We start from the raw sequence: 43,652 nt of genomic DNA, 5'->3' as shown, positions 1-43,652 counted from the left end.
TGGCCGCCGTGGCATTGCCCGCCATCCTGCCGGCGCAGCCGCGCGACCAGCGAACGGCCCCGCTCGCCGCCCCCCGGCCGTCCGAGCATCCGGCCTCCGCGCAAGCTTCGCTGGACAGACCGGCCACGCAAGAGCCCACCGATGGCCGGGACGGCGCGCAAACGGGCCAGGACAGGCGCGGCGAGCCGGCACCGCAGGCCCAGAAGAGTGCCAGGCCCACCCCCGAGATCGGCGACATGAAGGTCCGCGTGATCGGCGAAACGGTCATCCCGGCCCCCGGAGTGTCGCAAAATCAGCGCACCATCACGGATCTTGTCGCCACGATGGCCACCGATGGCGACTGGAAAGGCGCCCTGGAGCGGGCGACGGCCGCCCGAAAGGAGGCTGCAAGCGCCCCGATCGGGCCTGTCCGGGACCTTCGGATCCAGCTCAATCCGGCCGAACTGGGCTCCGTGGAGGCCCGCCTGAGGATCGTCGGCGAACAACTTTCAGTAGAAATACGAGTGGAGAATGGCGACGCCCTGCGGCGGCTTTCCTCGGAAAGGGATGCCATCCTGACGGCTCTTCGCGGGCTCGGCTTCGCGGTCGACGACGTCTCCATCCAGCAACAATCGACAACGTCCGGCCAGTCCCAGACCGCCCCCGGCAGCCGCCAGGGCGATGGCTCGGGGGAACTGTCCCAGGGGACCGGACGCGAGCGGCAAGGGGACGGCGAGGCGACGGGAAACCGCCGGCGCGACGTCGAACAGGGAGGTCAGAACGGCGATGCGCACACTCCTGCGGCGCGCCCTGCTGGTGGCGGTCTTTACATCTAGCGCGACGGCGACAGCCCTTGCCAATCCTTGCGAAGGTGAGATCCTGCGTGCCTCGAAGAAGTATGATGTCCCTGTCGGCATACTATATGCTGTGGGTCTCACCGAAACCGGCCACAAGGGAAGCCTTCAGCCCTATGCGCTGAACATCGAAGGCAAGGCCGTGTTCGCCCGCAGCGCCGCCGAGGCCGAACGGCACTTCGCTCAGGCGAGGCGCAATGGAAAAACGCTCATCGATCTCGGCTGCATGCAGATCAACCACCGCTACCATGCAGACGAGTTCGCCAGCGTGACGCAGATGCTCGACCCGCATCACAATGTCGACTATGCGGCCCGCTTCCTCGTCGACCTGAAACGGCGTCACAAGAGCTGGTCGCTCGCCGTGGCGCGCTATCATGCAGGCCCCAACAACGACCCCGCGCAGAAGCGATATGTCTGCCGCGTCATCACCAACATGGTTGCAACCGGCTTCGGACGTTGGACCCCCGAGGCAAGAAGTTTTTGTAACTCGTAGGTTGCATTCAAACCAGTCGGCCGAGCCTTCCCGTCCTGTGGAAAAGCTGTGGACAAACGCGAGACGGCGCCCGGCCTTTGTCCCAATTTTTAATATATAAAATCTTACCGTTGTCGGCGATTCCCGGCAACGGCTACCCCCTTTCCCAGCGGGCTTAGAGGCTGATTCGGGGGCGGACCGATGATTGTGATCGTTGATGAACGGGAACGGGTAAAGGAAGGGTTTACATCGCTTTTCGGAAGAGAAGGCGTGCCCACCACCGGCTTCCGCGCGAGCGAGTTTGGCGAGTGGGTGTCCAGCGCGGCCACCGAGGACCTCCAGTCGATCGGAGCCTTCCTGATCGGCGAGTGCGACGACCATCCCGTGTCGCCGCGGCTGCTGCGTGAGCGGACCGGCGCGCCGGTCATCGCGCTGTCGGACCAGCACTCCCTCGAGAACACGCTGAGGCTGTTCGAGTCGGGTGTCGACGACGTCATCCGCAAGCCCGTCCACATCCGCGAGATCCTCGCGCGGATCGCCGCGATCCGCCGCCGCGTCCATGACGAGGCCGCAAGCTGGACCGATCTCGGCGGGCTGCGCATCTTCATGAACGGCCGCGATCCGGAGATCAACGGCGAGGCGATGCCGCTGCCACGGCGCGAGCGTCGGATCCTCGAGTTCCTGGCGCAGAACCGCGGCCGCCGCGTGACCAAGACGCAGGTCTTCAATGCCATCTATGGCATCTTCGACGAAGAGGTCGAGGAGAACGTCATCGAGAGCCACGTCAGCAAGCTGCGCAAGAAGCTGCGCGAGCGGCTGGGGTTCGACCCGATCGATTCGAAGCGCTTCCTCGGCTACTGCCTGAACGTCTGAACGCCGTCCCGGTCGCCGCCATTGGCCCTGAAATCCGGGCCAACCGCCGGAACCGCAAGGATTTGTTAACCTTCGAGTACAGTTTCGCGCAAGTCCGGAAAGCTAGCCTGCGTATCGGGCGACGCTGGAAGCGAAGGGAATGTCGAATGAGCCTCTACGGGATGATGCGGACAGGGGTGTCCGGCATGCAGGGCCAGTCCAACCGGTTGGGTACGGTCGCCGACAACATCGCCAATGCCGGCACCAACGGCTACAAGAAATCGACCATCGAATTCTCCACCCTCGTGATCGGCTCGTCGGATGGCTACTATGCCTCGGGCGGCATCGTCAGCGACGTGCGCGCCTCCGTCTCGCGCCAGGGCGTCATCCAGTACACGCCCTCGGCGACGGACCTGGCGATCGAGGGCGCCGGCTTCTTCGTCGTCCAGGACGAATCCGGCCAGCCCTTCCTCACCCGTGCCGGCTCCTTCGTGCCCGACGACCAGGGACGGCTCGTCAACGCGGCCGGCTTCTATCTGCTGGGCTACAGCTTCGCCAACGGCGATCCGAGCCCCGTCGCCAACTCCTTCGCCGGCCTGGAGCCGGTCACCGTCGTCCAGCAGTCGATGTCCGCCATTCCCACCACGGCCGGCAGCATAGCCGCCAATCTTCCGGCCAATGCCAGCGAGGTCGATCCGGCGCTGCTGCCCTCCACCAACGCCGCCGGCGCCGAATACACCAACAAGACCTCGCTCGTGGTCTATGACAGCCTCGGCGGCGAGGTCCTGCTCGACATCTACTACTCCAAGACCGCCGATCACGAGTGGGAGATCACGGTCTTCAACCAGGCCGACGGCACCGCCAATACCGGCTTTCCCTATGCGTCCGGCCCCATCGCATCCGACATGCTGATCTTCGACGGCACCAATGGTCAGCTCGATGCGTCGAGCATCACCAGCCTCGCGATTCCGGTTCCCGGCGGCGAGACGCTGACGCTCAACCTGACCAAGATGAGCCAGCTGGCCACCAGCTACACCCCCGGCGAAGCCAATGTGAACGGCAGTGCGGCGGCAGCGGTCAAGGAAATCAAGATCGGCCAGGATGGCACCGTCTACGCCCGTTACGAGAACGGCACGATGCAGGCGCTCTACAAGATCCCGCTTGCCAACGTGCGCAGCCCCGACCAGCTGATCATCGGCTCCGGCAACGTCTTCAGCCAGAGCCCGAGTTCCGGCGACGTGTATCTGGGCTTTGCCGATTCCGGCGGACTCGGCTCCATCAGCTCCGGCGCGCTCGAGGCGTCCAACGTCGACATCGGCGAGGAACTGACCGCCATGATCGAGGCGCAGCGCAGCTACACCGCCAATTCGAAGGTGTTCCAGACCGGCTCCGAGCTGATGGACATCCTCGTGAATCTGAAGAGGTAAACCCGCATGCCCGGCCCGGAGAGTGGTGACGGATGTCGCTGACAACGGCGCTCAACATCGCCCAGAGCGCGTTGCTCGCGACGTCCAAGCGCACGAGCGTCGTCTCGCAGAACATCACGAACGCCGGCAATGCAGACTATGCCCGGCGAACGGCGGTCCTTGCGAGCACCGACGGAGGCGTGCGCGTCTCCGAAGTCCGTCGAGCAACCAACGATGCCCTGTTCAAGCAGAACCTGCGCGCCGCATCCGACTGGCAGGGCCAGCAGCGGCTCTTGTCCGGGCTCGACAACCTCGCCACGGCGGTGAACGGCACCAACAACGCCTCCTCGCCCACCACAGCGCTGGCCGCGTTGCGCGACGCGATCCAGCTCTATTCCGCCACGCCCTCGAGCTCCAACCTCGCAGAAGGTGCCATCGACGCCGCACGCCAGCTCGTCCGCTCCCTCAACGATGGCTCGGATGCGATCCAGAACATCCGCACCAGCGCCGATGTCGAGATCAAGGCGGCCGTCACGGACATCAACAAGCTTCTGGCCGATTTCGAGATCGCCAACAGGCAGGTCATCTCCGCGACCGCGACGGGTCGCGACCCCAACAGCTTCATCGACCAGCGCAACGCCATCCTCTCCGACATCGCGCAGTACATCCCGATCTCGACCTATTCGCGCGGCAATGACGACATGGTCATCATGACCGCCGACGGCGCAACCCTGTTCGAAACCATCCCCCGCCAGGTGACCTTCGAACCCACCGCCTCGTTCGGACCGGGCATGGTCGGCAATTCCGTCTATGTCGACGGCATCCCCGTCACCGCCGCGACGCAGGACGCCAGCGCCATTTCCGGCACTCTCGGCGCGCTGGTGAAGCTGCGCGACGACGTCGCCGTCACCATGCAGACACAGCTGGACGAGATCGCGCGCGGGGCCATCTTCGCCTTTGCCGAACTCGACCAGACGGGCGGCGGCGCGCCCGCCCTGGCGGGTCTCTTCACCTGGAGCGGCGGGCCGGACCTGCCGATCGACGGAGTGGTCACCCAGGGCCTCGCGTCGATGATCACCGTGAATGCCGCCTTCGACAGCGAGCAGGGCGGCGATCCGGTGCTTCTGCGCGATGGCGGCGCCAATGGCGGCGACTATGTCGCCAACACGCTGGGGGGCGCGTCCTTCGCCACCTTGCTGATCGGCCTGGCCGACCGTATCGACGCACCCATCGTCTTCGACACGTCGGCGGGCATCGCGGCCAATGTCAGCCTCGCCGAGTTCGGCGCGAATTCCATCGGCTGGATCGAAGGGTTGCGTCAGCAATCCTCCAGCGCCGCCCTCGGCGCCAGCGCCATGATGGTCCGAACCGCCGAGGCGCTGTCGAACGAGACAGGCGTCAACGTCGACACGGAAATGGCCCTGCTGCTCGACCTCGAACACGCCTACGAGGCGTCCGCCCGCATCATCAGCACGGTCGACCGGATGATGGCCGCCCTCCTGGAACTGGTGTGATAGCGCCATGAAGGTCAACTTCGTCTCCACCGATGCCATCCGAAACGCGCTTCGTTACTCCCTGACGAAGATGCAGACCGAACTGATCGCCGGACAGAAGGAGGTGCAGACCGGACGGGTCGCGGATCTCGGACTGTCGATCGGCGTGCGCACGGGAAAGGCCGTCACGCTGTCGCGCGACATCGTCCGGATGGAGACGATCGTCGGCACCAACTCGCTGGTCGCCTCGCGCCTCACCGCCACGCAGAACGCGCTCGGCCAGATCTCGGAGGGTTCCTCCACCTTCCTGTCGGCGCTCGCCGCCGCGGTGTCGGGCGACGCCGATCAGGCCACCACCCGCCAGGCCGCCGTGTCCATGCTCCAGTCGCTCACCGGCATCGTCAATTCGAGCTTCAACGGCGAGCACGTCTTTGCCGGCGTCAACACCGACGTCGTGCCGCTCGCAGACTATTTCGACGCCAGCGCACCGGGTCCGAAGGACGCCATCGACGCGGCATTCCTGGCCGAGTTCGGCTTCGCGGCGGACGACCCGGCCGCCGACGCGATTACCGCCGACCAGATGACCGCCTTCCTCGATGGGGCGCTCCGGGACGAGTTCTTCGGCTCCGGCTGGGAAACGAACTGGTCGTCCGCCTCCGACCAGGGCATCACCACCCGCATCGCGCTGAACGAAACCGCCGAGACCTCGGTCAGCGCCAATGTCGAGGGCATCCGCAAGCTGACGATGGCCGCGGCGATGGTCGCCAATCTCTTCAGCGGCGACTTGAACGATCAGGCTCTGATCGCCATCGCCGACAAGGCCGTCAGGATGGTGGGCGAAGCGCTGGGCGACATCGCCCAGACGCAGGCCCGCGTCGGCTTCACCGAACAGCGCATCAGCAATGCCACCGAGCGGGTCGAGATGCAGATCGACATCTTCAAGACCTTCCTGAACGAGCTCGAAGGCGTCGACCCCTACGAAGCGTCCACCCGCGTAAACGCGTTGATCTCGCAGATCGAAACCTCATACGCCCTTACTGCCCGGATCCAGCAACTGAGCCTCACCAGGCTGTTGTAAGGAACCGTGGCCGGCCCGGCCCGCAGCGAAAACGGAAGAACGATGTATCAGTTCTCATACGCCGAAATCCAAACCGATTCGGTTGCAGACGCGAAGGACCGCGAGCGGCAATTGCTGTCGCGGTCGATCGACCTCCTCATGGCCGCGCGCGACAAGGGCACGAACTCGATGCAGGCCATCGAGGCCCTGCATTTCCTCAGTCGCGTCTGGACCACCTTCATCGAGGACCTGGCCAGCAACGACAACGAGTTGCCGTCCGAACTGCGCGCCAACCTCATCTCCATCGGGCTGTGGCTCCTGCGCGAGGGCGAGGCCGTGCGGCAGGGCCAGTCCGACAATTTCGACGGGCTGATCGAGGTTTCGCAGATCATCAGGGACGGGATCCAATGAAGAACACCCTGCGCATCTCTCTCAAGGCGAACGAGAAGATCTACATCAACGGCGCCGTGGTGCGGGTCGATCGCAAGACCTCGATCGAGTTCCTGAACGACGTGCAGTTCCTGCTCGAAAACCACGTCATGCAGCCGGAAAAGGCATCGACCCCCCTGCGCCAGCTCTACTTCATCGTGCAGGTCATGCTGATGAACCCGGAGGAATCGGCGCCGGCGCGCGAAATGTTCAGGCGATCGCTGCCGATGCTGCTCGCCACCTTCACCAACGACCAGGTGCTGGCTTCGCTCAAGCATGCCGACCGTCTCGTGGCCGAAGACCACATCTACGACGCGCTGAAACTCATCCGCAGCCTGTTCCCGATCGAAGCCGCGATCATGGCCGAGCAGCGCGACCTGGCTCCCCCCCTTGCTCCCGACGCGCTGGAGGCGCTCGCATCATGACCGTTCCTGCCGTCACGGGCGCGACCGCCTCGACCGCCAGCCTCGCAAAATCCACCACGGTCGACTACGAATCCTTCCTTCGGCTCCTCGTCACGCAGATGAAGAACCAGGATCCGACCGCGCCGATGGACTCGACCGACTACGTCGCCCAGCTTGCCACCTTCTCGCAGGTGGAGCAGACTGTGCAGACGAACGCCAAGCTGGACTCCCTTCTGCAGATGACCCTGCTCGGCCAGGCCGCGAGCATCATCGGCCGCACCGTGACCGCGCTCGACGGCACCACGGGCACCGTCATCGCGACGGGGATCACGACCGACGGCGTCACCGCCATCCTCGACAATGGCGAGACGGTGCCGCTCGGGGCCGGCGTCACGATCAGCTGACACGGCGCGCGGCCTTTCCGCCCGCCCGAGGACCGACATGAACGAGATCGACGCACTCGAGATCGTCCAGTACGCGATCTGGACCGTGCTCCTGGCCTCCGGGCCGGCGGTGGTCGTCGCCATGCTCGTCGGCGTGTCCATCGCCCTCGTGCAGGCGTTGACGCAGGTCCAGGAGATCACGCTCACCTTCGTGCCGAAGATCGTGTCGATCCTGCTCGCCGTCGCCCTGTCGGGACCCTTCGTCGGCGCCCAGCTCTCCACCTTCACCAACGTCATCTTCCAGCGCATCCAGAACGGCTTCTGAGGCCACTTCCCCGTCGGCGCGCATTCGCGCGCTCACCCTCGCGCAAGCTTGGGCCGCTAAAGCCTGACGCTTGTGGAGAGCCAGGAGAGACGCTGACCGATGGCCAACGTGACCATCACGCCGATACCGGCGGCGGCCGAACGCAACAGCCGCGACGTCTACTTCGCGATGGGCATCATCACGATCCTGTCGGTGCTGTTCCTGCCGATCCCGTCCTTCATGATCGACATGGGCCTGGCGGTGTCGATCGCGCTGTCCGTCCTGATCCTGATGGTGGCGCTCTGGATTCCGCGGCCGCTCGACTTCTCGTCCTTTCCCACCATCCTCCTTCTGGCGACGATGCTGCGGCTGGCGCTCAACATCGCCACGACGCGCGTGATCCTGGCGCATGGCAACGAGGGCACCCACGCGGCCGGCTACGTCATCGGCGGCTTTTCCAACCTGGTGATGAGCGGCGACTTCGTCATCGGGCTGATCGTTTTCATGATCCTCGTCATCGTCAACTTCATCGTCATCACCAAGGGCTCGACCCGCATCGCCGAAGTGGGCGCGCGCTTCACCCTCGACGCCATCCCCGGCAAGCAGATGTCGATCGATGCCGACCTCTCCGCCGGCATCATCAACGAGAAGGAGGCGCAGGCGCGCCGCCGCGAACTCGAGGAGGAAAGCTCCTTCTTCGGCTCGATGGACGGCGCCTCCAAGTTCGTCCGCGGCGATGCGATCGCCGGCCTGATCATCACCGCGGTCAACATCGTCGGCGGCATCGCCATCGGCTATGGCCGGCACGGCATGAGCATCGGCGAGGCGGCCGACGTCTTCGTGAAGCTCTCGGTCGGCGATGGACTGGTGACGCAGATCCCGGCGCTGATCGTGTCGCTCGCCGCCGGCCTGCTGGTGTCCAAGGGCGGCACCCGCGGTGCGGCCAACCAGGCGGTGATGGGCCAGCTCGCCGCCTATCCGCGCGCGCTCTACGTCGCCGCCTCGCTGTTGTTTGCCCTGGCGGTCATGCCGGGCCTGCCGTTCTTTCCCTTCATGGCGCTGGCGCTGGCGCTCAGCCTCGTCGCCTTCGTCATACCCCGCCGAGCCAAGCGCCGCAGCGATGCCCAGGCGGCCGCCACGCAGCAGAAGGAGGAAGAGAAGGTCCAGGAGGACAAGAACTCGGTCAAGTCCTCGCTCAAGACCGCCGAGATCGAGCTCCTGATCGGCAAGCAGCTGTCGACGCGGCTCCTCGCCTCGCATCAGGAACTGGCGTTCCGCATGGGCAAGATGCGCAAGAAGTTCGCGCTCGACTACGGCTTCGTCGTCCCGGAAGTGCGCCTGACCGACGATTTCGCCATTCCCGCCAAGGCCTACCAGATCAAGATCCACGGCACGGTGGTGGCCGAGTATCAGATGCGGGTCGGCGAGGTGATGGTGCTGCTCGGCGGCAACCAGCCTCCCGACATGCCCGGCGAGGAGGTGCGCGAGCCGGCCTTCGGCATGCGCGCCTATTCCGTGCCGGAAACCTTCGCCGAGGATCTGAAGCGCGACAACTACGCCTATGCCGACAATCTCTCCGTCCTGCTGACGCATCTGTCCGAGGTGATCCGCAACAACCTGCCGCAGCTTCTGTCCTACAAGGACATGAAGGCGCTGATCGAGCGGCTCGACCCGGAATACAAGAAGCTAGCCGACGAGATCTGCTCCTCGCACATCTCCTACCCCGGCCTGCAGGCCGTGCTGAAGCTCCTGCTCGCCGAGCGCGTCTCGATCCGCAACCTGCACCTGATCATCGAGGCCATCGCCGAGATCGCGCCGCATGTGCGCCGCACCGAGCAGATCGTCGAGCATGTTCGCATCCGCATGTCGCAGCAGATCTGCGGCGACCTGACGGCGGGCGGGGTGCTCAAGGTGCTGCGCCTCGGCAACCGCTGGGACCTCGCCTTCCACCAGTCGCTCAAGCGCGACGCCAAGGGCGAAATCCGCGAGTTCGACATCGATCCGCGCCTGCTGGAGGAGTTCGGGCAGGAAGCGGCCAAGGTCGTGCGCAAGTATTTCGACGCCGGCGAACGCTTCGTCATCGTCACGGCTCCGGATGCCCGTCCCTACGTGCGGATGATCATCGAGCGGTTCTTCCCGACGCTGCCGGTGCTGTCGCATGTCGAGATCGCCAAGGGTGTCGAGATCCGCGTCCTCGGTTCCTTCTCGTGACCCTGCCCAGCGAACAGCTCCTCCTCGCCGCCTTCCTCGCCTTCTGCCGCGTCGGCGCCTGTTTCATGATCATGCCCGGCCTGTCCAGCGTCCGCGTCCCGCTTCAGGTGCGGCTGTTCGTGGCCATCGCCGCCACCTTCGCCATCACCGTGCATCTGTGGGACAGCCTCACGCCGTTCGTCTCGCGCGAGCCGGCCGTGCTCGTCGGCATGGTCGTCTCCGAACTTCTGATCGGCGCCCTGATCGGCCTGGTCACCCGCATCTACGTGCTGGCGTTGCAGTTCGTCGGTTCGACCATCGCCATGGTCTCGGGCTATGGCAACATGGTCACCGGCGCGGTGGAGGAGAACGACGCACAGGCGGCGATCACCAACCTCATCACCTTCTCGGCGCTGATGCTGCTCTTCATCATGAATTTCCACCACGACGTCATCAAGGCGCTGGTGAACTCCTACCGCGTCGCCCCGCCGAACCTCCTGTTCAACCCCGCCTCGGCGCTGACAGACATTGCCGACACGCTCGGCGAGAGCTTCATGGTCATGGTCCAGCTCGGCAGCCCCTTCATCGCCTACGGCATCGTCGTCAACCTGGCGGTCGGACTGCTGAACAAGCTGACCCCGCAGATCCCCATCTACTTCATCTCCCTGCCCTTCGTCCTCGTTGGCGGGCTGCTCCTGATGTATCTGGGCATCGGGCCGCTATTGCGCCTTTTCGCCGAGGGGTTCGTGCCCATGACGGTGGGGCGGTGAGGCGATGGCGAACCGCTCCGACCGGCTGAAGCGCATCCTGCGGGTCCAGGAACAGCTGAAGGCCATGCACGAGATGCGCCGGGCCAACGAGTTGAGGGCCGCACACAAGGCCGAGGCCGAGGCCGCCGAGATCGCCTCCGGCAAGGACACCGACGCGACGCTGTCGCGGCTGTTCCCCGAACTCTACGAGCGCGCGATCGTCAGGGCTCACGACAAGCGCGATCGCCACCTCCAGGCCGCCCGGCGGGAGGCCGACAACATCGCCAGGGAGACTGCCCGCACCGACCGCGTGGGGCAGGATTACCGCGCCGCCGTAAGGGTCGAGGAACGGGCGGCCGAGGAACGCAGCGCGCTGGAGACGGTCGAGCGCCTGCTCGGCCTGCCGCCCTCGCGGGGCGGCGGGAACGGGTAAGCCTGCGGCAAGCTTGATCTGCGAAAAACCGTCCATGGAAATGGTCCACGAGGGCACCCCGTGAGCATCTCACCGCCGAGCGACATCATCATGGACGTGGCCCGCGCCGTCGAGCCGGAAGCGCTTGAGGCCGCCCGTGCCAGGTTGGCCGCGATCGTCGACAGGGTGGCCGCGAAGGCGGGTTTCGAGGTTCCCGAAAATCTTGCCGACCTGCGCGACGCCCCGGTGGCAAGCCGCGTCGCGTCCGCAAAGCGGCCGGAGGCGTTCCAGAAGTTCGAGGCCATGGTGCTCCAGACCTTCCTCCAGTCGATGCTGCCGCAGGACGCCGAGAGCGTCTACGGCGCCGGCATCGCCGGCGACATGTGGAAGAGCTTCCTCGCCCAGGAACTGGCGCAGCAGATGGCCAGGGGCGGCGGCATCGGCATCGCCGACCGCGTCCTCGGCGACTACTACATGGACCAGGACAAGCGTATCCCGGTCGCCGGCATCAAGGGTGATCCGGCGGAGACCGAACGCGCCGACACCCAGTCGCTCCTCTCGGTCGCGATGGTTCAGGAGATCCAGCGCAACATCATGCGCAATGTCGTCGACCTGGCGGGCGATACGACCGGCGGCGTGACCGCCGGGCGGTGACAGAGGGAGGAGTGGGGCAATGAGTGAACAGGATCTCTATTCCCAGGTACCGGTCAACGTCCCCCGGCCGCGCGTCGACCCGCAGGCGAGCCAGCGCGGCGCCAGCCTGCCCGGCCTCATCGCCCGCATCGAGGAAGCTGTCGAGATCGAGACCAAGGCGATCCGCACCGATGTCGGCTTCGACCTGAAATCCTCCAACGACCGCAAGAGCCGCTATCTCTACGAGCTCAACAAGGCGGTGCGCGACATCCGGCCCGAGGTCCTGCAGGCCAACCGCGACGGCATCATCCGCCTGCGCGGCAAGCTTGCGGAAAACGAGGCCGCCATCGCCGCGCATCTCAAGGCGGTGACGGAGGTGGCCGGCCTGATTCAGGATGCGATCGAGCAGTCGGAAGCGGACGGCACCTATGATTCCGCCGCCTTCCAGCGGATGCGGACGGCATGATCAAGTTCGTCGTCGCGGCCGTCTGGATCATCGGCGTCACGATCGGGACGATCTTCGTTTCCTACTCGATGAACGGCGCGCAGCCGGTGACGACCGGCGACTCGCCCTATCATGGCAAGCTCGAATTCGTGAAGACCGACATGATGTCGGTTCCCGTGGTCCAGGAGGGCGCCGTGAAAGGCTACTTCCTCTCGAAGCTCGTCTATGCCGCCGATGTCGAAAAGCTGAAGAAGCTCGCCCTTCCCATCGACACGCTGCTGGTCGACGAGGTCTACACCTTCCTGTTCTCCAACCCGTCGATCGACTTCTCGCGCGTCGAGGGCGTCGATCTCAACGCGATGCGGACCGGCCTGAAGGACAGCATCAACCAGCGGGTCGGGGACGACCTGATCTACGAGATCATGATCGAGCAGGTCGACTACCTGACCAAGGAGCAGATCCGCGACAACGCGCTGAAGCGCCGCGATGCCAAGGGCGGCAAGAACCGGCCCACCTTCAACGCCAACACACCGAGCGGGCACTGACCAGGCAGCCCGCCAGCGCGGGCCGCCCGCACTCCGCTCGGGTCAGCCGAAGCGCGGCTTGCGCTTTTCCAGGAAGGCGTTGAGCCCCTCCAGCGCATCCGCGCCCGATTGCGACAGCGCCGCGCTCAGGCTCTCGGCAAACAGCCCGTCGGCCCGCGACATGTCGTCGATGCGCGAGATCGCCTGGATGATCAGGTAGTTGACCAGGGTCGCGTTCGACGCGATCTCGGCGGCGAGTTCCAGCGCGCGCGCCAGGCCTTCGCCCGGCTCCACCAGATAGTGCGACAGCCCGAGCCGCAGGCCGTCCTGCGCGTCGTAGCGCCGGCCGGTCAGCATCATTTCGGTCATCCGGTCGGGGCCGATGATGCGGCCGACGCGGACCGTGGCGCCGCCGCCCACGAAGATGCCGCGCTTGCCTTCCGGAAGCTGGAACATGGCCGATGGCTCGGACACCCGAACATGGGTCGCGGCCGCGATCTCCAGCCCCCCGCCCATCACCGCCCCCGTCAGCACCGAGACGATCGGCAAACCGCCGAACTGCATGGCCTCCATCACCGAGTGCCAACTGCGCGAATGATAGAGCACCTGCTCGGGCTCGCGCCGAGATTGCTCCGACAGGTCGAGGCCTGCCGAGAAATGGCCGCCGAGGCCCTGGAGCACCACCGCCCGAACGCCCTTCGGCGGCTTCGCGAAAAAGGTGCGCAGCTCTTCCAGGAGCGCATCGTTGATGGCGTTGCGCTTGTCGGGCCGGTTGAACGACAGAATGGCGATCGTGTCCCGGATTTCGACCAGCATCGCGCGGTCTTCCGATGCAGCGGAATCGACGGTGGAATTCATGCGGCTCTTCTCCCCCCGCAGCCGGTGGCCAGCGGAAAATTCCTCTTGATTATATTGTTACGTACCATAACATTCTCTCGTCATTCAAGGTTGGGGCTGGCGCGATCGCCGGACCCCTGTCAGTATGGCCCAAAGGGAGGAAGACCTATGAATCGCAAGACTGTCGCGGCTCTCGCCGCATCCATTTCCATGAGCGCTTTTGCCGCGCAGGCGGCGGAAGTCGAACTTCGCCTGTCGCATTGGGTGCCCGCCACCCATCCGATCCAGTCTCTCGGAATCGAGCCCTGGGCCGAATCGATCAAGCAGGCCTCCAACGGCCGCATCAACATCACCATCTTCCCGGCTCAGCAGCTGGGCGCTGCGCCCGATCACTACGACATGGCCCGCGACGGCATCGTCGACATCAGCTACACCAATCCGGGCTATCAGGCGGGGCGCTTCCCGATCTACAGCATCGCCGAGATCCCCTTCCAGGCCACGAACGCCAAGGAAGGCGCCAAGGCGCTGCACGAGTGGTACGACCCGATCGCCGAGACCGAGATGAGCGACGTCATGTTCTGCCTCATCAATCCGCATGATCCGGGCACGATCCACTCCAAGACGCCGATCAACGTCCCCGCCGACGTCCGCGGCAAGAACATCCGCCCGGCTCACGCCACCATGGCCCGTTTCGTCAGCCAGCTCGGCGGCGCGAGCGTGCAGGTTCCGGCGCCCGAGGCGCGCGAGGCGATCGCCAAGGGCACCGCGGACGCGATGACCTTCCCGTGGAACTCGATCTACATCTTCGGCATCGACTCGGAGGTGAAGTACCACCTCGACATGCCGTTCTACCTGTCGGCGCAGATGCTCCTGTTCAACAAGGACACCTACAATGGCCTCGCGCCGGAGGACAAGGCGGTCATCGACGACCACTGCACCCCCGAATGGTCGCAGAAGTTCTCGACCGGCTGGGCCGACAACGAGTATTCGGGCCGCCAGAAGATGATCGATTCGGGCGAGCACACGCTCTACGAGCCGACGGCCGAGGAGGTGCAGCTCTGGCGCGATGCCGCACAGCCGCTGCTCGATTCGTGGAAGGCGGACGTCACCAAGGTCGGTGCCGATCCCGAAAAGATCTACGCCGATTTCATCGCCGCTCTCGAGCGCAACAACTCGCGCTACTGATCTGCAAACGAGGAGCCGGCCCATGGCCGGCTCCTTCCCCTTGAAGACGGCACCCGCGCATGAACGCTCTGATCAGGGCTCTCGAACGCTTTTCGCTGGCGATCGACAGGATCGCCGCGCTCTTTCTCGCCGCGATCACCTTGCTGGTCGTGGCGTCCGCGATCGGCCGCTACGGCTTCGCCTCGCCGATTCCCGAAGCCTTCGACATCTCGCGGCTGATGCTCGGGGTCGCCATCATGTGGGGCTTCGCCAGCGTCGGCTTTCGCGGCTCGCACATCAAGGTCGACATCTTCGTCGAGCTGATGCCGCCGCTGATGCGCCGCATCGTCGACCTGATCGCCTGGACCGTCCTGCTCGTCTTCACCGTCCTGCTGTCGTGGAAGATGTTCGACCGCGTCATGAGCGCCTACCGCAGCGGCGAGGCCACCTTCGACCTGCGTCTGCCGGCCTGGCCATTCCTGGCGCTGATCTGCGCCGGTGCCGCAGTGGCCGTCGTCACGGTGCTCGCCCGCATCGTCATCATCGCGACCGGTCGCGGCTCGCTCGACCATTTCGACGCGGCCGAGCAGGCCGCACGCAGCGGGAAAATCGATGTCGAGCGCTGATTTCGTTGCGGTAGGCGGCTTCATCGCGCTCTTTGCCATGATGGCCCTGCGGGTGCCGATCGGCATCGCCATGGGCCTCGTCGGCGTCGGCGGCTTCGCCGCCATCACCGGCTTCAAGCCCGCGCTCAACCTTCTGGCCCAGTCGCCGATCCGGGTGATCACCGACTTCAACCTCAGCCTCATCCCCTTCTTCATCCTGATGGGGGTCTTCGCCACCAATTCGGGCATGTCGCGCGAGTTGTTCCGCGCCGGCCACGCCTGGCTCGGCTTCCTCAAGGGCGGCATGGCCCTGTCGACCATCGCCGCCTGCGGTGGCTTTGCCGCCATCTGCGGCTCGTCGGTCGCCACCGCCGCGACCATGACCAAGATCGCCCTGCCCGAGATGAAGCGCGTCGGCTATTCGAACGAGCTGGCCAGCGGCGTCATCGCGGCCGGCGGAACGCTCGGCATCCTCATCCCGCCCTCGGTGGTGCTGGCGGTCTATGCCTTCATCACCGAACAGGACGTCGGCAAGCTGTTCATCGCCGGCATCGTGCCCGGAGCGCTCGCCGTCATCATGTACATGCTCACCGTGCGGGTCGCCTACAGGCGGTCGCTGCCGCCGGGCGAGCGCTTCCACTTCGGCGACGCCGTCCGGTCGCTGCGCGACGTCTGGGCCGTGCTGATCCTCTTCATCGCCATCATTGGCTCGATGTATCTCGGCATCGCCACCGCCACCGAGGCGGCCGCCGTCGGCTCCGTCCTCACCTGCCTGATCGGCGTCTTGCGCGGCCGGTTGAACGTCGCCAGGATCCTGGACAGCCTGATCGAGGCGCTGCGCACCTCCGTGGCGATCTACACGATCCTGATCGGCGCCGTCCTCTTCGGCTATTTCCTGGCCATCACCCAGACGCCGCAGAAGATCACCGCCTTCCTCGTCGCGCTCGACTTCGGCGCCTACGGCACGCTGGCGCTCATCCTCGCCTTCTTCCTGATCATGGGCTGCATCCTCGATGCCATGGCCATGATCATCCTGCTCGTCCCGATCGTCTTCCCGGTGATCCTCATTCTCGGCTTCGATCCGATCTGGTTCGGCATCATCATCGTCATGACGGTGGAACTCGGGCTCATCACGCCCCCTGTCGGCATGAACGTCTTCGTCATCAACACCATCGCCAGAGAGGTCAATCTCGTCACCATCTTCAAGGGCGTCTTTCCCTTCGTGATGACCGACATCCTGCGGCTGATCCTGCTGATCCTCTTCCCGGCGATCGTGATGTTCCTGCCCATGACCATGAAGTGACGCCGAATGCCCCCACTCGCCAAGCCGGAACTCGTTCATCTCTGCGACCTGACCGTCGAACTGGCCAAGCCGATGGAACTCGGAGACGCGCCGCGCGGTCGGCGGCGCATCATCCCGATCGTCGGCGGCAAGGTCGAGGGCGAGCGGCTCAACGGCCGCATCCTGAATCTCGGCGCCGACTGGCAGACGATCATGGCCGACGCCAACGCCGAGCTCGACACCCGCTACGCCATCGAGACGCAGGACGGGGCGCTGATCGACATCCGCAATTTCGGCTACCGGCACGGGCCGGCCGAGGTGCTTGCGGCGGTCGGCCGCGGCGAGCCCGTCGATCCCGCGCAGTATTACATGCGCACGCTGCCGCGCTTCGAGACCGGCGACCCGCGCTATGCCTGGCTCAACAGGCTGATCTGCGTCGGCACCGGCGCGCGCCTGGCGTCGGCCGTCCTCATCTCCGTCTACGAAGTGACATGACCCCGCGGAATCCCAGGTCGCGGACGGAAGGCAGGGGCGTCGAGACCGCCGCAAGAGTGTCCGGCCGCGTCGAAGTTCCCCCCATGGCGACGATCATCGGCTACAAGCTGCGGCGCGCGCAGCTTTACGTGTTCCAGGATTTCATCGAGACCTTCGCGCGCATGAAGTTGCGCCCGGCCGAGTTCTCCGTGCTGGCCATCATTGCCGAGACGCCGGGCCTGAAACAGTCGGAGATCGCCGAGATGCTCGGCGTGAAGCGCGCCAATTTCGTCGCCCTGATGGACAATCTGGAAAAGCGCGGCCTTGCCGAACGGCGCAAGGCGCAAACCGATCGGCGCTCCCACTCCGTCCACCTGACCGAGGACGGCGCGCGTTTCGTCAGGAAGATGACCGCCATGTGGGCCGAGCATGAGGACCGGCTGATCGAGCGGCTGGGCGGGATCGACGAGCGCGACCGGCTGATCGATCTGCTCGACCGTCTGCTTTCCCCGCCGGCCGGCGGCGCCGCCGCGTCCGACCCGTAGCGCGTCGGGCGCAGAAGGCTGCTCCGGCCGACTTGATCCTGATCATCGCGCCGGACCCTTAAACCGCCTCAGGTTGGCCAGATGGGAGCGGCATCTGCCCTTCCGAAGGGGCGTCGCCGATGAGACTGATCCTGCTCTTCGTCACGGGCGTTCTGGTGTCCGCCCTCCTGGTTGCCGCCTCGGCCTATCGCCGCGACATGGCCATCGCGGGCGCGGCGGCCGACGCGCCGAGCCGCCTGCTCGACGGGCCGGACGGCACGATCGAATATGCCGACACGGGCCGTGGCTCGCCGGTCCTGATGATCCATGGCAGCGGCGGCGGCTTCGATCAGGGCCTCGCCTTTGCCGGACCGTTGACGGAGGCCGGGTTCCGGGTCATCGCGCCGTCGCGTTTCGGCTATCTGCGCAGCGTCATGCCGCAAGCCGCCTCGCCGGAACGCCAGGCCGATGCCTTCGCCTTCCTGCTCGATGCCGTCGGCGTGGATCAGGCAGTGGTGGTCGGCGGCTCGGCCGGCGCCCTGTCGGCCACGCAGTTCGCGATCCGTCATCCCTCGCGGTGCCGCGCCCTCATTCTCGTCGTTCCCGCCAGCTACGCACCGGATCGTCCCGCTGGCACCAATGCCGCGCCCGCAGCCTGGCCCGTCATAAAGGCCGCGCTCGGCTCCGACATGCTGTTCTGGGCTGCGATCAGGATGGCGCCCGCCTTCATGACGCGCATGGTGCTGGCCACCGATCCTGCTCTGCTGGAGGCGGCAGGCGAGGCCGAGCGGCAGCGCGTCCGCAACATGCTCTTCCACGTCCTGCCGGTGAGCCGCCGCAAGGCGGGGCTGTTGATGGACATGGCGACGGCTGGCGATCCGCCGCCCCACCCGCTCGAGACGATCACCTGTCCGGTGCTGGCGATCAGCGCCAAGGACGATCTCTACGGCACGGCCGCCGCAGCGCGCCACATCGCGGCCCGGGCACCCGATGCACGCCTCCTGCTTTTCGACGATGGTGGACACATGCTCGTCGGGCACGACGCGGCGATGTGGCGGGCGGTCCTGGATTTCATCGAGGCCAGCGGGGGCGGAAACCGCTAGCCCTTCAACGCCGCCGCCACTGCGTCGGGAATCGGAAAGCCCTTGATGCGGTCGGGGTTCTCGGGATCCTTGCCCGCCCACACCCGCGTCTCGCGCGCCACGATGGCCACCGCGTCTCCCTTCAGCACCCGGTGCTCGATGTCGAAGCTCGACCGTCGCACCTCTCCGGCCGTGGTCTCGATCGTGATCACGTCGCCATAGCGGGAAGGGATGATGAACTTGGCGCTCGTGTCGACCATCGGAGTCCCGATGACGCCGAAGGCCTTCGTCCAGGCGATCTTCTTCATGCCGGTCGCCTTTTCGAGCAGATAGGCCGTCGAAGCATCGAACATGGCGAAGTAGCGCGGGTAGAACACGATGCCCGCCGCATCGCAATCGCCCCATTCGATCTCGATGTCGCGTCGGTTGACCAGCATGACTGCCCCCTTTGTTCAGGCCGAGCCGCGATGGGCCGTTCAGCCCTTCCGGTTCGCCACCAGCACATGGCGCGGCGCCGGGTCGAGGTAAAGATCCTCGACCAGCTTTGCCCGCGTCTGCATCACCGCGCGCTGGTTGATCGATCCCTTGTCGGTGATCTCGTGTGCGTCGATGGCGGGCGGACTGTCGAGGATGATGACGCGCGCAACCAGCGTGGAGCTGCCCGTCGACCGTTTCGCCAGCGCGTCGAGCTTGTCCTGGAAATGCAGCAGCACCGCCGGATGGTGCGCCAGGTGCTTTTCGTCGGCGACGGCAACCTCGGGCGCCAGCCGCAGCGTCGCATCGACGTCGAGGAACAGCAGCGCGCCGATGTGGTTGCGGTCGAGCCCGGTCAGCACGACATCGCGCACATAGGGAGCGAAGCCCGAGACGATCGCGCTTCTCACCCCGGCCATGTTGACCCAGGTGCCGGTCGACAGTTTGAAGTCTTCGGTGACGCGGCCATCGAACATGAAGCCCTTCGACACATCCTCCGGATCGACGAAGCGAAGCGCATCGCCGATCATGTAGTAGCCTTCCTCGTCGAAGCACTCGGCGGTCTTGTCGGGCTGTCGCCAGTAGCCCGGCGTGATGCTCGGTCCCTTCAGCCGGACCTCGAGCTTTTCCGCATTCGGGACCAGCTTGATCTTCAGCTCCGGCGCCGGCAGGCCGACCTCGCCGGGCTGGTTCACCGGCCAGGTGGTGGTGAAGGCGAAGGGCGCCGTCTCGGTCGAGCCATAGCCGGTGATGATCATCACGCGCTCGCCGATGGTCTTGACCGCGAGACTTTCCAGCGCGTCCCAGACATGCTTGGCGAGACTGGCGCCCGCATATTGCAGAAGCTTGACCCTGCTGTAGAACCGTTCACGCAGCGCGGCATTGCGTGCCAGGTGCTCGGTCAGCATCTCGTAGCCCTTGGGCACGTTGAAATAGATCGTCGGGGCGATCTCCGTCAGGTTGCGCACCGTCTTCTCGATGCCGCCAGGCGTCGGCGCGCCATCGTCGATGTACAGTGTCCCGCCGTTCGAAAGCGCGATGCCGAAATTGTGGTTGCCTCCCGCCGTATGGTTCCAGGGCAGCCAGTCGACCAGAACCGGCGGCCCGTCGGTCAGGAACGCCATGGCCGACGCGATCATCCGCTGGTTGGATGTCATCATCCGCTGCGTGTTGACGACCGCCTTCGGCATGCCGGTGGAACCCGACGTGAACAGGAACTTCGCCGGCTGATCGGGGCTGACGGCGGCATCCGCCGCGTCCACGGCATCGGTGGCCGTCGTCGCGACCATGGAATCGAAGCTGTCGGAGGAAAGGCCACCGACGGGGTGGCGCGCCACGACCAGGCCGATCTCGTCCGTCATCACCGCCCGTAGCGCGGCTTCGAAGGGCCGGCCGTCGGCGGCGAAGACGAGGCCGGGCGTCAACAGCGAAAAGATGTGCCGCAGCTTGGCATGGTCCTTCGACACCAGCGAGTAGGCCGGTGAAACCGGCGCGAAGGGTACGCCAGCCATCATCGCGCCGAGCGCGATCAGTGCGTGCTCGACGGAGTTTCCGGACAGGACCACGATCGGGCGTTCGGCGGAAAGCTTCCGGTCGAGAATGGACTGGGCGATCGAGCGCGCCTTCTGCAGCGCCTGGGCATAGGTGACCTTGCGCCATTCGCCGTCCTCGCCGCGATCGGCGATGAACACGCGCTCCGGCGCCTCCGCGGCCCAGCGGCGCAGCCAGTCGATCATCGAGCGCGGATAGTCGCCGAGCGGCAGCACGGACTCGACATAGGTCGACCCGGAAGACCCGGCGGTCAGCGCGACGGACTGTTCGCCCATGCGAACGGCCCGCAATCCCGTAGCGGCAGTGGCCGACATGATGATTTCCTCCCGAGAAATTTTGTTATTGAGTATAACGATCCGGGAGAAACTTCAAGCTGTCCGCAAGGGCCCGGCCTTGGCCGGCGCCGCGGAAAGCCGGGCGCACCTTCGCCGCCCAAGCCGCTCGGCGATCCGGACCGACGTGCGCGATGATGCTCGAACGGATCGGTGCTCCGCGCTTCGAGCCGTCCGACGACGACAAGAAAAAAGGAGGCCTCGTGGACCTCCTTCTCTGTCCGGGCATCCGCTCGGACGGTCTGGTCCCCATGACGGGACCGTCGATGCGACCAACGTGCCTACTGCGCCGCGATGGCCGGCTCGTCGGAATTGTCCTCGGCGGCCGGTTCGCCTTCCTTGCGAGGGCGGCGGGGACGGCGGGGCCGACGCGGTGCGCCGTCGTCTCCGGCGGCAGGCGCTTCGCTTGCCGTGGCTTCGGCGGCCACGGGCTCGGCGGCAGGCGCGACGACCGTGGCTTCGGCCGCGGCGTTGTCATCCGCGCCCTTGGCAACGCTGTCGCTGCGCGGCGGCCTGCCACGGCGTCGGCCTGCGGGCTTCTGCGCGGACATGGCTTCCTGTTCGAGCGCGACCTCGGCCGGCATGCCTTCGATCACCGGCTGCGGACCGCTGCCGTCATGCGGCTGGTTCTCGCCGTTGCCTGCATTGTCCCGCGCGGCGACCGGCTGCGGCTGGTGTTCGCGACGAGGATCGCGTGGCTGGTTCTCGCCATCGCGACGATTGTCGTCGCGGCGTCCATCCTCGCGACGCCCGTCCTCCCGACGCCCGTCCTCCCGACGCCCGTCCTCCCGACGATTGTCGCGCTGGCGGCCATCACGATTCTCGCCCTGGCGAGAATCCTGCTGGCGACCGTCACGACCTTCGCCCTGGCGGCCGTCATTCTGGCGGCCTTCGTTCTGGCCCTGCGGGCGGTTGTCGCGATTCTCGTTCTGCCGGCCGTCGTTCTGCCGCATTTCGGGCTGGCGCGACTCCGGCTGCTGGTTGCCGTAGTTCTGGTCGCCCGACTCGTCGCCATCCTCGTCGTCGAATTCGTCGCGCTGGTCGCGCGGCGCGGGCGCCGGCATTGCACCCTGGGCCGCCATGATGATGCGATTGTAGTGCTCGGCATGCTGCAGGTAGTTCTCGGCCATGACCCGGTCGCCGGCGCTGTGCGCATCGCGGGCCAATGTCGAGTATTTTTCCGCAATCTGCTGGGCCGAACCTCTGATCTTGACGTCAGGCCCATTGCTTTCATAGCTACGGGTAAGTGGATTCGGCCCTTTGCGGCTGCTGTTATTGCTATTATTGTTATTGTTGTTCCTGCCGCGCATGCGCCTGTTCTGCTGTTGTGGCCTCATCCGATACTCTTCGTTTCAATCATGTTGAAATAAGCGGGCGCCACCGCCATCAAAGGCTTTCGCGAGCGCCATTCGATTCCGAGCACCGCAGCATGCCTCAGCCGCCAGCCCAGCCATCACGTTCCCGGTTTCTCACCATGGGCCGGAGGAACCCCATACGAAGCACTTGCGTGGGTCACGCGGCCGGCAGCTTGTATCCTGAAGGAACCGAACCGATCAGCACTGCCTGCTTCGTCTCATCCGGTGGCCGGAAGCTATCCGGTATCGCAACGTATGCCAAGCACTTTTTCGCAAGGCACAATCATTGCGGTCAGCGGCCGAAAACGAGGGCCCGATCCCGCCCCCCGAGATCGCTGGCCGCGTCCAGAAGCACATAACCCTCTGTTTCGAAGAGAGCCGTCACGGCGCGCTTCTGGCTTGCGCCGATTTCGAGCCCGACGATGCCGCCGGGACGAAGATGCTGTGCCGCACCGGCCGCGATCGCGCGATACGCATCCAGTCCATCGGCTCCGGCAACCAGCGCCCGCACCGGATCATGGTCCTTCACCTCGCGCGCAAGCGCCGCATATTCCGTATCCGTTATATAGGGCGGGTTCGACAGGATTGCATCGAAGCATCCCGAAACATGGCCGAACCAGTCCGAAACCACCGTCTCGAAGCGTTCCGACAGGCCGTTCGTCAGGGCATTGCGCCGAGCGGTCTCCACCGCACCGGGTGCGATGTCGGCCGCCACCGCGTGCGCTTGCGGAATCTGCACCAACACCGCCAGCGCGATGGCGCCGGTGCCCGTGCCGAGATCGAGGATCCGGCATGGCCTGCCCTCGGCCGCAGCCCGGCGCAGGCGTGGCAGCACGAGATCGACCAGCGTCTCGGTGTCGGGCCGCGGCTCCAGCGTGTCGGGCGACAGCCCTAGCGTCAGCCCGTAGAAGTCGCGATGCCCGAGGATGCGGTGCACCGGCTCGCCGGCCAGGCGCCGCGCCAGCAGGGCCTCGATCGCAAGCGCCTCGTCCCGGGAAACCGGCCGGCCGGGATCGCGAATCACGTCCATCCGATCCGTCGAGGTCGCGTGTTCGACGATCAGCCGCGCATCCAGCGAAGCATCCGCGATCCCGGCGGCGGCAAGCGCGCCGCGCGTCCGGCGCAGCACGGCGTCGAGGGTTTCGCCCGCAACGCCGGGCGTCTCAGCCATTCTCGCCCATTTCGGCCAGAAGCTTCGACTGGTGGTCGGAGATCAGCGCGTCGATGACGTCGTCGAGGTCGCCCTCCATCACCCGGTCGAGCTTGTAGAGCGTCAGGTTGATGCGGTGGTCGGTGAGCCGCCCTTGCGGAAAATTGTAGGTGCGGATGCGTTCCGACCGGTCGCCCGAGCCGACCTGGAGCCGCCTTGCCTCCGAGCGCTCGTCGGCCGCCTTGGTGCGCTGCATGTCGAACAGCCGCGCGCGCAGGATCTGCATGGCCCGGGCCCGGTTCTGGTGCTGCGACTTCTCCGCCTGCACCACCACCACGCCGGTCGGGATATGGGTGATCCGCACCGCCGAGTCGGTGGTGTTGACGTGCTGGCCGCCCGCACCCGAAGCGCGCATCGTGTCGATCCGGATGTCCTCGTTGCGGATCTCGACGTCGATGTCCTCGGCCTCCGGCAGCACCGCGACGGTGGCCGCCGAGGTGTGGATGCGTCCGCTCGCCTCGGTCGCCGGCACGCGCTGCACGCGGTGCACGCCGGACTCGAACTTCAGCTTCGAAAACACGCCCTTGCCGGTGACGGTGGCGATGATTTCCTTGTAGCCGCCGGCATCGCCCTCGCTGGCCGAGACGAGTTCCACCTTCCAGCCATGGTCGGCGGCATAGCGCTCGTACATGCGAAACAGGTCGCCGGCGAAGATCGCCGCCTCGTCGCCGCCGGTGCCGGCGCGGATTTCGAGGATGGCGCTCCTGGCGTCGGCCGCATCCTTGGGCAGCAGCAGCAGCTGGATCGCCTGCTCGACGGCCTCGATGCGCTCGACCACCTCGTCGAGTTCGACTTCGGCGAGTTCGCGCATCTCCGCGTCGGTCGCCTTGTCGGCCAGCATGGCGCGGATGCCGTCGCGCTCGCGCTCGGCCGCCCGCAGCGCCTTGATCTGGACGACGAGGTCCTGGATCTCGGAATACTCCGAGGCAAGGCGGACATAGGTGTCCGAATCCGGCCCGGCCGCCAGCTGCGCCTCGATGTAATCGTGGCGCTTCAGGACCTGGTCCATGCGATCGGCGGGAAGAATGGTCATGGTTGCGTATGTATCGATTTGCCCGGCCCGCGCAATGCGGGAGGGCAGAAGCCGTTCCGTTCGGGCGGCGACTGAATGACGGATTTGCCGCGCGACGTCCAGTCTCATGGCCGCCGCAACGCGGTCAAATCTCCGCCTCCCGCCGGATCGACCATGATCGCTCTCCGCGAGGCGGCTCGCGCCCGTCCCGGAAACGGGTCGGGCGCAGCCCGCCTCAGCCCGGAAACGGCAGGAAGGTCGTGGCGATCGTGAAGTAGATCAGCACGCCCGACGCGTCCGCGATCGACGTGACGAGCGGCGCGGACGCCGTCGCCGGGTCGAGATTGAACCGGCTGAGCACGAAGGGCAGCGACATGCCGATGATGGATCCGACGACGACGATCAGGATCATGGACGAAGCCACCACCATGGCGATCTCGGGGCCGCCGCGGTAGACGCCGATGAAGGACACGGCGAAGGCCATCGTCAGGCCCAGCCCGAGCGCCACCATGAGTTCCCGCCCGATCATGCTTCCCCAGTCCGAGAGGCGCACATCCCCGGTGGCAAGCGCGCGCACCATCAGCGTCGCCGACTGCGAACCCGCATTGCCGCCGGAATCGATCAGCAGCGGCAGGAAGAACACCAGCGAGACGTAGGCCGTGATCGTGTCCTCGAAATAGGCGATCCCGGCGCCCGAGAAGATGTTTCCGAAGACCAGCAGCACCAGCCACACGATGCGCGCCCGATAGAGCATCCAGATCGTCGCTTCGCCCACGCGCCCGCTGAGGTTCGTCACGGTGCCGACACGGTGGAAGTCGTCGGTCGTCTCTTCCTCGAGCACATCCAGCGCATCGTCGTGCGTGACGATGCCGACGATGCGTCCCTCCGCATCGAGCACCGGCAGCGCCAGGACGTCGTAACGGCCGATCTTGCGGGCCACGTCCTCCTGGTCGTCATCCACGTTCACGGCCAGCGTGTTGGTCTGCATGACGTCGACCACCGTGGCCCTGGCCGGCGCGGTGATGATGTCCTGCAGCCGGACGGAGCCGATCAGCTTGCGCTCGTCGTCCACGACATAGGCGCGATAGATCGTCTCCTTGTCTGGCGCTTCGCGCCGCAGCTTCGTCAGCGCCTCGGTGGCCGTCAGATCGGGCGTCAGCGTCGCATAGTCCGACGTCATGATCGCCCCGGCGGTACCCTCCTCATAGGCGGCGAGCTTGCGGATGTCCTCCCGCTCGGCCTGCACGAGGGCCGGCATCAGCGCCTCGCGCTGGTCGTCGGCGAGTTCGTTGTAGAGGTCGGCGCGTTCGTCGGCGTTCATCTGCACGACGATGGCCGCCAGCTTGGCGCGCGGCGCGACGGTCGCCAATCCAACCTGGACGTCGTGATCGAGGTAGCCGAACGTTTCCGCCTGGCGATCCAGCGTCAGCAGTTCGAGGACGGCCCAGCCCTCCTTGGGATCCAGGTCGTTGATCATGCTGCCGATGTCGGCGGGGTGTTCGCGATCGATGCGGACGCGCGCCGCCTCGATGTCGCCCGTGCGCATCAACGCGGTCAGGTCGGAAAAGGGAGTGGTCTTCATCTCGGTCTCCGTCTCGGTTTCCCGACGACGGAGCCGCGAGTTCAGAACGAACGAACGGAACCGTGCCGGAAAGTCACGTCGAAATGGCCAACCTCGAGAGCCTCGAATTGGCTCCGGGTCACCGTGAATCTAGGTCGGTCGTCCAAGTTCTTCTCCTGTGGGAGTCCGTCTTCCGCCGCAGCGGAAGACCGCGTCCCTAACCCATGAATCGTCCGGAATGTCAATTTCAAAGCGCTCGGATCAGGGAGCCGGGCATTCCATGCGACGAGGGATCTCGGGGTTTTTGCGCGCGGCGTCCGGGCCGTCCGGCACGAAGCGGCCGGATAGGGCGCGGTGTCCGGCCGGCTCCATCACGCCACCCTAAAGCGGGATGTCGTGGTCGGCTGCAAACGTCCGCAGCAGGCCGCGGGCGTCATGGGCGCCACCGCCGTCGCCGAGGATCAGGCCCATCTGGGCGGTCAGTGCCTCCACGGGCAGGTCGACCAGCATCGCCTTGACCGGGCCGATGGCGGCGGCCGACATGGAGATGGAGCGGAAACCGAGGCCGATCAGCGCCATGGCCGAAATCGGCCGGCTGGCGAGTTCGCCGCACAGCGTCACCGGCGTGCCGGCGCGGCACCCGGCGTCGAGCACCGATTTCAGCGCCCGCAGGAATGGCGCGGACAGCGGGTCGAAGCGCGACGCGACCGTGCCGTTGCCGCGATCGGTCGCCGTCATGAACTGGAACAGGTCGTTGGAACCGATCGAGACGAAATCGACCTCCCGCATCAGCTCGTCGAGCTGGAACAGGAGCGACGGCACCTCCACCATCGCGCCGATGCTGAGGCTCGTCGGCAGATGGTGGCCGAAGCGGGCGAGGTGCCTCACCTCGCGGTCGATGATCTCGCGCGCCCGACGGATTTCCGAGACCTCGGTCACCATCGGCAGCATCACCCGCAACTCGCGACCGCCGGCCGCCTTCAGAAGCGCCCGGAACTGCGTCCGCAGCAGCGCCGGACGATCGAGCGTGAGACGGATCGCGCGCCAGCCGAGCGCCGGGTTCTCTTCCTTCTCGGAGCCGCGGAAATAGGGCAGCACCTTGTCGCCGCCGATGTCGATGGTACGGAAGGTCACCGGCTTGTCGCCCGCCGCTTCCAGCACCTGGCGGTAGAGCGCCTCCTGCGCCTGCGCCCGCGGGAAGGTCGACGCCACCATGAACTGCAGCTCGGTGCGGAACAGGCCGATGCCTGCGGCGCCCGCCTCGCCAAGCTGCGGCAGGTCGACCGCCAGCCCGGCGTTCATCATCAGTTCCACCTCGACGCCGTCGCGCGAGACGGACGGACGGCTGCGCAGCTCGCGGTAGAGCTCCTGGCGGCGAGCCCTGAACCGGGCCTTTTCGGCGAAGGCGGCCTCCACGTCCGGCTGCGGCCGCAGGTGCACCCGCCCTTCGTCGCCGTCGACGATGATCGGATCGCCGTTTTCGGCCATCGACACCGCGCCCTTGGCCTGTCCCGCCACGGGAATGCCGATGGCGCGGGCAACGATGACGACATGGCTGGTCGCGGCCGCGTCTTCCAGCACGAGGCCGCGCAGCTTTTCGCGGGGATAGTCGAGCAGGTCGGCCGCCCCCATCGAGCGCGACACCACGATGGCGTCGCGCGGCAGAGCGGCGGCCATGGCATCCGAGCCATGCCCCATCAGTTGCCGCAGCAGCCGGTTGCCGAGGTCGTCGAAATCGTTCATGCGGTCGCGCAGATAGGGATCGGTCATGTGCATCATGCGCGCGCGCATGTCGCTCTGCACCTTTTCCACGGCCGCTTCCGCCGTCAGGCCGTTGCGCACCGCCTCTTCCAGCCGCCGCACCCAGCCGCGATCATGCGCGAACATGCGATAGGCCTCGAGCACCGCGCGGTGCTCGCCCTCGCTGGCGACGTCGCGTCGCGACAGCATGTCGTCGATCGACACCCGAAGCGAGCCGAGCGCATTGTCCAGCCGGCGCAGCTCCGTATCGACGTCCTCGTTGAAGAGGTTGGTGACGACGATGCGCGGCTCGTGCAGCACCACGTGGCCCAGGCCCACGCCTTCGTTGAAGGCGACGCCCTCGATCGTCACCGGGCGGGACAGGTCGAGTTCCAGGCCGGGCCGGGTCAGGCGCTTCAGGTCGCCGGTCGCGACCATTTCGGCGATCACCATGGCGGTGGTCTCGAGCGCCTCCACCTCGTCGTCGCCATAGTGGCGCTTGGTCTTGTTCTGCACCACCAGCACGCCGAGCGTCCGGCCCGCGCGCAGCACCGGCACGCCGAGGAAGGAGTGGTAGATCTCCTCGCCGGTCTCCGGCAGGTAGGTGAAGGCCGGGTGGTTCTGTGCGTCCTGCAGGTTGAGCGCTCGCGCGCTGGCCGCAATGGTTCCGACGAGGCCCTGTCCGAGCTTCAGTTGCGCAAGGTGCACCGAGCTCGGATTGAGGCCTTCGGTGGCGTAGAGCTCCAGGACGGAATCGGCCCGCAGCACGTAGAGCGAGCAGACCTCGGCCACCATGTTGGAGGCGATTTCACGCACGATGCGATCGAGCCTGGCCTGCGGCTCGGCCGCCTCGGCCATCAGCTCGCGCAGCCTTCTCAGCAATACCCGCGGGCTGCCGGCGATTTCACGCATCGACCCATCTCCCACGGCCTTCCGCCGCCGCCGCGCGAATCGCGGTTGCGGCAGGCCGAGCAACGACTGGTAGGACTATTGCTTATCCAGACCGTAGACGGAATGCAAAGTCCGCACGGCGAGCTCTGTATAGGCGCCGTCGATCAGGATCGAGATCTTGATCTCGGAGGTCGTGATCGCGCGGATGTTGATGCCTTTTTCCGACAGGGCCTTGAAGGCGGTGGCGGCCACGCCCGCATGGCTGCGCATGCCGATGCCGATGACCGACACCTTGGCCATGCCGGTGTCGTGCTGCACCAGTTCGAAGCCGATGGTACCACGCGACTGGTCGAGCACGGCCAGCGCCTTGTCGAGGTCGCTCGACGGCACCGTGAACGTCATGTCGGTGCGCGATCCGTCCTCGGAGATGTTCTGGACGATCATGTCGACATTGATGTTGGCTTCCGCCAGCGGCCCGAAGATGCCGGCGGCCACGCCGGGTCGGTCGGCGACGCGGCGGAGCGATATCTGGGCCTCGTCCTTGGCATAGGCGATGCCGGTAACAACCTGCTGTTCCACGATTTCGTCCTCGTCGCATATGAGGGTGCCGGGGGGATTGAGAAGATCGCCCATGCCCGGAGCGTCCGGGTCCTCGAAGGAGGAGCGCACGAAGGTGCGCACCTTGTGCACCATGGCGAGTTCGACCGAGCGCACCTGGAGAACCTTGGCGCCGAGCGAGGCCATTTCGAGCATTTCCTCGAAGCTGATCTTGGCCAGACGCCGCGCCTTGGGCTCGATGCGCGGATCGGTGGTGTAGACGCCGTCGACGTCGGTGTAGATGTCGCAGCGGTCGGCCTTCACGGCCGCCGCGATCGCCACCGCGCTGGTGTCGGAGCCGCCGCGGCCGAGCGTGGCGATGCGGTTGTCCGGGCCGATGCCCTGGAAGCCCGCGATCACCGCCACCTGCCCTTCGCCGAAGCGCTTGATCAGGAACGAGCCGTCGATCTCGTCGATGCGCGCCGCGCCGTGGGCGTTGTCGGTCCGGATCGGGATCTGCCAGCCCTGCCACGACCTTGCATGGATGCCCATCGACTGCAACACCAGCGCCAGCAGACCCGACGTCACCTGCTCGCCCGACGCCACCACGGCGTCATACTCGCGCGTGTCGTAGACGTTGAAATTCGATCCCTCGGCCTTCGAGGCGTCGCGAACCCAGCCGACCAGCTCGTTGGTCTTGCCGGCCATGGCCGAGACGACCACAGCCACTTCGTGGCCGGCGTCGACCTCGCGTTTGACGTGACGGGCCACATTGCGGATGCGACCGATATCGGCAACCGAAGTCCCGCCGAATTTCATCACGATGCGCGCCATGGAAGCGATATGCCTTTGCGGGGGGTCGCAGCCTTGTCGGCCACGGGAAATGAAACGTCGCGTGACGGGTGCCGCCGCCGCGTGGATGCGCGGCTTCCATAACCAAAGCGCCTGCGCGACGCAAGCTTTCGCCGGGGGCAACCGGCGCCCCGACGCCGCGCGGCAGACGTCCTACCCGATCGTCCGCTCCAGTAGCCCGATCCAGTTCCTGAAGGCGATCTTCTCGATCAGGTCGCGGCCATAGCCGCGGGCCTCCATCGCCTCGATCAGGCGCGGCAGGCCGGCGACGTCGCGAATGGCGGCCGGAATCGGCGCGCCGTCGAAGTCCGAACCGAAACCGACACCGTCCTCGCCCAGCGCCTCCAGCAGCGCGTCGACATGCGCCAGCATCACGTCGAGCGCGGTGTCGCCGCCCATCCGCCCGTCCGAGCGCAGGAAGCCGGTGGCGAAGTTCAGCCCCACCATGCCGCCCGTCTCGCGAATCGCCGAAAGCTGCCAGGCCGTCAGGTTGCGCGCCGAGGGACAGAGCGCGTGCACGTTCGAATGGGTGGCGACCAGCGGCGCGTCGGAGATCGCAGCCACGTCGCGAAACCCCTTCTCGTTCAGGTGCGACAGGTCGACGAGGATCCTCAGCCGGTTGCAGGCGCGCACGAGATCCTTGCCCGCGTCCGTCAGGCCGGGTCCGGTGTCGGGCGTCGAGGGAAAGCGGAACGGCACGCCCTCGCCGAAGGCGTTGCGCCGGCTCCAGACGGGACCGAGCGAGCGCAGGCCGGCGGCGTGCAGCACGTCGAGCAGGGCGAGGTCGGGACCGATCGCCTCCGCGCCCTCGATGTGGAACAGCGCGGCGATCGAGCCCCGGTCCATCGCCGAGCGGATGTCGGCCGCGCTGCGGCAGACCGTCAGCGCGCCATCCGACGCACGTTCCAGCCGAAACAGGATCGACGCCATGGCGACGGTGGCGGCCATGGCGTCGCCCTGCGCCAGTTCGGGCGGCAGCAGGGCGTCGTCGCCGGGTGGCGGCGTGGGCGTAGAGAAGTCGATCGGCCCGAGCGGCGGCGGAAAGACCGCGAAGAATCCGCCCGCAAAACCGCCTTCCCGTGCCCGCGGAAGGTCGATGTGGCCCTTGCGCGTACCGTCGAGGAAGAGCCGTTCCGGCTCCGCCACCTTGGCGGCATGGAGCCGGAGCAGCGTGTCGTTGTGGCCGTCGAAGACCGGGACGATGGCGGATGATGTCATGGGCGGACGAAGCGTCTCCGTTGCGGGGTCTCGTGCGGCCCCTCCCCGGCACGCCCGCCAAGTCGTATCCGAGCGGGGGTGGCAGGGCAAACGGGAACGCGGCGGCTCTCCGGGGCCTGAGCCCGGCGGGACGGACCCGGCGTCAGCCGTCCAGCGCCAGTTCCACGATCACGTCCCCGGCGCGCACCTGGTCCCCGGGCTGGGCGCGGACGGCCGTCACGGTCCCGGCAGCGCCGACGTCGAGCACCGTTTCCATCTTCATGGCCTCCACCATCCCCACCCCCTGCCCTGCTTCGACCCGGTCGCCGGCCGCCACCGTCAGCGCGCGCAGGGTCCCGGTGACGGGTGACAGGATGAGCGACGGATCGGATGCCGCCTGAGGCCCGGCAAGACGATCCGGCTCGCAGAACCGCCAGGTACGGCCGTCGCGGTCGAGCCAGACGTCGCGGCCCTCGGCGAACACGGTGGCGACGACCAGGCTGGACGGCGCGCCAGAGCCCTCTCTGCGCACGCCATGAATCCGCCCGTCTTCGATCCGCGCCTCGGCCAGCCCGGCATCGAGGCCGTCCACCGAGACGCCCGCATAGCGGCCACGTTCGAAACGGACCACGGACTCGAACCGCGCGCCCTCGCTGTCGAGCGTGATCGGGCAGGCCGCGATGCCCGTCGAGCGGAACCAGCCGCCCGGCGCCGACAGCGCCAGCCAGGCGGCGGCCAGTGCGACCGTCTCGCGCGACGGCGGCTGCGGACGCATGAGCGCGGCGTCGGTGGCGATCCAGCGGTCGATCAGATCGGTGGTCACCGCTCCGGCCTCGAATTCCGGCGTCGCAAGCAGGTCCAGCAGGAAGGCGCGATTGGTCTTCAAACCGAACAGCGGCCGTTTCTCCAGCGCCCGCATCAGCCGGCGGATCGTCTCGTTCCGGTCGCGCCCATGCGCGATCAGCTTGGCGATCATCGGATCGTAGAACGGCGTCACCACCGTGCCGTCCGCCACGCCGGTGTCGATTCGCAGGCCGGGCTCGTCGGCGCCGACGACGGGCCGCCAGCCGCGCACCGTCCCCGTCTGCGGCCGGAAGCCCGACCAAGGATCCTCGGCATAGAGCCGCGCCTCGATCGCGTGGCCGTCGAAGACCACGTCCACCTGGCCGAGCGGCAGCGGCTCGCCCGCGGCCACGCGGAGCTGCCATTCCACGAGGTCGAGCCCGGTCACCATCTCGGTCACCGGATGCTCCACCTGCAGCCGCGTGTTCATTTCCAGGAAATGATAGCCGCCATCCGCCCCGACGATGAATTCCACCGTGCCAGCGCCGACATAGGAGACCGCCCGGGCGCAGGCGACCGCGTCACGCGCCATGGCGATGCGACGGGCGGTGTCGGCACATGGCGACGGGCTCTCCTCGATGATCTTCTGGTGCCGCCGCTGCGCCGAGCAGTCGCGCTCGCCGAGATGGATGCAGCCGCCAAAGCGATCGGCAAAGACCTGCACCTCGATGTGGCGGGCGTCTTCGACCAGCCGCTCGAGGATCAGGTCGCCATCGCCGAAGGCATTCTCGGACTCCCGCCGCGCGCTCTCGATCGCTGCCGCGAGGTCGCCGGGCGATCGCACCCGGCGCATGCCGCGCCCGCCGCCGCCGGCCGATGCCTTGACCAGCAAAGGAAAGCCGATCCGCTCCGCCTCGGCGGCGAGTTGTTCCGCCGACTGATCCTCGCCGTCATAACCCGGCACCACCGGCACGCCGGCCTTCGCCATCAGGATGCGGGCGCGGGCCTTGTCGGCCATGGCACGGATCGCTTCGGGCGGCGGCCCGACGAAGATGATCCCGGCCGCCGCGCAGGCCTGCGCGAAATCCGCGTTCTCCGACAGGAAGCCGTAGCCGGGATGCACCGCGTCGGCGCCGGCCAGGCGGGCGGCGGCAAGGATGGCATCAGCGTCGAGATAGGAACGCGCCGCCTCCGCCGGCCCGATCCGCACGGAGCGGTCGGCCATATGCACATGCGGCGCGCCGGCATCTGCGTCGCTGTGCACCGCCACCGTCGAAATCCCCATCCGCCGCGCCGTGCGGATGATGCGGCAGGCGATCTCGCCGCGATTGGCGATGAGGAGCGTGCGGATCATCGTCGTGCGTCCTTCGAGGCTCGCTTCGCTCGCACCTCAGGATGAGGAGCGCGGGCGTTTGCCGCCCCTCTGCAGCGTCGGACCAGAAGAACTGCTCGCGAACTGCGCAGCCGGTCCTCATCCTGAGGTGCGACCCTGAGCTTGCCGAAGGGGAGCCTCGAAGGACGCACCACCCTCACCCCCGCGCCCTGTTGCCCGTCCCCGGCAGCGTGCCTTCCAGCTTGGCTATGATACCGAGCATGATCTCGTCGGCGCCGGCCCCGATGGAGACGAGCCGCGTGTCGCGCCAGGCGCGGCTGACCGGGTTGTCGGCCGTGTAGCCCATGCCGCCCCAGTATTGCAGGCACGAATCCGTCAGTTCGCGCGCCAGCCGGCCGGTCTTCAGCTTGGCCATGGAGGCGAGCCGCGTCACGTCGGCGCCGGCCACATGCTGCTCGATCGCGCTCCAGGTCAGCGCCCTGAGCGCCTCGACCTCCGTCCTGAGTTCCGCCAGCCGGAAGTGGACCACCTGGTTGTCGAGGATCGGCTTGCCGAAGGCCTGCCGCTGGCCGGTATAGTCGATCGTCAGGTCGATCAGCCGGTCGAAGCCCTTCAGCGAACTCGCCGCCGAATAGAGCCGCTCCTCCTGGAACTGCAGCATCTGGTAGGTGAAGCCCATCCCCTCCTGGCCGATCAGGTTTTCCTGCGGCACCCGCACCTCGTCGAAGAACAGCTGCGCGGTGTCGGAGGAATGCATGCCGATCTTGCGGATCTTCTGCCGCGTGATCCCCTTCGCGTCCATCGGCACGCAGATCAGCGACTTGTTCCTGTGCGGCGGCCCATCCGAGGTGTTGGCGAGCAGGCAGCACCAGTCGGCCTCCATGCCGTTGGTGATCCACATCTTGGTACCCGAGATCACCCAGTCGCCGCCGTCCCTGCGCGCGATGGTCCTCACCGCCGCGACGTCCGAGCCACCGCCGGGCTCCGACACGCCGAGGCAGCCCACGACGTCGCCCGAAATCGACGGCGCGAGGAAGTTCCGCTTCACGTGATCGGAGCCGAAGCGGTTGAGCGCAGGCGTGCACATGTCGGTGTGGACGCCGATCGCCATCGGCACGCCGCCGCAATGGCAGGCGCCGAGTTCTTCGGCCATCACCATGGAATAGGAGAAGTCGAGCCCGAGCCCGCCATAGTCGGGATCGTACTTGACGCCGAGCAGGCCGAGATCGCCCATCTTCTTCAAGACGTCGTGCGAGGGAAACCCCTCGGCCGCCTCCCAGGCGTCGACATGGGGATTGAGCTCGGTCTCGACGAACCGCGCCACCGTGCGGCGCAGGCTCTCGTGTTCGGCCGTGAAGTGCATGTGGTTTCCTCCCATTTCTGTATGGCCGCACCCCCTCCACCGCCTTCGGCGGTCCCCTCCCCCGTAAACGGGGGAGGATCCAGCGCCAGATCCTCCCCTGCGAAGCGGGGGAGGGGGACCGCCGAAGGCGGTGGAGGGGGCGTCGCGTGCGCTACCCCCGCGCCACCCCGAAGCTGTTCGCCCGCAGCACCCGCGCATCCCCTTCCGCCGCGATCCGCAGGCAGAGCGCGAGCACGCGCCGCGTGTCCCTCGGATCGATGATGCCGTCGTCCCAGAGCCGGGCGGTGGCGTAAAGCGCGGTGGACTGCGCCTCGACGCCCGCGCGGATGCCCGCCGTCATTTTCGCCAGCGCCGCTTCGTCGACCGCCCCGCCGCCCTTCCCCCGCGTGACGATCTCCATGACCTTCGCCGCCTGCTCGCCGCCCATCACGGCAGTGCGGGCCGTCGGCCAGGAAAAGATGAAGCGCGGCGAAAACCCGCGCCCGCACATGCCGTAATTGCCGGCGCCATACGAGCCGCCGATGACGATCGTGAACTTCGGCACGCGCGCGTTCGCCACCGCCTGGATCATCTTCGACCCGTGCTTGACCGCCCCGTCGCGCTCGGCGGCCGAGCCCACCATGTAGCCGGTCGTGTTCTGCAGGAAGAGCAGCGGCGTGCCGGCCTGGTCGCAGAGCTGGATGAACTGCGCCGCCTTCAGCGAGCCCGTCGGCATGATCGGACCGTTGTTGGCCAGGATGCCGACCCGATGCCCGTCGATCGCGGCATGGCCGCAGAGCGTGTCGGGCGCATATTCCGCCTTGAACTCGAAGAAATCCGAGCCATCGACGAGGCGCGTGATGACCTCCTTCATGTCGAAGGGCTGGCGGCCGTCGGCCGAAACGATCCCGAGCAGGTCCTCCTCGTCGAACAGCGGCGACGCGACGGCCGCCGCCGGCTCCACCATGTCCCAGGCGAGGTTGCGCATGATCTCGCGGCCGATGGCCAGCGCCTGCAAATCGTCCTCGGCGACATGTTCGCCAAGGCCGGTGACGCGGCCGTGCAGGTCGGCCCCACCGAGGTCCTCGTCGGTCGCGTCCTCGCCAATCGCCGCCTTCACCAGCGGCGGCCCGGCGAGAAAGATCTTCGAGCGGTTACGCACCAGGACGACGTAGTCCGACAGGCCGGGCAGATAGGCCCCGCCCGCCGTCGACGACCCGTGAACGATCGCCACCTGCGGGATGCCGGCCGCCGACAGCCGCGCCTGGTTGGCGAAGGAGCGCCCGCCTTCGACGAACATCTCGGCCTGGTGGAGCAGGTTCGCCCCGCCGCTCTCGACGAGGTAGATCAGCGGCAGCCTGTTCTCGAAGGCGATTTCGTGCAGTCGCAGCGCCTTCTTCAGCCCGATCGGCGGGACGGTGCCGCCCTTGATGCCGCTGTCCGACGCCGAAACGATGCAGCGCCGCCCGGCCACCACGCCGATGCCGGTGATCGTGCCGCCGCCCATGATGTTGCGGTCGCCGTCATCGTCATGCATGCGCAATCCGGCGAGCGTCATCAGTTCGAGGAAGGGCTGGCCGCGGTCCAGCAGCCGCTCGACACGCTCGCGCGGCAGGATCTGGCCGCGTTCGGCGAAGCGGTCGGCGCGTGAGGCCGAGTTGGCGCGGACCTTCGCCTCGAGGTCGCGCACCTCCGCGAGCTTTGCCGCCATCGCCTCGGCATTGGCCCGAAAGGTGTCGGAGCGCGGGTCGAGCCGCGAGGCCAGCGCCGGCATCAACACGCCCCCGCGACGGCGAGGCATCGCGTCGCACCGCCGCAACATTCCGCCTTCAGAAAGCTTTGAAAGGTCAATGCCGGCTCCTCCTCCCGCAGCATCAAGGCTAATCAACGTTGACGTAAACGTCAATCGGCTGGTAAGGGAGGCCATCGCCGGACGGCGTCGTTCCGGCATGCGACATCAACGGGCGGATGAATCGTTCGCCGCACCAGGGAGACTGACATGAGCCTCGACCAGATTGCATCCAAGATCGGCGAACGCCTGACCGGCACCGGTTTCGACCGGTCGGTGAAGATCGACCTCGGCGCCGACGGCGCGATCCTGATCGACGGCGAAAGCGCCACGGTCGGCGACGGCGAGGCCGATTGCACCATCTCGATGAGCATGGACAATTTCGAGTCCCTCATCGCCGGCGACCTGAACCCGACCGCCGCCTTCATGACCGGCAAGATGAAGGTGGCCGGCGACATGTCGGCGGCCATGGCGCTCAGCCAGGCGCTCTGAGCGCCAGTTGGAGTATCGGGGCTAGTAACGCCTCTTGGCGGCGTCGCCTTCCGGCGCGCCGCCACCGATCCGGCGTCGATGGACGACGTTACGCCGCCATCCGCCGACGCTCCGAACCCTTCGCCTTGCGGCCCGACGCCTTCAGTGTGCCCTTTGCCCCGTCGAGCCAGCCCTCGATGAGTTCGAGAGCCAGAAACCGGCTCTTCTCGTAGGGGCCGGGCATCGACAGCGCGTCGGTCTTGTTGGCCGTGAACCCGAAGCGGGCATAGTACGGGGCGTCACCCACGAGCAGGATCGCGCCGTGACCGAGCCTGCCTGCCTCGGCAATCGCCTGGCGCATCAGCGCCGAACCGATGCCGCCCGACTTGACCGAGGGATCGACCGCGAGCGGGCCAAGCAGCAACGCCGTCGCTCCGCCCTCGCCCGCCGTGACGTCCCAGAGCCGAACCGTGCCGACGAGCCGGCCGTCCGCGTCCTTCGCCGATAAGGCGAGGCCTTCCGACGGACGGCGTCCCCGCCGCAGCTTTTCCGACGACTTGCGCTTGCGGCCGAGACCCATGGCCCGGTCGAGCAGCGCCTCGCGCGCGGCGACGTCATGCGGTTGCTCGGCTGCGATGGCGACCCTCTCCTCCACGAGGAGAGAGGTAACCGGCTCCGCCGCCACGCCCATCATTGCAAGTTTGTTGTTCATGTCCGCGATCCTTCACAAGCGGATGAATTGTCCACGAGCGAACCCGTCGCCGGGGACGGATCCCCGGCGGCAGGCATGATCTGGCGGCGTCCGGCTGCTTGAGCCGGCGAGCCGTCAGATCACGTAGGATCGGAGCGGCTCGAAGCCGTTGAAGGCGACCGAGGCATAGGTCGTCGTATAGGCGCCCGTGCCCTCGATCAGCACCTCGTCGCCGATGGTCAGCGACAGGGGCAGCGGATACGGCGTCTTCTCGTACATCACGTCGGCCGAATCGCAGGTCGGGCCGGCCAGCACGCAGGCGCCGAGCTCGCTGCCGTCCCGCGGGGTCACGATCGGGTAGCGGATGGCCTCGTCCATCGTCTCGGCCAGACCGCCGAACTTGCCGATGTCGAGGTAGACCCAGCGCACATTGTCGTTGACGGCCTTCTTGGAGATCAGCACGACTTCCGACTTGATGACGCCCGCATTGCCGACCATGCCGCGGCCCGGCTCGATGATGGTCTCCGGCAGCTGGTTGCCGAAATGCTTCGACAGCGCCTCGAAGATCGCCTGGCCGTAGGCCTGCGCCACCGGCACGTCGCGCAGGTAGCGGGTCGGGAAGCCGCCGCCCATGTTGACCATCTTGAGCACGATGCCCTCGTCCGCCAGCGTCGCGAACACGCGCTTGGCGTCGCCCAGCGCGCGGTCCCAGGCGGTCAGGTCGCACTGCTGCGAGCCGACGTGGAACGATACGCCATAGGCGTCGAGACCGAGCTCGCGCGAGCGGCGCAGCACGTCGACCGCCATCGCGGGCACGCAGCCGAACTTGCGCGACAGCGGCCACTCGGCGCCCTCGCCGTCGGTCAGCACGCGGCAGAACACGCGGCTGCCGGGCGCGGCGCGGGCCACCTTCTCGACCTCTTCCACGCAGTCCACCGCAAACAGGCGGATGCCGAGCTCGAAGGCCCGCGCGATGTCGCGCTCCTTCTTGATGGTGTTGCCGAACGAGATGCGATCGGCCGGCGCGCCGGCGTCCATCGCCATCTCCACCTCGGCGACCGAAGCGGTGTCGAAGGACGAGCCCATGGAGGCGAGCAGGCGCAGGATCTCCGGCGCCGGGTTCGCCTTCACCGCGTAGTAGATCTTGCTCTGCGGCAGCGCCTTCTCGAAGGCGCGGAAATTGTCGGCGACCACGTCGAGATCGACCACCAGGCAGGGGCCGGCGGGACGACGGGTGGCGAGGAAGTCGAGGATACGCTGGGTGGCCATCGGGGTCTCTCCATTCGCGCCAGCAAGGCGCGCACAAGCAGGCTCTGCGACGCCGGCCGTCAGCCGCGCGAACACAGGGTGGACAAAGTCGAGACGTCGATGACGTGGAGCCAGCCGGTGGAGACCCCGGAACCACGCAATGCCGTCTCGCGGCGATGGATCACGACCGCCCGGCCGTAATCCGCTTTGTCTGCCTTGGCTTGGATGGGAGATCCCAACCGCACTGCCGGCAATGATGGTGTGCCTCTTCAGTAACCCCGGTCTTTGGACGACCGGAAGAGAACCAGAAAGGCCCGCACCGTCGTTGCTTCAAGGTGTCCTCGGATCGGCGGTTGGCCGTCGAACCGACCGGAGGGGTTAGCTCCGGTTACCTTACCGATTTCCTCGCCATTCGAGGGATCGGCGGACACCCACAGGCACGTGCGACTTTGGGCAAGGCGGATATAGGGACAGCGTCTGTCACAATCAACGGAAAATATGCCCCTCGACGAAAAACTTTGGCTGGGCGGCGCCCGCCGGTTTTCCTGCCTTTTCGATGACGCAGGGCATGGCCGAACCGCTTCGTCCCGCTTGCGCAAACGTTCTTGCTGAACGATGCTCGCGCCGACGTTTCACCTGCAGAGACAATGACCCGCCGCATGCACGACCCGTACAAAGCCTTTCTCGACCGCGACGGGCCCGCGCCCGAAAGCGCCGCCGCCGGGCCGCTGGCCGGCCTGACGCTGGCGGTCAAGGACATCTATGATATCGCCGGCCAGAAGACGGGCGGCGGCAATCCGCAGAAGCTGGCCGAGGCGGAACCCGCGCAGCGCACCGCGCCGGCCGTGCGGGTGCTGCTCGACGCGGGTGCCCGCTTCATCGGCCGCACGCAGACCGACGAACTGACCTTCTCGCTGATGGGCCAGAACGCGCACTATCCGTTCCCGGTCAATCCGGCCGCACCGGCCAGGGTGACGGGCGGATCCTCCTCGGGTTCGGCGGCGGCGGTGGCGGGCGGTCTGGCCGACATTGGCCTTGGCTCCGACACGGGCGGCTCGATTCGCGGCCCGGCGAGCTTTTGCGGCCTCGTCGGCCTGCGTCTCACCCATGGCGCGGTGTCGCTCGAGGGCGCCATGCCGCTGGCGCCCTCCCTCGACACCTTCGGCTGGTTCGCCAGGGACATCGAAACCTATGAGCGCGTGGCCGACGTGCTGCTTCCCGCCGGCCACGAATCGGCGCGCGACTGGAAACCGTTCCGGATCGCCATCCTCGACGCCCTCGTCCTCGGCCCCGCCGAACGCGCCGAATACGAGCGCATGGTTGCCGTCGCCGCGCGCGTGCTCGGCACGCCGGAATCGGAAGCCGCCTTCACGCAGTCGATCGACGACCTCTACTGGGCCTTCCGCCGCCTCCAGGCGGCAGAGGCCTGGACCGTCCACGGCCCTTTCATCTCGTCCGGCGACCGCCGGCTGGGGCCGGGCGTCAAGGAGCGCTTCGAGTTCGGCGCCACCGTCGACGCGGCGACCGTGGAGCGGGAAAGCGTCGTGCGCGCGGCCTTCAAGGCCGGCCTGGCGCGGATGCTGGGCGCGGACGGCCTCCTCGTCCTGCCCACCATGCCGGGCGCGGCGCCGCTCACCGACACCGGCTTCGACGCCATCCAGGCCTACCGCGAGCGCGCCCTGCGGCTGCTCTGCCTCTCCGGGTTGTCGGGGTTGCCGCAGATCACCCTGCCGCTCGGCACCGTCGACGGCGCGCCCTTTGGCGTCTCGCTGTTGGGGCCGGAAGGCAGCGACCGCGCCCTCATTCGCCTTGCCCGCACCATCCTCGCCAGTACCGGAACCGCCTGAGATGGACACTCTCACCCGCATGCGCGCCTTCATCGACGTGGTCGAGGCGGAAGGGTTCTCCGCCGCCGCGCGCAAGATCGGCCGATCCAAGGCGCTTCTGTCGAAGTACGTCCGCGAACTGGAGGACGATCTGGGCGCGCTGCTGCTCAACCGGACCACCCGCCAGTTCTCCATGACCGAGGCCGGCCACACCTATTACAAGCGCGCGGTCGAGATCATCCGCGAGATCGACAGCCTGGCCGACACCGTGCGCGAATCATCCGGCGACGTGCGCGGCCGCATCAAGCTCTCGGCCCCGCGCACCTTCGCCGACGCGCCGATCGGCCAGTGCCTGATCGACTTCGCGCTCGCGCATCCCGACATCGTGCTCGACATCAACCTCGACGACCGTTTCGTCGATCTCGTCGAGGAAGGGTTCGACCTCGCGATCCGGATTTCACGGCTGGAGAACTCCTCGCTGATCGCGCGGCGGCTGTCGCCTTTCAGTGTCCGGCTCTGCGCCTCCCCGGCTCTCATCGAACGCGTCGGCATGCCGCAGAGCCCGCAGCAGCTGGCTTCTCGTCCCTGCATCATCGACACGAACGGCCGCTGGCTGGCGAACTGGCCGTTCAAGGGCGATGGCGGCGAGATGCTGAGCGTCGCGGTATCGGGGCCTATCGAGGTCAACAGCCCCCTCGCCGCGCGCGCGGCCGCCGTCTCCGGCCTCGGCTTCTCGATCCTGCCGGATTTCATCGCCGCGCCCGAGATCGAGACCGGCAACCTCGTCGCGCTGATGGACGAGCGCATGTATTCCGGCGGCGGGATCTTCGCCGTCTACCCGCACCGCCGCTATCTGCCGGCCAAGGTTCGGGTCTTCGTGGACTTCCTCGTGCAGTGGTTCAGGGACAGGGGCTCGTCCTGACGCATCCCGCCAGTCCCATTTTCGCCCGCTTTGTGGTAGACATCGATATGCAAATCACCACATCCGGCAGGGACACCGGCAGCCTCCGATGAATGCTTTCGCGAGATCGGCCCTCCTATCCACAGCATGCGCCGCGGTGCTCGCCGTTCCGCTGCCGGCCTTCGCCCATCCCCATGTGTTCGCCGAGGCCCGGCTCGACGTGACCGTCACCCCGGAGGGAGACGTGCGGTCGCTTCGCCACGTCTGGCGATTCGACGATCTCTTCTCGTCCACCGTGCTGCTGGAGTTCGACGCCAATGGCGACCTCAAGCTCGACGCGGAGGAACTCAAGGAAGTGTCGCGCGTGGTCTACGAGTCCATTGGCGATTATGGCTATTTCCAGATGGTGCGCGCCAATGGCAAGCCGGTGGCGATGCGCCCGCCGCCGGGCCTGATGGTCGACTACCAGGACGACCAGTTGATCATCCTGTTCGAATCGGAGCCCGAAAACGAGTTGAAGCTCGCCGGCAGAATCGATTTCGGCGTCTACGACCCGACCTTCTATACCGCGATCGACTTCCTCGACGATGACACCATGGCGATCGACAATCTGCCGGGCGGATGCAGCCGGGCGGTCGTGCGACCCGACCCCGACGAGGCCATCGCCCAGAACCAGGCATTCCTGACCGAAGAGTTCTTCAGCGATCCCGAAAGCAACGACATCGGCAGCCTGTTCGCGACCCGGCTCGAAATCACCTGCGGAGCAGCCGGCTGATGAACAGGACCGTCGTGCGGACCGTCTTCGCGGTCCTCGCCATCACCTATGTGCTCACGCATTTCCTCGGCCATGCCCATGCGCAGAGCTCGCTCGGCATCGGATCCAACGAGGCGATGCTGCCGCAGACGGGCCTTTTCGGCAGTCTGATGAACTGGGTCAACGTGCAGCAGCAGGGCTTCTATCGCGCGCTCACCGGTGCCCTGAAGGCAATGCGCGACGACGGCTCGAAGCTCTGGGTCCTCGTCGGCCTGTCCTTCGCTTACGGCGTATTCCACGCCGCCGGTCCCGGCCACGGCAAGGCGGTCATCTCCTCCTACATGCTGGCCAACGAGGTGGCGCTGCGGCGGGGCGTCATGCTGTCCTTCGTCTCCGCCCTGCTCCAGGGCGCAACCGCGATCATCGTGGTCGGCCTGGCTTTCCTCGTGCTGCGCGGCACTTCGGTTTCGATGACGGATGCCACCCGGTTTCTCGAAACCGCGAGCTATGCCCTCGTCACCGCCTTCGGCGCCTGGCTGCTCTGGAAGAAGCTCGCGCCGCGCGTCGCCCGGATGATGGGCCGCGCGCCCGCGCACAGCCTGTCGGCGGCGGCTGTCGGACATGCAGCGCATCGACATGATCACGCGCCCGCCGACGACCATCATCACGGACATCACGGACACGGCGACCATGCGCACGATCACGCCGCGCATGCACACCATCACCATGATCACGCGGCAGGCGAGGTCTGTGCCACATGTGGCCATTCCCACGCGCCGGACCCGGCCATGATCTCGGGCGACCGTTTCGACTGGCGCACGGCCTGGTCGGCGGTGGCCGCCGTCGGCCTGCGGCCCTGCAGCGGCGCGCTGATCGTGCTCACCTTCTCGTTCCTGAACGGGCTGTGGCTCGGCGGCATCGTCTCTGTGCTGGCCATGTCGATCGGCACCGCGATCACGGTCGCCACGCTCGCCACCATCGCCGTTACGGCCAAGAACGTCGCCGTCGCTCTGGCCGGAGACGGCCGCACCGGCAACGTCATCCATGCCGGCATCGAGATCGGCGGCGCGGCGCTGGTGTTCCTGCTCGGTCTCGTGCTGCTGACAGCGAGTTTGAACGCTTAAAGCGTGTCGCGTCCAATACGGTTCATTCTGCCGGGGATGGTTTGGGACAAGGTCGAGGTCTCCGTCGATCGTCGGGCTGGTGGCCCGGCGGAGACGAAGACCGACGAATTTGGCCCAAACCGGC

General features: G+C 66.9%; 42 protein-coding genes. 27 read left to right on the top strand and 15 right to left on the bottom strand.

The features are described 5' to 3' along the window. From fliK to EJC49_RS15110, 16 genes are all read left to right on the top strand, one after another. A partial coding sequence (fliK, locus tag EJC49_RS15185) for a flagellar hook-length control protein FliK (protein WP_148106300.1) occupies window positions 1-815 on the top strand: 815 nt, incomplete at its 5' end. Beyond that, window positions 766-1,326, top strand: coding sequence for a transglycosylase SLT domain-containing protein (locus EJC49_RS15180; RefSeq protein ID WP_126700785.1), 561 nt, complete (start codon window positions 766-768; stop codon window positions 1,324-1,326). The genes fliK and EJC49_RS15180, both read left to right, overlap by 50 nt. A gap of 180 nt (window positions 1,327-1,506) precedes the next feature. After that, complete coding sequence (locus tag EJC49_RS15175; protein ID WP_126700784.1) at window positions 1,507-2,178, top strand: response regulator transcription factor; 672 nt, start codon at window positions 1,507-1,509, stop codon at window positions 2,176-2,178. A 146-nt stretch (window positions 2,179-2,324) separates the two neighbouring features. After that, window positions 2,325-3,584 (top strand): flagellar hook protein FlgE, encoded by a 1,260-nt coding sequence (locus tag EJC49_RS15170; protein WP_126700783.1) that lies wholly within the window; start codon window positions 2,325-2,327, stop codon window positions 3,582-3,584. A gap of 32 nt (window positions 3,585-3,616) precedes the next feature. Then, window positions 3,617-5,077: a flagellar hook-associated protein FlgK gene (gene flgK / locus EJC49_RS15165; RefSeq protein ID WP_126700782.1), complete on the top strand. Its 1,461-nt coding sequence runs from the start codon at window positions 3,617-3,619 to the stop codon at window positions 5,075-5,077. A 7-nt stretch (window positions 5,078-5,084) separates the two neighbouring features. After that, window positions 5,085-6,134, top strand: a complete 1,050-nt coding sequence (locus tag EJC49_RS15160) for a flagellar hook-associated family protein (RefSeq protein WP_126700781.1) — start codon at window positions 5,085-5,087, stop codon at window positions 6,132-6,134. A 42-nt stretch (window positions 6,135-6,176) separates the two neighbouring features. Next, window positions 6,177-6,524, top strand: coding sequence for a flagellar biosynthesis regulator FlaF (flaF, locus tag EJC49_RS15155; protein ID WP_126700780.1), 348 nt, complete (start codon window positions 6,177-6,179; stop codon window positions 6,522-6,524). Next, window positions 6,521-6,967 carry a flagellar biosynthesis repressor FlbT gene (flbT, locus tag EJC49_RS15150; RefSeq protein ID WP_126700779.1) on the top strand — a complete coding sequence of 149 codons (447 nt, stop codon included), beginning with the start codon at window positions 6,521-6,523 and terminating at the stop codon, window positions 6,965-6,967. The genes flaF and flbT overlap by 4 nt, the downstream gene beginning before the upstream one ends. Beyond that, a complete protein-coding gene (gene flgD, locus EJC49_RS15145; protein WP_126700778.1) occupies window positions 6,964-7,350 on the top strand; it encodes a flagellar hook assembly protein FlgD in 387 nt (128 codons plus the stop codon). The genes flbT and flgD overlap by 4 nt, the downstream gene beginning before the upstream one ends. Window positions 7,351-7,387: 37 nt before the next feature. Then, the gene (gene fliQ / locus EJC49_RS15140) at window positions 7,388-7,654 is read left to right on the top strand and encodes a flagellar biosynthesis protein FliQ (protein ID WP_126700777.1); all 267 of its coding nucleotides are present in this window, start codon (window positions 7,388-7,390) and stop codon (window positions 7,652-7,654) included. Between the two features lie 99 nt (window positions 7,655-7,753). Continuing rightward, window positions 7,754-9,844: a flagellar biosynthesis protein FlhA gene (gene flhA, locus EJC49_RS15135; protein ID WP_126700776.1), complete on the top strand. Its 2,091-nt coding sequence runs from the start codon at window positions 7,754-7,756 to the stop codon at window positions 9,842-9,844. Then, window positions 9,841-10,593, top strand: a complete 753-nt coding sequence (fliR, locus tag EJC49_RS15130) for a flagellar biosynthetic protein FliR (protein ID WP_126700775.1) — start codon at window positions 9,841-9,843, stop codon at window positions 10,591-10,593. The genes flhA and fliR overlap by 4 nt, the downstream gene beginning before the upstream one ends. A 4-nt stretch (window positions 10,594-10,597) precedes the next feature. Next, window positions 10,598-11,005, top strand: a complete 408-nt coding sequence (locus tag EJC49_RS25700) for a hypothetical protein (protein WP_170314728.1) — start codon at window positions 10,598-10,600, stop codon at window positions 11,003-11,005. Window positions 11,006-11,065: 60 nt separating this feature from the next. Next, window positions 11,066-11,638, top strand: a complete 573-nt coding sequence (locus tag EJC49_RS15120) for a rod-binding protein (RefSeq protein WP_170314727.1) — start codon at window positions 11,066-11,068, stop codon at window positions 11,636-11,638. A 19-nt stretch (window positions 11,639-11,657) separates the two neighbouring features. After that, complete coding sequence (locus EJC49_RS15115) at window positions 11,658-12,083, top strand: hypothetical protein (RefSeq protein WP_126700774.1); 426 nt, start codon at window positions 11,658-11,660, stop codon at window positions 12,081-12,083. Continuing rightward, a complete protein-coding gene (locus EJC49_RS15110; RefSeq protein WP_126700773.1) occupies window positions 12,080-12,607 on the top strand; it encodes a hypothetical protein in 528 nt (175 codons plus the stop codon). Before EJC49_RS15115 ends, EJC49_RS15110 begins: the two co-directional genes overlap by 4 nt. Window positions 12,608-12,649: 42 nt before the next feature. Here the strand turns inward: EJC49_RS15110 and EJC49_RS15105 are convergent, their stop codons facing one another. Continuing rightward, a complete protein-coding gene (locus EJC49_RS15105) occupies window positions 12,650-13,444 on the bottom strand; it encodes a crotonase/enoyl-CoA hydratase family protein (RefSeq protein WP_245453411.1) in 795 nt (264 codons plus the stop codon). 147 nt (window positions 13,445-13,591) lie between these two features. Here EJC49_RS15105 and EJC49_RS15100 point away from each other — a divergent pair, with 147 nt between their 5' ends. The 6 genes from EJC49_RS15100 to EJC49_RS15075 all read left to right on the top strand — a co-directional run bounded on the left by EJC49_RS15100 (window position 13,592) and on the right by EJC49_RS15075 (window position 18,575). Continuing rightward, entirely contained in the window at window positions 13,592-14,608 is a 1,017-nt protein-coding gene (locus EJC49_RS15100; RefSeq protein WP_126700772.1) for a TRAP transporter substrate-binding protein, read from the top strand. Window positions 14,609-14,667: 59 nt separating this feature from the next. Continuing rightward, complete coding sequence (locus tag EJC49_RS15095) at window positions 14,668-15,213, top strand: TRAP transporter small permease subunit (RefSeq protein WP_126700771.1); 546 nt, start codon at window positions 14,668-14,670, stop codon at window positions 15,211-15,213. Next, window positions 15,200-16,495: a TRAP transporter large permease gene (locus tag EJC49_RS15090; protein WP_126700770.1), complete on the top strand. Its 1,296-nt coding sequence runs from the start codon at window positions 15,200-15,202 to the stop codon at window positions 16,493-16,495. Before EJC49_RS15095 ends, EJC49_RS15090 begins: the two co-directional genes overlap by 14 nt. A 6-nt stretch (window positions 16,496-16,501) precedes the next feature. After that, window positions 16,502-16,969: a DUF3237 domain-containing protein gene (locus EJC49_RS15085; protein WP_126700769.1), complete on the top strand. Its 468-nt coding sequence runs from the start codon at window positions 16,502-16,504 to the stop codon at window positions 16,967-16,969. 83 nt (window positions 16,970-17,052) lie between these two features. After that, window positions 17,053-17,493: a MarR family winged helix-turn-helix transcriptional regulator gene (locus tag EJC49_RS15080; RefSeq protein WP_245453410.1), complete on the top strand. Its 441-nt coding sequence runs from the start codon at window positions 17,053-17,055 to the stop codon at window positions 17,491-17,493. Window positions 17,494-17,612: 119 nt separating this feature from the next. Next, window positions 17,613-18,575, top strand: a complete 963-nt coding sequence (locus EJC49_RS15075) for an alpha/beta fold hydrolase (RefSeq protein WP_126700767.1) — start codon at window positions 17,613-17,615, stop codon at window positions 18,573-18,575. Here the strand turns inward: EJC49_RS15075 and EJC49_RS15070 are convergent. The 12 genes from EJC49_RS15070 to EJC49_RS15015 form a co-directional block, all read right to left on the bottom strand. After that, the gene (locus EJC49_RS15070) at window positions 18,572-18,991 is read right to left on the bottom strand and encodes an acyl-CoA thioesterase (RefSeq protein WP_126700766.1); all 420 of its coding nucleotides are present in this window, start codon (window positions 18,989-18,991) and stop codon (window positions 18,572-18,574) included. The two genes, EJC49_RS15075 and EJC49_RS15070, sit on opposite strands and share 4 nt — an antisense overlap. A 39-nt stretch (window positions 18,992-19,030) precedes the next feature. Continuing rightward, window positions 19,031-20,893: a feruloyl-CoA synthase gene (locus EJC49_RS15065; protein ID WP_126700765.1), complete on the bottom strand. Its 1,863-nt coding sequence runs from the start codon at window positions 20,891-20,893 to the stop codon at window positions 19,031-19,033. A gap of 299 nt (window positions 20,894-21,192) precedes the next feature. Continuing rightward, window positions 21,193-22,221 (bottom strand): DUF4167 domain-containing protein, encoded by a 1,029-nt coding sequence (locus tag EJC49_RS15060; RefSeq protein ID WP_245453409.1) that lies wholly within the window; start codon window positions 22,219-22,221, stop codon window positions 21,193-21,195. Window positions 22,222-22,558: 337 nt separating this feature from the next. Continuing rightward, a complete protein-coding gene (gene prmC, locus EJC49_RS15055; protein ID WP_126700763.1) occupies window positions 22,559-23,437 on the bottom strand; it encodes a peptide chain release factor N(5)-glutamine methyltransferase in 879 nt (292 codons plus the stop codon). Then, entirely contained in the window at window positions 23,430-24,509 is a 1,080-nt protein-coding gene (prfA, locus tag EJC49_RS15050) for a peptide chain release factor 1 (RefSeq protein ID WP_126700762.1), read from the bottom strand. The genes prmC and prfA overlap by 8 nt, the downstream gene beginning before the upstream one ends. A 214-nt stretch (window positions 24,510-24,723) precedes the next feature. After that, window positions 24,724-26,070 carry a magnesium transporter gene (gene mgtE, locus EJC49_RS15045; RefSeq protein WP_126700761.1) on the bottom strand — a complete coding sequence of 449 codons (1,347 nt, stop codon included), beginning with the start codon at window positions 26,068-26,070 and terminating at the stop codon, window positions 24,724-24,726. A 360-nt stretch (window positions 26,071-26,430) separates the two neighbouring features. Then, window positions 26,431-28,701, bottom strand: coding sequence for a phosphoenolpyruvate--protein phosphotransferase (ptsP, locus tag EJC49_RS15040; RefSeq protein ID WP_126700760.1), 2,271 nt, complete (start codon window positions 28,699-28,701; stop codon window positions 26,431-26,433). A gap of 75 nt (window positions 28,702-28,776) precedes the next feature. After that, the gene (locus EJC49_RS15035; RefSeq protein WP_126700759.1) at window positions 28,777-30,051 is read right to left on the bottom strand and encodes an aspartate kinase; all 1,275 of its coding nucleotides are present in this window, start codon (window positions 30,049-30,051) and stop codon (window positions 28,777-28,779) included. A gap of 171 nt (window positions 30,052-30,222) precedes the next feature. Further along, entirely contained in the window at window positions 30,223-31,287 is a 1,065-nt protein-coding gene (locus EJC49_RS15030; RefSeq protein WP_126700758.1) for a dipeptidase, read from the bottom strand. A 142-nt stretch (window positions 31,288-31,429) separates the two neighbouring features. Further along, the gene (locus tag EJC49_RS15025; protein ID WP_126700757.1) at window positions 31,430-33,403 is read right to left on the bottom strand and encodes an acetyl/propionyl/methylcrotonyl-CoA carboxylase subunit alpha; all 1,974 of its coding nucleotides are present in this window, start codon (window positions 33,401-33,403) and stop codon (window positions 31,430-31,432) included. Between the two features lie 175 nt (window positions 33,404-33,578). Continuing rightward, window positions 33,579-34,745, bottom strand: coding sequence for an acyl-CoA dehydrogenase family protein (locus tag EJC49_RS15020; protein WP_126700756.1), 1,167 nt, complete (start codon window positions 34,743-34,745; stop codon window positions 33,579-33,581). Window positions 34,746-34,896: 151 nt separating this feature from the next. Continuing rightward, on the bottom strand, window positions 34,897-36,498 hold the full coding sequence (locus tag EJC49_RS15015) for an acyl-CoA carboxylase subunit beta (protein ID WP_126700755.1): 1,602 nt from the start codon (window positions 36,496-36,498) through the stop codon (window positions 34,897-34,899). 225 nt (window positions 36,499-36,723) lie between these two features. On the opposite strand from EJC49_RS15015, the gene EJC49_RS15010 reads away from it, so the two are divergent. Then, the gene (locus EJC49_RS15010; protein ID WP_126700754.1) at window positions 36,724-37,005 is read left to right on the top strand and encodes an SCP2 sterol-binding domain-containing protein; all 282 of its coding nucleotides are present in this window, start codon (window positions 36,724-36,726) and stop codon (window positions 37,003-37,005) included. Window positions 37,006-37,093: 88 nt separating this feature from the next. On the opposite strand, the gene EJC49_RS15005 is transcribed toward EJC49_RS15010, so the two are convergent. Both EJC49_RS15005 and EJC49_RS15000 read right to left on the bottom strand, forming a co-directional pair. Continuing rightward, window positions 37,094-37,675: a GNAT family N-acetyltransferase gene (locus tag EJC49_RS15005; RefSeq protein ID WP_126700786.1), complete on the bottom strand. Its 582-nt coding sequence runs from the start codon at window positions 37,673-37,675 to the stop codon at window positions 37,094-37,096. Window positions 37,676-37,810: 135 nt separating this feature from the next. Next, window positions 37,811-38,944 carry a type III PLP-dependent enzyme gene (locus EJC49_RS15000; RefSeq protein ID WP_126700753.1) on the bottom strand — a complete coding sequence of 378 codons (1,134 nt, stop codon included), beginning with the start codon at window positions 38,942-38,944 and terminating at the stop codon, window positions 37,811-37,813. Window positions 38,945-39,570: 626 nt separating this feature from the next. Between EJC49_RS15000 and EJC49_RS14995 the strand changes: the two genes are divergently transcribed. From EJC49_RS14995 to EJC49_RS14980, 4 genes are all read left to right on the top strand, one after another. Continuing rightward, window positions 39,571-40,770 carry an amidase gene (locus EJC49_RS14995; protein ID WP_126700752.1) on the top strand — a complete coding sequence of 400 codons (1,200 nt, stop codon included), beginning with the start codon at window positions 39,571-39,573 and terminating at the stop codon, window positions 40,768-40,770. 1 nt (window position 40,771) lies between these two features. Then, on the top strand, window positions 40,772-41,671 hold the full coding sequence (locus EJC49_RS14990) for a LysR family transcriptional regulator (protein WP_126700751.1): 900 nt from the start codon (window positions 40,772-40,774) through the stop codon (window positions 41,669-41,671). A gap of 136 nt (window positions 41,672-41,807) precedes the next feature. Next, window positions 41,808-42,425 (top strand): DUF1007 family protein, encoded by a 618-nt coding sequence (locus tag EJC49_RS14985; protein ID WP_342635358.1) that lies wholly within the window; start codon window positions 41,808-41,810, stop codon window positions 42,423-42,425. Next, window positions 42,425-43,528 carry a nickel/cobalt transporter gene (locus tag EJC49_RS14980; protein WP_126700749.1) on the top strand — a complete coding sequence of 368 codons (1,104 nt, stop codon included), beginning with the start codon at window positions 42,425-42,427 and terminating at the stop codon, window positions 43,526-43,528. Before EJC49_RS14985 ends, EJC49_RS14980 begins: the two co-directional genes overlap by 1 nt. Window positions 43,529-43,652 lie beyond the last annotated feature (124 nt).

This window comes from Aquibium carbonis, from assembly GCF_003970795.1.
Lineage (GTDB): Bacteria > Pseudomonadota > Alphaproteobacteria > Rhizobiales > Rhizobiaceae > Aquibium > Aquibium carbonis.
Note: the sequence above shows the minus strand (reverse complement) of the source record. Positions and strands in the feature narration are given on the sequence as shown.

Coding starts and splice junctions, on each gene's coding strand:
- EJC49_RS15035 (WP_126700759.1), bottom strand. CDS start 30,051: ATGGCGCGCATCGTGATGAAATTCGGCGGGACTTCGGTTGCCGATATC.
- EJC49_RS15015 (WP_126700755.1), bottom strand. CDS start 36,498: ATGCCGGCGCTGGCCTCGCGGCTCGACCCGCGCTCCGACACCTTTCGG.
- EJC49_RS15090 (WP_126700770.1), top strand. CDS start 15,200: ATGTCGAGCGCTGATTTCGTTGCGGTAGGCGGCTTCATCGCGCTCTTT.
- EJC49_RS15100 (WP_126700772.1), top strand. CDS start 13,592: ATGAATCGCAAGACTGTCGCGGCTCTCGCCGCATCCATTTCCATGAGC.
- EJC49_RS15030 (WP_126700758.1), bottom strand. CDS start 31,287: ATGACATCATCCGCCATCGTCCCGGTCTTCGACGGCCACAACGACACG.
- flhA (WP_126700776.1), top strand. CDS start 7,754: ATGGCCAACGTGACCATCACGCCGATACCGGCGGCGGCCGAACGCAAC.
- EJC49_RS15095 (WP_126700771.1), top strand. CDS start 14,668: ATGAACGCTCTGATCAGGGCTCTCGAACGCTTTTCGCTGGCGATCGAC.
- flaF (WP_126700780.1), top strand. CDS start 6,177: ATGTATCAGTTCTCATACGCCGAAATCCAAACCGATTCGGTTGCAGAC.
- EJC49_RS15115 (WP_126700774.1), top strand. CDS start 11,658: ATGAGTGAACAGGATCTCTATTCCCAGGTACCGGTCAACGTCCCCCGG.
- EJC49_RS14980 (WP_126700749.1), top strand. CDS start 42,425: ATGAACAGGACCGTCGTGCGGACCGTCTTCGCGGTCCTCGCCATCACC.
- EJC49_RS15075 (WP_126700767.1), top strand. CDS start 17,613: ATGAGACTGATCCTGCTCTTCGTCACGGGCGTTCTGGTGTCCGCCCTC.
- EJC49_RS15025 (WP_126700757.1), bottom strand. CDS start 33,403: ATGATCCGCACGCTCCTCATCGCCAATCGCGGCGAGATCGCCTGCCGC.
- EJC49_RS15010 (WP_126700754.1), top strand. CDS start 36,724: ATGAGCCTCGACCAGATTGCATCCAAGATCGGCGAACGCCTGACCGGC.
- EJC49_RS15180 (WP_126700785.1), top strand. CDS start 766: ATGCGCACACTCCTGCGGCGCGCCCTGCTGGTGGCGGTCTTTACATCT.
- EJC49_RS25700 (WP_170314728.1), top strand. CDS start 10,598: ATGGCGAACCGCTCCGACCGGCTGAAGCGCATCCTGCGGGTCCAGGAA.
- EJC49_RS15105 (WP_245453411.1), bottom strand. CDS start 13,444: ATGAATTCCACCGTCGATTCCGCTGCATCGGAAGACCGCGCGATGCTG.
- EJC49_RS15110 (WP_126700773.1), top strand. CDS start 12,080: ATGATCAAGTTCGTCGTCGCGGCCGTCTGGATCATCGGCGTCACGATC.
- EJC49_RS15070 (WP_126700766.1), bottom strand. CDS start 18,991: ATGCTGGTCAACCGACGCGACATCGAGATCGAATGGGGCGATTGCGAT.
- mgtE (WP_126700761.1), bottom strand. CDS start 26,070: ATGAAGACCACTCCCTTTTCCGACCTGACCGCGTTGATGCGCACGGGC.
- EJC49_RS15065 (WP_126700765.1), bottom strand. CDS start 20,893: ATGTCGGCCACTGCCGCTACGGGATTGCGGGCCGTTCGCATGGGCGAA.
- ptsP (WP_126700760.1), bottom strand. CDS start 28,701: ATGCGTGAAATCGCCGGCAGCCCGCGGGTATTGCTGAGAAGGCTGCGC.
- EJC49_RS15060 (WP_245453409.1), bottom strand. CDS start 22,221: ATGCGCGGCAGGAACAACAATAACAATAATAGCAATAACAGCAGCCGC.
- EJC49_RS15085 (WP_126700769.1), top strand. CDS start 16,502: ATGCCCCCACTCGCCAAGCCGGAACTCGTTCATCTCTGCGACCTGACC.
- prfA (WP_126700762.1), bottom strand. CDS start 24,509: ATGACCATTCTTCCCGCCGATCGCATGGACCAGGTCCTGAAGCGCCAC.
- flbT (WP_126700779.1), top strand. CDS start 6,521: ATGAAGAACACCCTGCGCATCTCTCTCAAGGCGAACGAGAAGATCTAC.
- EJC49_RS15170 (WP_126700783.1), top strand. CDS start 2,325: ATGAGCCTCTACGGGATGATGCGGACAGGGGTGTCCGGCATGCAGGGC.
- prmC (WP_126700763.1), bottom strand. CDS start 23,437: ATGGCTGAGACGCCCGGCGTTGCGGGCGAAACCCTCGACGCCGTGCTG.
- EJC49_RS15000 (WP_126700753.1), bottom strand. CDS start 38,944: ATGGCCACCCAGCGTATCCTCGACTTCCTCGCCACCCGTCGTCCCGCC.
- EJC49_RS15175 (WP_126700784.1), top strand. CDS start 1,507: ATGATTGTGATCGTTGATGAACGGGAACGGGTAAAGGAAGGGTTTACA.
- EJC49_RS14990 (WP_126700751.1), top strand. CDS start 40,772: ATGGACACTCTCACCCGCATGCGCGCCTTCATCGACGTGGTCGAGGCG.
- fliQ (WP_126700777.1), top strand. CDS start 7,388: ATGAACGAGATCGACGCACTCGAGATCGTCCAGTACGCGATCTGGACC.
- EJC49_RS14995 (WP_126700752.1), top strand. CDS start 39,571: ATGACCCGCCGCATGCACGACCCGTACAAAGCCTTTCTCGACCGCGAC.
- EJC49_RS15005 (WP_126700786.1), bottom strand. CDS start 37,675: ATGGGCGTGGCGGCGGAGCCGGTTACCTCTCTCCTCGTGGAGGAGAGG.
- flgK (WP_126700782.1), top strand. CDS start 3,617: ATGTCGCTGACAACGGCGCTCAACATCGCCCAGAGCGCGTTGCTCGCG.
- EJC49_RS15020 (WP_126700756.1), bottom strand. CDS start 34,745: ATGCACTTCACGGCCGAACACGAGAGCCTGCGCCGCACGGTGGCGCGG.
- EJC49_RS15160 (WP_126700781.1), top strand. CDS start 5,085: ATGAAGGTCAACTTCGTCTCCACCGATGCCATCCGAAACGCGCTTCGT.
- flgD (WP_126700778.1), top strand. CDS start 6,964: ATGACCGTTCCTGCCGTCACGGGCGCGACCGCCTCGACCGCCAGCCTC.
- EJC49_RS15080 (WP_245453410.1), top strand. CDS start 17,053: ATGGCGACGATCATCGGCTACAAGCTGCGGCGCGCGCAGCTTTACGTG.